This is a genomic window from Pseudovibrio flavus (assembly GCF_009711345.1).
GTDB lineage: Bacteria > Pseudomonadota > Alphaproteobacteria > Rhizobiales > Stappiaceae > Pseudovibrio > Pseudovibrio flavus.
Window position 1 is genome coordinate 159,489 of record NZ_SMMA01000065.1, and the last position, 57,671, is coordinate 217,159.

Consider the following 57,671-nt stretch of genomic DNA (forward strand, 5'->3'; position numbering starts at 1 on the left):
TCGGCTTGGGTGCGCAGATCCTGCGTGATCTTGGCGTAACGTCCATCCGCCTGCGTGCATCGCGAGAACGTTATTACGTTGGTCTTGAAGGTTTCGGCATCAAGATCGAAGAAACCGAGATCGTGGGCGATTAAATTAGCGCCCATCCGGCTTGAGGAGGGGTGTTTTGCGTAATCACAGTATGGATCCATGGCTGGATGATGAAACGCTAACCAAAGCCCGCCCGTTTGCCGTTGGTTTTAAAAAGAAGTCAGGGGAGCCGTTGGTCTACGGCTCCTTTTTGCTTGCTGCTTGTATGCTCGCCGTCTTTCTGATCACCGGCTCGCCGGAATGGGGCCTAATCGCTATTCCAATGCTGGGCCTTGCATACTGGTACTACCCGATGATTGCCGGCTGGCCGCAACTAGGGGCCAATGATGACGGGCTGTTCGTAGAGCGCATAGGCTTCATCCATTGGGCCTGTGTCGAGAAAGTCTCTCTCTATGAGACATCGGTTAGAACACTGGTTTTGCACCGGGCGCAGATTATCCTTAACCGGAATTTGGAGGAGGCCATAGCCAAGCGCGAGGCCGTTGCTTGGTGGCGCTATCCCATGATGCGCAATTGGTCTCTCAAGAAGCTGGAAAATCAGCGCGTTATGATTGATGTGCAGCTTCATACCTTATCTGGCGACCCCCATGAAATTTGCAGGGCGCTCAACGCTTTTCTTCGCCGCTAACATCCACCGGCTGCACCCGCTCTTCCATTTTTCAGTGTCTGGGACTTGTCATTCCCCCTTGCTTTGATAGTCTGCAAGCTAACCTTACGTAAGATGAGGCGCTGCAAAAGGCGGGACCAAAATATGCACATAGCACCAAGTGGAACCAACCCGACCAAGCAGTCTCCAGCTTTCTCCGAGAAGGACTGGGCTGCGGATGATCAGTTTCTTTTTGATTTTGCTTTGGAACAAGGCAGAAGCGTGCTTCAGATTGCCTATGGCAGCGGAGCGCTGGCTGCCAAGCTTGCCTGTGCAGGGCTAGATGTGGTCGCTCTCGATAGTGACCCAACCCTGCTCGCAAAAGGGCTCAAATGCTCCAAGAGCGTTACTTGGGTGGGAGCGGATGCAAGAACAGTGCGACTAGGCCGCCAGTTCGATACCGCGATTATCGCGGGCCATGCCTTCCAATCCTTTACCACCAATACAGACCAGATATTGCTTCTTCAAACGATCGCCGCGCACCTCAAGCCCGGCGGTCGTTTTTCGTTTGGCACCCGTAATCCAAAGATGCGCCCTTGGGAAAAGTGGATGAACGAAGAGCCACTTCCAGATTGGGCGCAGATCAAATCCGGCAAGGTTATGCATTGGCGTGATTTGGATGGACCGGACGAACAGGGGCTTGTGCACCTTAAAACCCACGTTGATACAGGCGCCGAGCGTTGCTCGCTTGATAAAAGTCGCCGCTATGTGGAGCAGGGCCACCTTGCCGCGCTTTTAGAGGCTGTAGGACTGTGTGCAGACTGCTGGCAAGGCGCGTGGAGCGAGAAGGCCGCCGAAGCGGGTGAGGGGCCGGAGATCATCGTCACCGGTTATAAGCACTAGATATTCGGCGCTAGGAAATGGTCTCTCGATCTAGCTGGCTTCGCCTGTGACGCTATTTCTTTGCTGTACGTAAGCCCTTGTGTTGTTGAACGCCTCGGCGATTGGCAACTCGTTCACACGCCGCAATGCTCCCAATGCCCTCCGACTGGTTCCCACATCTCGTGCGGGATGACGGCAAAGCACTCCAATAGCTCAGCTTTCCCTCTCACACATCTATGACAACAGACCCTATCCACCGCGCTCATGGAGGCGACAATAGACTGAGCTGGACAGAGCTGGATCAACATGCGCACCCACCACAGCCGTCACGCCGGACTTGATCCGGCGTCCAGAAACACATGGGCATTCACATCAACTGTATCGCGTTTCTTTGAACTAGTGTTAGGACTGGTTAGATCTTCCGCCTTCCCGCTCCGCTGCGTGCGGGATGACATAGGGAGTGAGACGCGCATACTCATCCTGCTTCAGTCTGGGGTTAGTGGATGTTCCCTCAATAGGCCACCAAGCTAACCTCTCCCAACAAGACTGCCATTCTGCACTCTGCCAAGTAGGCGAGTTTTCCATCAACCTACGCACCCACGCAGCCGTCACGCCGGATTTGATCCGGCAACATGCGTACCCACAACAGCTGTCACGCCGGACTTGATCCGGCGTCCAGAGGCAAGCAGGGCAAGGTAGACTGAACAACACCTCTCGCCCCGCAGCATGTCTTAAGTAAGAGGCTTAAACCCCCTCAAACAGTACAAGAGAGCATTTTGCGTTCGCGTGGCGAAGGGCTTTGACCGGCTCGTACTCTTTACTATCAGCAAATGCCTTAGCCTTTTCCATGCTGTCGAACTTAAGCAGCACTAGGCGAGACGGGCTCCACAAATCACTTTCCAGAATTTCCATAGGTCCGCCGCGAGCAAGGTAAGCGCCGCCGTAGCTTTCTACGATCGGGCGGGCAAGGGCCTTGTATTCTTCATAGGCTTCAGGGTTTTCGATTTTCGTATCGACGATAATATATGCAGGCATAATAGTTCCTCTTAAATCGAGGAGGAGCCTAGCAGAAAAGGCTGGCGGGGGAATATCTATCTGCTTTTATGCCGATTATGCTTTTGTAGCAGGCGCTTATCGAGGGGCTTGGTGCGCTTTAAAATACGGCGCAAGCGTTCGCCGCAACGTTCTTCAATCCAGATGATCGAGTTATTCAGCCACTGTGTCGCCTTACGGCGTCGGCGTACAAAGCGTGCAACATTACGGCTGGAAGCGACAAGAATGACCGAGCCAATGGCAAGCAGCGGCACGCCCGTTGGAATGGGCAGCCAAACCGTCGCCAAACCAAGCACGATACACACAAACGCAATTGACCAGTAAAACGCCTTCCGCACGTAGCATTCTCTCCTTATCTTTAGAGAGTAATTCTACCAATATTACGTGACCATTATGGGGCTGGTTTCATGCAGGGCTAAGAACGCCTTAATCCATCAGCTAGAACTGTTCTTAGCCTTGCGATAATGACCGATGCGGGAAAAGAACGCTGGCTCTACGCTAACCTCTTCCAAACCGCTGTCCGCAAAAAGGGTCTTTAGGTCACAAGCCAGATAGCTTGCGTAATATGGCTCGTGGAACAGCGATGGGAACAGCTCCAGCAGGCCGTCATAGTCCGGCGTATCGCCCGTTTGCAGGCTATCAACGAAGATAAGGTGACCATCAGGTTTCAAACAACGGGCGATCTCGGATGCGACGAGAGCGCGAACCTTGGGCGGTAACTCATGGAATAGATAAACGCAGCTGATCACATCCAGACTGTTGTCTTCGAATGGCAACTGCTCCGCGTTAGCGTTCACATAAAGCGCACGGCGATTATCTAGCCGCTTTTGCGCAAGATGCAGGTAAGGGAGCGAGAGGTCCAGTCCAATACCCTTCAGGCGCGGAAAGCTCTCAAGGGCCGGATGGAGCAAACCGCCCGTGCCGCAGGCAAGGTCTACATAGTTGCACTGGCGCTGATCGATATCCTTCAGGATGTTGGAAAGCACGACCAAACCTTGGCGCCGCATCGCCGCTGTCGTGCCCTTGAAAAGCACCTCTACTTGAAAATCATAGATGCGGGCGGATTCATCAGAGAACCAGCCGTCGGTCTGGTAGTGGAAGTTCTGGCGGTAGTAGCGCGGAAGATGGGTGTTGGATTTGGAAACTTCCTGATGCTCACCCTGCGCGCGCCGGCGCGCTACCATCGGAACGTCTTTCAAAAAGGCATTTCCGGCCGAAATTAGTTCTCGTGCGTTGCTGTAAGGGCCGCGATTGATGCGGAAGTATCCCCGCCGCGCATCTTCCAAATCTTTGGCAAAGAGCCGTGCAATGCCTTGAAAGAGCTGGGTTTCGCTTGGAACGGGAGAAGAAGGGCGGGGCGCTTGTGCCCCTTTCTTCATGTGCGGGCGCGCAGACTGGCGCATCGCTCGCTCGTAAAGAGCGTAGAAGGCCACGCGGGCCGCCTGCTCGCCGTAGTATCGGGATGATCCAATAAACGATTGCGAAACAGGCGATCTCATCGTGTTACCTCATTATTTGCGCTCCAGCAGGGCAACGACCTCTACATGAGGAGAGTACAGGAACTGGTCGATCGGGACGACCTTGGTAATCTTGTAGTCGCCATCAATCAGTATTTTCAGGTCGCGAGCAAGCGTTGCTGGGTTACAAGAAACTGCCACGATCTTCTTCAAGTTCGCGCCGGCCAACTCCTTGGCTTGCTCCATCGCACCTGCTCGCGGCGGATCGAAAATGACCCCGTCACAGCCTTTGCCATAGTCATAAAGCTCTGCGGCGTTCATAGGGCTACGGAAGAGATCCCGCTTTTGGATCACGATGTTTTTCAAGCCCTTGGTGCTGCGGCGTGCATTGTCCAGCGCACGAAGGGCAGGAACGAAGCTCTCCGCTGCAATGACGTTGCTACGCTCTGCAATACGGAAGGTGAACGTACCAGAGCCGCAGAAAAGGTCAGCGACCTTCTTGCAGCCTTCCAGCCCTTCCAGAACCAGTGCAGACATTGCTTCTTCAGCAGACTTGGTTGCCTGAAGGAAGCCGCCTGCTGGCGGAACAACATGAGCACTGCCCATGGCCAGATATGGCGGGCGAAGCTCTAGAACCATCTCATCATCAGCAGTAACGCGGGAGAAACCGAACTCCATGGCGTCTTGAGAAAGGTTCAGCATATGGCGCTGCAAGTCTTTGCCGATGCCGGAAATAGCAACGTCCAGACCGTTATCTGTCGCCACTACAGTGATTTTCAAATCTTTGCGGCGCGGGATCGCATCGCCAACCATTTTGCGAAGGTTTGGCAGCGCTTTAACGATATCCGGATGCAGGATCGGGCATTCTTCAACGTCTACAAGGCGGTGGGATTTCGCTTCATGATAACCCAGAAGCGTCTTGTGTCCTGCTTTAACAGCGGTGAGTACAGCGCGGCGACGAGAATGCGGAGCGCACTGCACCAGCGGCTCAACCGGAAAATCAATGCCGCGTGTCGCCAAAGCGTCAACCACCTGCTGGCGTTTGAATTCAGCGTAAACATCGGCGGAAAGGTGTTGCAACGCACAGCCACCACAGGCTTCGAAGTGCTTACAAACCGGAGCGACGCGGTCCGTGCTTGGCTTTTCTACGCTCACCAAGGTTCCGCGCTGCCCTTCAATGCGGGCGCTCACAGTTTCACCCGGCAAGGTGAAAGGCACAAATACCGGTCCCTCGGCAGACTGGGCAACGCCGTCGCCTTTATGGGCCAGTTCGGTAATCTCTAGGCTTTGAACTTTTGTTGTCATGGGATGGCTTTAGCCTTGCTGTTGCTGCCCTGCAAGAGGCTTCTAGGGTTTGCGGGCGGCTAAAAGGAATTCTATGTTACCGTCTCCGCCTTTGATCGGAGAGGGGATCATATCGATAACGGTCCACTGGCTGCTTTTTACAAACCACTGTCGCACGTCTTCGGCAACCTGCTCGGCAACATCAGGAGCCACTAGGCCACCTTTGCCAATGCGGTCTTTTCCTGCTTCAAACTGCGGCTTTACAAGAAAAATGCCCCAAGCATCCGGCTTTGCCATTGCCAGAGCGTTTGGCAGCACCAGCTTGAGGGAAATGAAGCTCACGTCGGAAACGATCACTTCTGGCGCATTGCGATCCAGATCATCAAGCGTGAGGGAGCGTGCATTAAGGCCGTCACGCTGAACCACCTTACTATTGGAGGCAATGGATGGGTGCAGCTGGTCATGGCCAACATCGATGGCGTAAACGCATGACGCGCCAGCTTCCAGCAGAACCTGCGTAAACCCGCCGGTAGAGGCGCCAACGTCAAGGCACGTCTTACCTTCTGCGCTAAACCCGAAGTAGTCCAGACCGCTTTTGAGCTTCAACGCCGCGCGGGAAACATAGCCTGCTGCGGGATCATCCACGCGAATGGTTGGCTTACCAATAACCTTCTGGCTTGGTTTGCTGGCTGGCATATCGTTGACGAGGACAGTGCCGCGCAAAATAGCGTCTCGGGCACGAGCACGGGTTTCGAAAGCGCCGCTTTCTACAAGGTATTGGTCCAGTCGCATTAGGGCTTCACGCTGTGGTTAGAAACAGCCGGCAAGAGCGTTGATGACACGGTCGGCAAAAAGAAAGCTACCGTAGTGCATCCAGAGAGAGCCGGCAGCCAGTAAAAGGATGCCAGCGAACACGCCAAAGCCGATATATAGTGTGCGCTCACTCATAGTGGTCTGCCGTGTAAATTTCCTCTGTTTTGATGCTCTAGCCCGCCAACACTAACAGCTTTACGAGCTAGAGAGCAAATCCCTGATCTTTTTCATAGCGTTCTCATGATCTTCGCCATAGCTGATGGTGCCGATGAACTGGTTTTGCGGGTTCATCATGTAAACACCAGCGGTATGGTCCATGGTGTAATCACCATCCTCAAGAGGCACTTTGCGTGCGTAAACACGGTAGGTCTTGATGACGCTGTTCACCTGCTCCACAGAGCCGGTAAGCGGCATGATGCGCTCGTCAAACGAGCTAACATAATCACCAATGACATCTGGCGTATCGCGCTCTGGGTCAACGCTTACAAAGGCGTAGTTCAGCTTGTCTGCATCACTTCCCAGTTCTTCAATCCAGCCCTGCATCTCGGATAGGGATGTTGGGCAGACCTCAGGGCAGTATGTGAACCCAAAGAAGATGAGCGATGGTTTGCCAAGAAAGTTCTTCTCGGTAATCGTCTCGCCAGAAGAGTTTACAAGGGTGAAGGGGCCACCAATCGTGGCAACCGGTGCGAGCGGAATTGCTTTGTTTTCACGCCAAGTCACCATAGATACGGCTGCAATGGCGAAAGCAAGCACAGCAACAAGGGCCCAAGCGCTGTATCGGATGATTTTTGTTAAAGGCATGGTTCTTAATCCTGCATCGGTTGCGGCTGTTTAGTGCTTGGCGTGTGCTGGTGTCTTGGCGCCGATTTTCGCGGCAGGCATTTTCACAGGTACATCGCCGGCATTTTCAAACTGAAGAGTAACCTCGACCATCTCACCCTTTTTGATTGGCGCCTTCAGGCCCATAAACATGACATGGAAGCTGCCCGGCTTCAGCTCAACGCTTTGTCCCGGTTCAATTACCAGACCGCCCTCTAGCTTGCGCATCAACATCACGCCATCTTTTACGGCCATCTCGTGAATTTCGGTTTTCTTCGCAATGTCGGAAGCCGCGCCCACTAAAGTATCGGCAGTTTCGCCTTTGTTGGTGATGGTCACATAAGCGCCGCCAGCCTTTGCATTCAGCGGGGTCGCTCGGGTCCAGATTTTGGAAAGCTCCAGATCGCCCACAGATACCATTTCTGCATTAGCAGAAAGAGGGGCAAGGGAAAGGGTGAGCATAAGGGCAAGGCGTGCAAGTTTAGCCATGGAAACGAACTCCAATTGTGCAGTTAGAACGTGAAACTAATAGGAAAATCAGCGTTTAAACGCGTGGAGGTGCCCGTATAGCGACGCTGCTATAGTGCACTGCATGGAGTGCGGGAGACTGGATGACTTCAAATGAGGCATGGTGTGGCAGTCTGCACGCGGCAGCACCAGCGCTGCTTGGTAGTCCTTGCTTGTCAAAGCCAAGAAGAAAGTGCGGACAGGTATCACCGCAAGGGCAATCCGGCACATCAATGGGCGCATCGGCGCCCAGTTCGCTTTGCAAACAATGCCCGGTCTGAACCGCAAGCATCTCTGCACTTGCGGGCATAGAGCCGTATGCAACAACTAGCAGCTTGAAGAAAATGGCAAGGGTAGCGAGCAGGCCTAGCGGGAGGCGCTCACGATGAAAACAGCCAAGAAGTGGTTGTACCTTGTCCATGCGCGCCACTTTACCGCAAGTGGACCGCAAGTCTACGGCCCTCTACGTATTTTCCTAGTGAATTTACTAGTAACTTAGCGGCATTTTGAAGGAGCTATGGGAAGCCTGAGTGACCTCAGGCTCTTTGACCAATAGTGTTGAGGTCAGCACCAAGAACTTCAAACACCTTTGCCATAATGCCAGCTGCATCCAGACCAGCTTGAGCGTACATAAGCTCCGGCTTGTCATGGTCCTGATAGCGATCAGGCAGCACAAGAGAGCGAACTTTCAAACTACCGTCCAAGCAGCCCATTTCTGCAAGACTGTGAAGCACCTGACTGCCAAAGCCGCCAACCGAGCCTTCTTCCACGGTGAGAAGAACATCATGCTCGCGGGCAAGACGCGCGATGAGATCTGTATCCAGCGGCTTGGCGAAACGGGCATCAGCAACGGTTGTTGATAGGCCCGCAGCATCAAGGTCCTCAGCTGCTTTTAGGCATTCCTGCAAGCGGCCACCGAAGGAAAGAAGGGCAACGCGTGTGCCTTCCTTTACAATGCGGCCCTTGCCGATTTCTAGCGGCATGCCGCGTACCGGCAGGTCCATGCCAACGCCTTCACCGCGAGGATAGCGGAAGGAGATAGGGCCTTCATCATAGGCCGCCGCAGTGGCTACCATGTGCATCAACTCTGCTTCATCGCCCGGAGCCATGACCACAAAGCCCGGCAAGCAGGAGAGGTAAGCGGTATCAAACGAACCGGCATGGGTTGCGCCATCAGCGCCCACGAGACCCGCGCGGTCGATAGGGAAGCGTACAGGCAGCTTCTGGATCGCCACATCATGCACGACCTGATCGTACGCACGTTGCAGGAAGGTGGAGTAGATCGCGCAGAACGGTTTGTAGCCCTCTGTGGCAAGTCCTGCAGCAAAAGTTACAGCGTGCTGCTCTGCAATGCCTACGTCAAACATGCGGCTAGGGAATACGTCCGCAAACAAGTCCATGCCCGTGCCGTCTGGCATGGCGGCTGTAATGCCGACGATCTTATCGTCGTGTTTGGCTTCTTCAATGAGGCCTTGCGCAAATACCTTGGTGTAGCTCGGCGCATTGGCAACAGGCTTGGACTGCTTCCCTGTCACGACGTCAAAGCGAGCTACCGCGTGGTACTTGTTGCTTGCGCTTTCAGCAGGCAGGTAGCCTTTACCTTTTTGGGTAACGGCATGAACAAGGATCGGGCCTTCTTTCGCATCGCGCACGTTGCGCAGGATCGGAAGCAGGTGATCAAGGTTATGACCATCAACCGGACCGATGTAATAAAAGCCAAGTTCTTCGAAAAGCGTACCGCCAGTCCAGAACCCACGAGCGAACTCCTCAGCCTTTGCCGCTTTTTCCTGCAACGGCTTTGGCAGAGCTCGGGCAACCTGCTTGGCAGCTTCGCGAAGGGAATTGTAAGTTTTGCCAGACACCATGCGCGCCAGAGATGCCGACAGCGCCCCAACTGGCGGCGCGATAGACATGTCGTTGTCGTTGAGGATGACGACGAGGCGCGAGTTCAGGTGCCCTGCATTATTCAGCGCCTCATAGGCCATGCCTGCTGACATAGCGCCATCACCAATTACCGCGACTACATGGTTGTCTGCGCCTGCAAGGTCGCGGGCAACTGCCATACCAAGGCCAGCGGAGATAGATGTGGATGAATGCCCTGCACCGAAAGGATCGTAAGGGCTTTCAGAGCGCTTGGTAAAACCGGAGAGGCCGCCACCCTGACGAAGGGTGCGAATCCTATCCCGTCTTTCAGTAAGGATTTTGTGGGGGTAACACTGGTGCCCAACGTCCCAGATAACTTTGTCCTTGGGCGTATCAAACACATGATGAAGCGCAACCGTTAGTTCAACTACACCGAGCCCTGCGCCAAGATGGCCGCCGGTTTGAGACACCGCACTAATCGTTTCTGCACGCAATTCATCGGCAACAACCTTCAACTCCTCGTCTGACAAAGACTTGAGGTCCTGAGGGGAGTTAATACGGTCAAGGAGCGGTGTGTTCATATCTTATCGGACTCGCTTTCAGATTCTATGAACCTACGTAGTTGGGTAACCAAACGATTACAATATGGACCTTACTGGCGCAATTCATAGTTAGGCTGAACGATTTTGAACGGAAGTTAACGCCCAAATTTGTAGCCAAATTCAAGAAAATACGTATTTTTCCGAAAATACTACTGAAAATTGCAGGTTTTTCACCCCTAGGGGTGATGCGTGATCACGTAAAAAGCCCTATTCCATTTTGTGTGGTCGATGGGGCCACGTGCACAGTGATCGACTTGGGGCCGTGAGTTTCACGGTCCCCTTTTTTTTGCCTTGTGAACAATATCAAAGCAAATGTCGGTTAAATCGAGAATTCGATAGGGCGCTGAGTTTGTGGTCCGTTGGTTAATACTAGAAATCATCTAGATCATGCCAACTAGCTCAATTTGAATACTAAGAAATTGTAGTGATTTTCATAGAATCGATAATCCGCTCAACCGTCAACTTTTCCTCATGAAAGATTTCTTTCATTTTGGGAAATATGGGTGTTCCCGGTCAGTGGAATTGGTATTCTTCTTTTCGATATTTGGTACACCTACGTATGCAATAGTGTACGTTCTATCGACGCTGTTTTGACTTAATTTATTTAATCAATTTTCTCGGTATCAACGTTCGTCGGGCAATTCTTCTGTGCCAGAAGCCTGACCTGCGCCGCCAATCTGAATCTTTTCCACCTTGTCTTCGGCAGCTTTAAGCAGCTTTTCGCAGCGGGTGCGTAGCGCATCACCGCGTGCGTATAGCTCAATACTGGTTTCAAGCGGCACGTTGCCCTGTTCAAGATTACGAACGATGGTTTCCAGCTCGGCAAGAGCTTGCTCAAAGGACAGGGTTTCGATCTGAGGTTGGGATTCAGCAGAAAGTGTGCTCACGTGGCTTGCCCTTTTGCATAGGCCCGTTTGCGGGCGGACTTGGTTGATGGATCAAGGATCCATCAATGTCATTACATGGGATGCAACAGATCGTGCAAGCCCTTCAAGGTCGTATCCACCCTCCAATACCGATAGAACGCGGCTATCGCACTTTTTCTGGGCAAGGTTCATGGCTTCACGGGTAACCCAAGCAAAGTCGTGTTCAGTAAGGCGCAGTCCGCCTAGCGGGTCACGGGTGTGCGCATCAAAGCCCGACGACAGGACGATGAAGTCTGGGTCAAAGGCTTCCATGCGCGGGAGTATGATGTTCTCGATAGCATCTCGAAATTCAGCAGAACCATCACCGTTCTTAAGCGGAACATTGACGATGTTATTATGTTCGCCTGTTTCCTCCCTCAATCCCGTACCGGGATAAAGCGGCGCCTGATGGGTGGATACGTACATGACGGTTGGATCATCCCAAAAAATGTCCTGCGTCCCATTACCGTGATGAACATCAAAGTCGAGAATAACAACCCGCTCCGCGCCAAAGTTCTTTTGCGCGTGGCGAGCTGCGATGGCTGCATTGTTGAAGTAGCAAAAGCCCATCGCTCTGTTTTTCTCGGCGTGATGTCCCGGAGGGCGGATCGAGCAGAAAGCGTTGCGCACACGCCCGGTCATTATCTCTTCTGTAGCCTTACAGCACGCACCGACCGCTCGCATCGCAGCTTCCCAAGTGCCGGGAGACATGGTCGTATCAGCATCCAGATGAACCAATCCCTCCTTAGGAGCCTGATTGTGAATGGCGTTGATGTAGCTGGACGGATGCACCAGAGCGACTTCCGCAAACGTTGCCATTGGAGCGATATCGCGCTCCAAGAGCTGAAAATGCTCGTCTTCCAACACGCGATCAATAGCTCTCAGGCGATCAGCCCGCTCAGGATGACCAATCGGCGTGAGGTGATTTAGGAATGCGGGATGTTGGACTAGTAGAGTGCTCAAAAGAAACCGGCCAGTTTTATGAAGAGTGTATGTAAAACTCCATAAATTGTTGGTTCTGTCAATTGTGAGCGCTCGCAAATGCGCGGGTTCTATACCAATTGCCGACGATTGAGCACTGGCGAAAACTATCGCCTAAAAGAAATTGTGCGTGATGATATAGAAAAAGAAAGTACCGGGGCGCGTAATACGCACACCGCCCCGGAGAAGGTGCGAGCATCCTAAGTGCTCGTGGGGGAGGTCCGCTGCATCAACATCATGCATAGTCTTTTATAATGTTGATTTTCTTCGCACATGCACGATAAATACAATCCAGACCTTTAAATGAGGTTGGGTAATTGTATTTATTTTCAGATTCTTACAGTTCTTATGTTGCAAAGACGCAACGAAAAGACCCCGTTTTTGAGGGCTTTTCCCGAACCTGTGCATGAGTCGTCAGGGGTAAAACGATGACGACTCATTTCAATTAGAGAGAGGATTTAGCCGCGTGGCGCTGCTGCGCGGGCCAAGCGATCATTGATTGCTTCGCCAAGGCCCTCTACGGGAACAGGAACGACAGCAATCATGCTGCTCTCGCCTGCATCTGCTTTGCGCAGCGCTGTGAAGAGGTTTGCTGCAGCTTCTCGCAGACAACCGCTCTCACTTAGGTTGATGATGGAGCGGGCGTTTTCCTGACCTGCTGTGTATGTGTCGCCTAGAGTGATTAGCGTTTCGCCCTCTTTCACTTCCACTGCGTTCAAGCGAACGCCGCTCGATGGAGCATAGTGAGAGGTCAACATGCCCGGCGCACGTGGCGCGCTGTCATCCGTTCCTGCTGTTGCTAGTGACTGACCGAGCAGGGCCTCGATCTTCTCACGTTCAAGACCGCCCGGCCGCAATAGAGTAGGGCGTGGGCCAAGGAACGATACAATGGTGGATTCAACGCCAATGGTCGTTGGGCCATTGTCGATAATAAAAGCAAGCGAACGCTCAAGGTCGGCAATCACGTCATCAGCTGTGGTGCCGCTGATTTTGCCAGAAAGATTCGCGCTTGGTGCAGCAAGCGGACGGCCAATGCGCTCTGCTAGCTTTTGCATGACAGGTGCATCCGGCACGCGCAGCGCAACGCTATCAAGACCGGCGGTCGCAAGATCGCTCACGGTGCAAGAGGCGGCTTTGGGAACAACAATGGTAAGTGGGCCCGGCCAGAAAGCTTCTGCCAGCATACGGGCTGCATCACAGAAAACGCCGTGTTTTTCTGCAGCTTCCAATGATTCTACATGGGAAATGAGCGGATTAAACGAGGGACGGCCCTTCGCTTCATAGATACGAGCACACGCTTCGCCGTTGGTTGCATCGGCCGCGAGGCCGTAAACAGTCTCCGTCGGTACCGCCACCAACTTGCCGTCAATCAGCGCAGTGCAAACTTGTTCGAAAGTCTCACACGCTTCAAGTTGTTGATTTTCCTTCGGAAGCGTCCAGCGTTCCATGTTTTCGTTATCCTGAGTAAGACGAATGTATGGGTTCTGTCTATGTACATATCCTTGACGTTTACGTCAGCAATACTACTCTTCCCATAACCAAAAATGTTCAGCGGCGTTTTGATGGGCAAAAGCGCTTTCGTCAAGCCGCTAAGGGGGAAATGGACAAAATGTATCGCGCACCGCTCGAAGATATTACCTTCACGCTTAAGAATGTAACTGGTCTGGCCCAGCTTCAAAGCACCGCTACTGAGCTGGATATATCCGATGATCTGGTCGAAGCAATCCTTGGAGAGGCTGCAAAATTTGCAGAAGAGGAAATTGCTGATCTTAACAAGGTGGGTGATACGCATGGTGCCAAGCTGGTTGATGGCTCGGTACAAACCGCACCGGGTTGGAAAGAAGCCTACGCCAAGTGGGTGGCAGCTGGCTGGAATGGGCTGACTGGCCCAGAGGACTTTGGCGGACAGAGCTTGCCAACCATGCTGCATGTCGCGGTTCTGGAGATGCTTAACTCCGCTTCCATGTCTTTCGCGCTTGGCCCAACACTGACAACCGGTGCTGTTGAAGCGCTTGAAAAGCACGGCTCGGAAGAGCTGAAAAACCTTTACCTTGAGAAGCTTGTTACTGGTGAATGGACGGGAACCATGAACCTGACAGAACCTCAGGCTGGTTCTGACCTTAACGAGCTTCGCGCCAAGGCCGTACCTCAGGGTGATGGTACCTACAAAATCAGCGGTCAGAAGATCTTCATCAGCTATGGCGATCACGATATGGCTGACAACATCATTCATATGGTGCTTGCACGCCTACCGGATGCTCCGGCTGGTACCCGCGGTATCTCGCTTTTCTTGGTGCCGAAATTCCTCATTAATGAAGATGGCAGCATTGGTGAGTTGAACGATGTCAGCGTCGCAGGTCTTGAGCACAAGATGGGCATCCATGCTTCTCCAACCTGCACCATGTCTTACGGGGACAATGGCGGTGCAATTGGCTGGCTCGTAGGTGAAGAAAACCGCGGCTTGGCCTGTATGTTCACCATGATGAATAACGCTCGTCTTGCTGTTGGTGTTCAAGGCATCGGTATTGCAGAGCGAGCCTTCCAGCAGGCGCTTTCCTTCTCGCTGGAGCGTAAGCAGGGCAGAGCAAAGACCGCAGAAGGTGTTGCTCTTGCACCTATTGCTGCGCACCCTGATGTAAAGCGCATGCTTATGAGCATGAAGGCGCAAACGCAGGTTTGCCGTGTGCTTTGTTATGCTTGTGCGCACGCACTCGACATGCAGCGTTATGCCAAGACGGAAGAAGAGCGCAGCTTCTGGGCAGATCGCGCTGCTATGTTGACCCCAATCGCCAAAGCTTTGCCAACCGACATGGGCGTTGATGTTGCCTCCCTTGGCATTCAGGTTCATGGCGGCATGGGCTTCATTGAAGAAACCGGCGCAGCACAATACATGCGCGATGCGCGTATCGCTCCGATTTATGAAGGCACCAATGGCATCCAGTCCATCGACCTTGTCATGCGCAAGCTTCCTCTGGGTGGCGGCGATCATGTTGAGGGTCTCATCGCAGAGATTGCAGAGATCGCTGAAAGCGCCAGTGCAAGCAACGAGATTTCGCTCGGCTCCGCTCCGCACCGCCTGCATGCAGCCATTGAGGACCTACGTGAAGCGACAGCATGGATGAAGGCTGCGTTGGAAGCAGGAGAAGCTGATAAGGCGCTTGCCAGTGCAACACCTTACCTGCGCCTGTTTGGTTTAACGCTTGGTGCTGGCCTTCTGGTCAAAGGCGCTTTGGCGGCTAAAGACGGCACTTCAAACGCAGACAAGCAGCGCGGCCTGACTGCCCGTGTCTTTGCTGAAACAACTTTGAGCGAAACCTCCGCACTTAAAACAACTGTGGTGGGTGCAGCCGATGGCATTCTGGCGATTGAGCCAGAGATGATGGCCTAAGGCGCGATAGCTTACATACTCCAGGGGGATACCTTGATTAGTTTAGAAGTGAAGGACGGCGTTCAGATCGTACGTATCGACCGTGCGGAGAAGAAGAACGCGCTCACCTTTGATATGTACGAGACGCTTGCAGAAGCGTTCATCGTCGATAAGGAAGATGTCGGCTGTACGCTAGTACTTGGGCAGCCGGAAATGTTTACCGCTGGCAATGACATTGGTGACTTCCTGAAGTTCGCTTCGGGAAGCGATATGCCAATGGGCGGCGTGGTAAAGTTTCTGTCTTCTCTGACAGAAATCAAAACGCCGATGGTGGTCGGAGTCGATGGTCCTGCCATCGGTGTTGGTACCACTATGCTGCTCCATGCAGACATGGTTGTTGCCAGCCCGCGTGCCAGTTTTAAAACGCCTTTCGTAAACCTTGGTTTGGTGCCGGAGGCAGGCTCTAGCTTCATCGCGCCGCAAATCATGGGCCATGCAAGAGCATTCGAACTGCTTGTGCTGGGCGAGACGTTCACAGCGCAGCGTGCCTATGAAGCAGGCTTGGTAAACAAGATTGTGCCTGAAGAGGCCCTTGAAAACGAAGCTTTCGAGCTTGCCAAAAAAATCGCCGCAATGCCGCGTGAGGCTGTGCGCCTTTCCAAAGGGCTTTTGGATAAGAACAAGGCTGCAATTGGCGAGCGCATCAGCGATGAAATGGATATCTTCAAAGATCGCTTGAAGTCGGCTGAAGCTCGCAACGCTTTTATGGCGTTTATGATGAAATCAAAGAAATAGCCAACGCGGCTGGACAAACTGGAGATAAGCCTGATGCTTTCCGGAAAAACACTTTTTATCACAGGCGCTTCACGCGGGATCGGTCTTGCAATTGCGCTTCGTGCTGCCAAAGACGGCGCGAACATTGTGGTCGCTGCAAAGACTGCAGAGCCGCACCCGAAGCTTGAAGGTACTATTTACACAGCTGCTGAAGAAATCGAAAAGGCCGGTGGTAAAGCGCTGCCATTGGTTCTGGACGTGCGTGATGATGCCGGCGTTGAAGCAGCGATGGCAAAAGCGGCAGAAACCTTCGGCGGTATTGATATTGTGGTCAACAACGCCAGTGCTATCAATCTGACACCGCTCGATAAGATCGACATGAAGCGCTACGACCTCATGCATCAGATCAATACGCGCGGCACGTTGCTCTGCTCCAAAATGGCAATTCCTTACCTGAAGCAGTCGGATAACCCGCATATCCTGATGCTCTCTCCGCCGCTGGATATGAAGGAAAAGTGGTTCAAGAACCACACGCCATACTCAATGGCAAAGTACGGTATGAGCCTTGCCGTTTTGGGCCTTGCTGGTGAGCTGCGTTCCAAGGGCATTGCGGTCAACGCTCTGTGGCCACGTACCACTATTGCAACGGCGGCGGTAAAGAACCTTCTTGGCGGTGACCAGATGATGAACGCAAGCCGTACGCCGGAAATTCTGGCAGATGCTGCGCACATGATCTTCTCCAGCAGTGCCAAAGAGGTAAGCGGTAACTTCTTTATCGATGACACCTATCTCTCCGAGAACGGTGTAACAGACTTCGACCAATACCGCGTCAATCCAAAGGTCGATTTGGCACCGGACTTCTTCGTGCCCGAAGATAGTGTTCCGCCAGTCTCTTTGAAGGCTCTGGTAGACTGATAAACAAAAAGGGCCGGATCGCGACGATCCGGCCCTTTTTAATTCTGGCTAATGCCGTGAGCGAAAGCCTTACTCGTAGTCTTCACTGCGAGGATTGTAAGGGTTCACTTCTTTCCAAGCCTTCATAAGCGTCTGCAGTTCTTCGTCTTCGCGATCAGGAAGCGCAATCTCGATTGTCACGAAGAGGTCGCCGCGTTCGCCGCCTTTCTTCGGAAGGCCCTTGCCCTTCAGTCGCATGGTTTTGCCGCTGCTTGTATTCTCGTGAACAGTCAGGTTAACCGCACCCTCAAGGGTTGGTACGCGAACCTTGGCCCCAAGCACAGCTTCATAGAGCGCGATTGGAAGGGCGAGACGCAGATCATGTTCATCAACACGGTAAAGCGGGTGAGGGGCGTAACGCACCTCCACCATCGCATCACCCGGCTGGCCGCCGTGTGCAGAGCCATAACCCTGACCTTTCAGGCGGATCTTGTCGCCCTCAACGGTGCCTTCTGGGATTTTTACATCAACGGTTTTGCCGCTTGGCAGCTTTACGCGCACCTTGCCGACCTTCACAAGATCTTCAAGTGAAACACGCGCAACGATACTCGCATCAGCGCCTTTGGTTGGCTGGGAGCGTGGCGCTTCACCTGTAAAGCCTGCGCTGGAGCGTCTACGACCACCGCCGAAGCCGCCTAGAATGTCATTGAGGATGTCGTCAAAGCCGCCGCCACCGCCATCGCCGTGGAACTCTTGATGGAAACCGCCTTGGCCCTGCCGCGCACCGCGTCCGCCACCAAAGCCGCCAAAGCCACCGCCACCAAAACCTTGGCCGCCATAAAACTTCGGTTTGCCCTCGGCATCAATTTCGCCGCGGTCAAACTGTTCGCGTTTTTCTTTGTTTCCGACAATTTCATAGGCTTGGTTGATCTCGGCAAAGCGTTCTTTAGCTTTGGGATCACCCGCATTCTGATCGGGATGATATTTCTTTGCGAGCTTACGAAAAGCGCTTTTAATCTCTTTTTCATCGGCGGTTTTAGAAACGCCGAGGACGGAATATGGATCTCTCATAGGCTGCCATCTAACGACAAATTGGATTGGCCCATAAGCTGGACCATATTTACGGTGATCATATGGTATCGACGCGCAAAAAACATCAGCTACCTACCTATGCTCATCTCTAAGAGCGTTTGACCTTGTCTCGCATGGTCACTCAACTTGGAAAGAGCACGCAACTGTTTGTTTTAGCAGTCGTTTAGAAACGGTAAACAGGGGCGCTATTCAGAAAACGGTTCCATCTTAACAACCCGCATACTACGGTTTGTATCAGGGCAGGAGCGTCCTTGATAGGCTTTGATACCATCAATTGTGTTTGCGCTTGTCACAAACTCGGCGCAGCCAGCAAGGGCAGTATCCTTGTGCTCGATGAGTGAAAGGATGGTGCCGCTATTACCACTGGAAGGGTTTACCCATGCCAGCGGTTCGAAATAAGAATTGCTATTGGTGGTTTCTTCGCCGGTGATTGCTTCTTCAATCTTCTTTGAAATGATGAATTTGTCGCCTTGATCCACGCCGCCTTGCTCTTCCGTAGGAATGGAGCCGGTTGCAAGCATGGTGTCCTCGTCGCTAAAGTCGTCGGAATTAGAGCCCAGAGACATTGCAGTACAAGAGGAAAGACTTAACCCAATCAATATAGTTAGTACGCCGCGTTTAATGCGGGCCGACTCTTTGATATAGGATGCAGCAATCAAATTCATAGGACCTCTGGCCCTTTCCATTTTTGTAGGTAGCTGAAGAAAACTCGGCAGCTGGCTACCCCAAGGGGGAATTCAAAAAATGAACGATCAAAGTAAAGATTCTGATAATATATTTAGAAAAGATTACCTTAAGGAAGTCAATGGTCCCTTTCGGCTCTTCGGTGAATGGTTAAAGGAAGCCGAGAAGAGCGAGCCAAATGACCCAAATGCCATGGCGCTGGCAAGTGTGGATCCTGACGGAATGCCAAATGTTCGCATGGTTCTACTTAAGGGCTTTGACGATAACGGCTTTGTTTTCTACACAAACTTTGAAAGTACAAAGGGCCACGAGCTTTTGGAAAGCGGCAAGGCTGCGCTATGCTTCCACTGGAAGAGCCTGCGCCGGCAGGTCCGTGTTCGCGGTACGCTGGTAAAGGTGGGGGATGAAGTGGCGGATGAATATTACGCCTCTCGTCCGCGCTCCAGCCGGATTGGCGCTTGGGCTTCAAAACAGTCCCGCCCGCTGGAAAGCCGCTTTGCGTTGGAAAAGGAAGTTGCCCGTTACGCTGCCAAGTATGCGATCGGCGAAATTCCTCGCCCGCAGTACTGGTCTGGCCTGTGCCTACAGCCGCTTGAAATCGAATTCTGGCACGACCGCGCTTATCGTCTTCATGACCGCTTTGTTCTCAAGCGCGACACAATTGATAGCGAATGGAACATGACGCGCCTCTACCCTTAAGGGGCGCTCAAAACTATTGCCGAGCATAGCTGCAGACAAAAAATAAGGTGCGTCCTTTAAACGGACGCACCTTGTACCTTCACCAGTGAAACTGGATCAGTCTGTCGCGCATGGATAATCTGCATCTGGTTTAGTCGGATACTTATCTTTGGCTTTGGAACAGCAACAGTTTGCAGCTGCAACTGCTTGAATGCCGAGGGGTTTATAAAGACTATCCAAATCCGGCTTGGATGGCTTTGGATACTTTTCAGAGGTGTTTGTGGTCATCTCTCGTCTTGGTGGACTGCTGGTTTGTTTTAAGGGACCGCCTTCATAGAGATCGAAGCTTTCGATAACAAGTGGCACAAGTCCCATGGTGGTGAATCGCAGACTCGTTTAGTAACGCTGCACGGCACCAAATGAGCCTGAATTCAGGCACTATTATGATCGGTTGCTGTGCCTTTGATAGGTGACCAGAGAGCGCAGGAGTGGCGGATTTTCGCGGAAAAACTTGCGTGGTTAGGCTGCCTGTAAACCTGTCACGATGGGAAAAATACTTTATCTTCCGACACTTATGGATAAAACGGGTAGGTAATTTATCGATAAATTGCCGCTGAAAATACCCGTGGGATGTTTGGTGCTTCGTGTCGTTTGGTCGCAGTTTCTGCTGAGAATCTCTGGAAGAATCCGGAGTGATTAGGTATTAGGACTGATCAATATTAGTTGAGGGATATCCACTTCAATATTGAGGTCTAACCCATTGAATATAAGGAAATTACCCATTGGCCCTTTCTGCCGTAATCTTTGATCGCGACGGTACTTTGATTGACTTTGATGCAACATGGGGACCGGTCTTCGCCAATATGCTTTACGGTCTGACAGATGGGGACGAAATCGCAGCGGATAAAGCTGCCAAGGCCAGCGGGTTCGATCTCAAAAACAAGGTGTTTCTCACCGGCAGCCCAATCAAGGTTCAAACGCCCAAAGACTACTCTGTAATTTGGGCAGCAGCTCTTGATGAAGAGTTCACCGACGCATTCGTGGCGCGTGTAGAAGAGCTACTCCTTCAAAACGCGGGCATCGCAGTTACTCCGTTTAAGGACACTCTGAAGGTTATTCACGTCCTCTCTGAAATGGGAGTTCCTATTGGTCTAGCAACCAACGGCACAGAGGCATCAGCGCGTATGCAGTTGGAAGCGCTCGGCGTGCTGCAATACTTCGATTTTGTTGCCGGTTACGACAGCGGTTATGGAGCCAAGCCGGAAGCGGGACAGCTGCTCGCCTTTGCCAAGGCCTTTGGCTTGCAGCCTGAAGACATCGCGATGGTCGGCGATAGCCTTCACGATATTCATGCCGCCAATGCAGCCGGAATGGTGGGCATTGGCCTGACAACCGGCGCTATGACAGCAGAGCAGTTGGAGGCAGATAGCGACTATGTCTATGATGCTCTGGAAGGCATTTTACCCCACTTCACCGCAAAGAATGCCTAAGGGAAACGTGCAGGGCCGTTCCAATTTAATTAAAACTGCTGGATAGGGTCCCCATAATCGTACAGAGTCATATTTGCTCGGTTGTAAGGCGCGTTAAAACTCATAATATTGAGTGCTCTGGTACTTCCCGTTTTGCGGTCAATAGTTTGACCCAAGGAAAGACGGGTTTGGGCTGAGGACGGGTGCGGTAAAGTACACGAGGGGCAATGTACAACCTTCTGCCAATGCGGGTTTCCAAGTCAGCGTGGCTTAGCCGACGGATCGGTGCCATTGCACTACCGTTTCTGATCATATCCCTGCTTGCCCATCGCTTTCAGCTTATCAGTGCTCAAGAGCTTGTAATCCTCTTCGGCTTTGGTTTTGCCATGGGTGTTGCGGGCCTTGGGTTGGCTCTCTATTCCCTCGTCGATCTTTGGAGGGAAGGCGGCAAGGGCTTTGGCAATTCCGTTTGGGGTATTCTGTTTGCAGGTATAGCTCTGTTTCCGTTTGGCCTCGCGGTGGTAGGTCTCATGAACTATCCGCGCATGAATGACGTCTCAACCGATCTGCAAGAGCCGCCTGCGCTAAACCAGTATCAGGAGCTGGAAGCACCCCTTGATGCAGCAAAGATCGATCTGCAGAGAAAGCACTATCCAGATATCGTGCCGCGCCGTTTCAGAGTGCACCCGCATGAGCTGCATAACGCGGCGGGCAATGTGGCGGAGCGGCTGGGTTGGGTTGTCCTCTACGATGGGGCTTCGGACTTGTCGGATGAACCTTCCTTTTTCATCTTGGAAGCAACGACGCCGATTTTCGCTTTCAAGGATGATGTAGCGCTGCGCATTCGGCCTGATCCGGTAGGCTCTTTGCTTGATATCCGGTCCGCTTCCCGCTTCGGTGAGCATGACTTTGGCGCAAATGCAAAGCGTATCCGCAAGTTCTTGGATCAGCTTGATGCTGTGCTGCTGGAATCCTACGGCGATGCGGCGGTGCTGCCAACTCCGGGCCAGCTGGAAGGCGAGTTTGACCCTGAGTACGAACTGCCTGACTTTACAAAGGAGCCAGAGCAAAACTCTGGTCCTCTGAAACCACGTCAGATAACGCCGGTTCCAGATCTAAAACCTAGCCTTCGCAATTAAAAGAGCAGGGTAGAGGTCCACCCTGCTCAAAATCGCTGTATTTGCTTTCCGCGTAAGAGGCGGGCTTGCCGTCAGGCTTGCTCTTGCGCCGCTGCGGTGCCGGACTGGGAGCGAAGATCGGCAAATGCTGCCTCAATACGCGCGATAGCCTCTGTAACCATTGCACGCGGACAAGCAAGGTTAAAGCGGACGAACGTTTCACCGCCTTTGCCGAATGTCGCTCCGTGGTTCACCGCAACTTTTGCGTCCCGCTCAATGCGTCTGAGAACTTCGTTGAAAGGCAAGTCCACACCGCTGACGTCTACCCAAGAAAGGTAGGTGCTGTGTAAGCGCATGACTTTCGCGCCCGGAATAGCCGCTTCAAGACCTTCTGCCAGTAGCTTCTCGTTACCCTCAATGTACTCAACGACCGCGTCTACCCATTCGTCGCCGTTGTTGTAGGCTGCTGTTGTTGCGAGCGAACCCAAACGGTTAGGGCCGATTCCGCAAGCATTTGCCTGTGCTGCATAGCGCTTGCGGATATCTTCATCGCTGATAATCGCCGCCGCAGTCATAAAGCCTGCAAGGTTGAAGGTTTTGGAGGCTGCCGAGAAAGTGATGGTTCGTGCTGCGATCTCAGGTGAAAGGGTCGCAGTTGGAATGTGCTTGTAGCCGGAGAACACAAGGTCTTCGTGGATCTCGTCAGAGATGATCAAGATGCCGCGCTCAAGGCAGAAAGCGCAGATCTGCTCCAGCTCTTCTCTGGTCCATACACGGCCACCCGGGTTGTGCGGCGTGCAGAGCAGCAGGATCTTCGTCTTTTTATCGACCAAAGAAGGCAGGGTCTCGAAGTCGATCTTGTACTGCCCACCTTCAATAAGAAGCTGGCTCTCAATGAGTTTGCGGTTGTTTGCATGAACCGCGCGGCCAAAGGCGTGATAAACTGGAGAGAAAACTAAAACGCCGTCGCCCGGCTCGGAAAATGCCTGAATGGCAAGAGAATATCCGGCAACGACACCCGGTACGGTGGAGATCCAGTCCTTCTCGACAGTGAAGCCATGGCGGCGATCCATCCACGAGACGATAGACTGTTTAAATGCATCATCATCGCCATAGTAACCATTGATGCCATGCTCGGCCTGCGCCTTCAGCATGTCGTTGACAGCCTGCGGCGGACGGAAGTCCATATCCGCAACCCACATAGGAATGCCATCTTCAGCAGAGATGCCGTAGCGGCTTTCCATCTCGTCCCATTTCATAGAGTGTGTGTTCTTGCGATCAACGATGCTGTCGAAATCAATGGCCATGGTTACAGACTGTCTCTTGAATGTTGTTAGTTCTACGAGGATACATGCGCCCCTGAAGCGTTCCAAGGATGAGATAGGTCTCTATCCTTGAGTTTTTCAGAGCTATGCGGGAATAAATTTTCCGCTAAGGGATATTGGCAGTTCGCAGGAAACGCGCTTTTGCACCACAAGGTCTTCAAGATGGGCGAGAACGTTAAGTGCCGCTGCGCCGTGCAGTTTCGGGTCCACATCCTTGTAAATGACTGCAACCATTTCAGGAATACTCTCAACGCCTGCTGCGACTTGCTCCATAACTGCCGCTTCTCTTTGAAGACGGTGAGCCTTCAGAGCGGGTAGATATTGAGAAGGGTTCAAAATTTCCCCACCATGGGCTGGAAACATCCTGTGGTCGCCAAATCCGGTTAGTAGCTCAAGTGACGCCATATAGTCAGACATTGAACCATCCGGCGGCGCAACAACCGTCGTAGACCACGCCATAACATGATCGGCGGTGAGGACCACCTTCATCTCAGGTATGCGAAAGGCGATGTGGTTGACCGTATGTCCCGGTGTGTCCAGCGTCTCGATTTCCATTCCATCAATGGTGAAGCGGTCTCCGCCTTTGAGGATGCGGGCAGGGTTGTATGAAGCATCCGCGCTCGCCTGCATTGGGTTCTCTGGCATGTCCTTAAAGGCTTCCGCGCGGCGATGCTCGGTTGAGCCCCATATTGGAGCGCCCGTTCTGTCCTGTAGTGCCTGCGCAAGCGGTGAGTGATCAATGTGTGTATGGGAAACCAGAATAGCCTTAACGGGGCGCGAGCCTATTGCTTCCATAAGGCTTGAGAGGTGCGCCTCATCAAGCGGACCAGGGTCAAGAACCGCTACTTCTTTCTGCCCAATTAGGAAGGTATTGGTGCCGAAAAATGTAAGCGGACCGGGATTGTTGCAGGTAACGCGCGAAAGCCCTGGAAGTATTTCCACATGTTCTCCGTAGCGCGGAACAAATGTGCGATTGAACTCAAGCACTGCCTATCCTCCCCAAGCTTGCAGCTTCATACCCTTCTGGCTCTATGAGGAAACCTAGGGAATCTCAATGGGTAATTGGTTGTCCCATCAGTTAAATGCATCTCTAGGGATGCAAAATTTACCGAACTACGTGGTTTTTTAGATTGCAATTAAGAATGAGTTGCAAGTAGAGTGTGGATGTGCGTATGGTTTTTTCCGCGGCTTGTGGTCATTCTCTAAGCAGAATCAATGAACAAGCCCTTGTCTTGTAAAGAAAGATCAAAAGATGAAGTCGATCACCGGGAGTTTACGTAGCCTTTTGGCCGTGGGACTGCTCTTGGGTATGAGCGCTGTAGCAACAGCGAAAGAACCTCTCAACATTGTTGCCACCGTTGGCATGGTTTCTGACGCTGTAAAGGCTGTTGGCGGAGAGCGCGTAGAGACGGAAGCTTTGATCGGATCAGGTATCGATCCGCACTCCTACCGCCAGACACGTAACGATGTGGTCAAACTGGGCCGCGCTGATGCGATTTTCGCAAACGGCCTGTTTCTCGAAGCGCAGCTGGAAGAGCTGCTGCTGAAGCTGAAGACCAAGAAGCCGGTATTTTTCGTGGGTGAGGGTATCTCTAAAGACAAGCGTATGGGCAGCGCAGACTATCAGGGCCGTTATGATCCGCACGTTTGGATGAGCCCTGAACTCTGGATCAATGCGGTGAATGCTACAGAAGCAGCGCTGATTGAACTGGACCCAGAAGGCGAAGCCTACTTCAAGAAAAATGCGGACGAATATCGCAAGCAGATTGAAGCCCTTGCGGACTATGGCGATACGGTGCTTGCCACCGTGCCAGAGCAGAAGCGTGTGCTCGTAACTGCGCACGATGCCTTTGCCTACCTTGGTCGCGATTTTGGTATGGAGGTTGTCGGCATTCAGGGCGTTTCTACTAACTCTGAGGCAGGCCTCAACCGCATTGAAGAACTGGTGAATTTGCTGGTCGAAAAGAAAATCGAAGCTGTTTTTGTAGAATCTTCGGTTTCTGAGCGAAATGTCCGTGCATTAGTGGAAGGCGCGGCTGCCCGCGGCCATAAAGTTGTCATAGGTGCAGAGTTGTTTTCTGATGCCATGGGTGACCCTGGTACCTATGAAGGAACGTATGTGGGCATGATCGACCACAACATGACAAGTATTGCCCGTGCACTTGGTGGCAAAGCCCCGGAACGTGGCCTCAATAACAAACTTTCTCGAGGAGAAAGCTAATGGCGGCACAAGACAACTACAACCTTCAACAAAACGAAGGGGGTAGCGTGCAAGCTGAAACCGCGTGGAAGGATTCTCCCTTCCACGTTTCCGGTTTGACTGTAGCGTATCACCACAAACCGGTTCTCTGGAATGTCACATACACAGCCCCCAAAGGGGAACTGATCGGCATTATCGGTCCAAACGGCGCAGGTAAATCTACGTTTCTGAAGGCCGCACTCGGCCTTATCCCTAAGCTGTCTGGCGAAACCACCGTTTTCGGCAAGCCTGTCCGCAAGATGATGGACAAGGTCGCCTATGTCCCGCAGCGCAACGCGGTAGATTGGGATTTTCCTGCAACCGCAGTTGATGTTGTCATGATGGGCCTTTACGCCAAGGTGGGCTGGTTCCGCTGGCTTGGTCGTCGTCAACGTCAAGAAGCTCTGAAAAGCCTTGAAGCTGTGGGTATGACTGCCTTTGCAGATCGCCAGATTGGTCAGCTTTCAGGTGGCCAGCAGCAGCGTGTGTTTCTTGCCCGTGCTTTGGCGCAGGATGCTGATGTTTACCTCATGGATGAGCCGTTTGCCGGTGTTGATGCTGCTACCGAAAAAGCAATCATCGAAGTGCTGCGCACGCTCGTAAAACGCGGCAAGACCATTCTTGTTGTGCACCATGATCTGGAAAGCGTCACCCAGTACTACAGCCATGTATTGCTGATTAACGGTCAGCACATTGCAAGTGGCCCGACTGCAGAAGCCTTTACGGCAGAGAACCTGCAAAAAGCCTATGGCGGCCGATTGGCATCGACCCAGCTTGAAGGTTTGCAAAGTTCAGCTAAAGAACAAGAATAGGTCATAGCATGCCTTCACTTGTCGATATTCTCTTCCTGTCTGCTGGCTATAACACAGCGCTGGTGTGCATTGGTGCAGCTCTTCTCGGCGCTGCCAGTGGTGCAGTTGGTGTTTTTGTTTTGCTGCGTAAGCGCACGCTGGTTTCCGATGCTATCAGCCACTCAACGCTTCCCGGTGTTGCTCTTGCCTTCATCGTAGGAGAGCTGTTTTTCGGGGTAGGGCGCTCGCTGCCGGTTCTGCTAGTAGGCGCAGCTCTTTCTGCGGGCATCGGTGTGCTGGCGGTGGACTGGATCCGCTCCCATACCCGCCTAACCGAAGACACCGCAATCGGAACAGTTCTATCGACATTCTTTGCGCTTGGTATGGTGCTGCTTACCGTCATTCAGTCCATGTCTGTTGCGGGGCGTGCCGGTCTGGAAGGCTTCTTGCTCGGCGCAACTTCGGGCATGACCTATTCAGAAGCGATGATCATTGCCATTGCTGCCGTCGTCGTGGGCTTCGCGCTTCTTCTGCGCATCAAGGAATTCACCATCCTTTGCTTTGATGAAGGCTTCGCCGCAGCGAGCGGCTACAACGTTACGATGTTGGATAGAACACTGCTGCTGCTTCTACTGGCAGTGGTTGTTATCGGGTTGAAGACGGTGGGGCTCGTTCTCATCATCGCGCTGGCCATTATTCCTCCAGTCGCAGCTCGTTTTTGGAGTGAGCGCGTTCCTGTTGTCGTTGCTCTGTCCGCAGCTATCGGCGCGGTTGGTAGCTACCTCGGTGCAGCAATTTCAGCCTCCGCGCCAGATATGCCAACCGGCGGCATTATCGTTCTCGTTCTCTTTTCTTTCTTCGTGGTGTCTCTCATCGGTTCGCCGGTGCGCGGATTGCTTGCTGCATACCTGCGCCATCGTCGTTTCCAAGGACAGGTCCACATGCGCCAAGGTCTCCTTTCCATCGCTCATGATGAGCCAATCCTCGAGCCGGTAACCCGAAAATTGCTGGTAAAAGCGCGGTTTATGGAAGGTGATGGACGCGTCACACCAACAGGATATGCGCAGGCCCGCGTTATCGCTCGCGATCAGGCGCTATGGAACCTCTATAAACAGGAAGAGCCGGATGAAGCGGCAACTGTGCAGGAGTGGTCACTGAAGCTTATTCAAGAAGTGCTGCCGCCTGATACGGTTAAGTCATTGGAAAACAAACTGGGCGCTCGTGTAATTCCGGTAGGGGTGTAACAATGGAAATCTTCTGGCAATTTGACTTTCCAAGCATCCTTCTGGGCACTCTTGCAGCGCTGGTTTGCGGTTTGCTTGGTAACTTCCTTGTGCTGCGCAGGCAGGCACTTATGGGCGATGCAATCTCCCACGTCGTTCTGCCGGGTATTGTTGTCGGCTTCCTGCTTTCAGGTGGTGCTAGTGCACTTGCCATGATGCTTGGTGCCGGTGTCTCCGCTATCTTCGCGGTGGTGCTTATCGAGGTGATCCGCCGCGTAGGTAACGTTGAGTCCGGCGCTGCGATGGGTGTGGTGTTCACCACCATGTTTGCCGCAGGTGTTGTTATTCTGGAGCAGACAGGAACCGCCGGTGTTCATCTGGATGTAGAGCACGCACTCTACGGTAATCTCGAAAGTGCGGTTTGGCTGGAAGCAACTGGCATCGAGAGCCTGTTTGATCCGGCAGCGCTTGGCGCTCTGCCTCACGATATTGGCGTGCTTGCTGTCGTTACAGTGCTGGTTGTCGGGTTCATTCTGGCTCTGTTTAAAGAACTCAAACTTGCAAGCTTTGATGCGCTATTGGCTCAAAGCCTTGGCTTTTCACCGCGCTTCTTGGGCTTTGCATTGATTGTGATGGTCGCAATTGCATCGGTTGCAGCGTTTAGTGCAGTGGGCTCTATTCTTGTTATCGCCATGTTCATCTGTCCTGCAGCAACTGCACGAATGCTGACTGATAATATGGCAACGCAAATCAAGCTCTCCGCCGTTTTCGCTGTCCTCAGCGGCGTGCTGGGCTACCTACTGGGCGCATTCGGTCCGCTGATGTTTGGCTCTTATATGAGCGTTTCTGCTGCCGGTATGATCGCAGTTGTCGCTGGCTTCTTCCAGCTCATCGCGATGTTGTTTGCCCCTCAATACGGCGTTATTCCACGCCGCTGGCGCCAGAAGAACGATCTAAGCAACGGCGCTGCATCAGACGATATCCCCAGCGTTGCTTTGTAGAATTACATAGTCACTGCTAAGCTTCCTCAGTCGGGTGGCCATCATGGCCTGACTGAGGGGGTTAATATGGCAACAATCGAGGACGGCACCAAGGACGCGTGCCAGATCGTCGTGACGGGTTTGTTGAATGACGTATTCGACGCATTCTCGCAAAGCTTCAACGAGTGGTGGCCGATGGACTATCGCTTTGAGGAAGATAGCTTCATAGGTCTTTCGCCGGTACACGGTGGTGACTGCTATGAAGATACAGAGGACGGCAGACGGTTGGTGTGGGGCACAATCGAGAACATCGAGCGACCTTCAAGGCTATCACTATTCTGGCTCATTTCTCCCAAGCGCTTGCTCATTTCCGATCCGCAAAATGCAGGTGGCATCGATATCGGCTTTCGTCAGGAAGGTCATAGCGTCGTCATCTCGGTAGAATTCCATGGGTTCGATAACTACGGCGAAGATGGCCAGATCTACCAAAGCGCCATGCAATCTTCGGCTGGTTGGCCTTATTGCCTTCAAGAGTTTCGCAGGTTTTGGGAGGCGCAGCCCGCTCTGGCCTCTACTTGAGGCAGCAGGGTTTTGTGGGTGCGCATCGCTTGAACCGTAAAATCTGCACTTTGGTTGCTTGAAAAATGGTTGGCTCTGCTAAATATATCGCTTCTGGTCTCTAGAATAAGGGGCAGGGCTCCCATTGATGCTGCACGGTAAAGCACCACCAAATCAACGGGACTTCAAAATCGTTTAAACGAACAACTGGGATAGTCGTTAGAGTGTCATGCTCGGTGTTTAAGGTTTTCCTTCACCAAGTACATGGCAAGCTCTCAAGGGCTAAACCCCTAAGATAATAAAGTGGCGGTTATAATCATTGGCTAAGGCGAACGAGGGCAAAGAAGCGGAATTAAGCTCTGAACCGTTGGGCTTGAGGATCAATAGAAAAACGGTCTATCGCAAATCCGTTGATGTGCGCTGGTTACTGCTGACCTTCGCGCTGGTCCTTGCTTTCTTCTATCTTGCGTTCGATGTGCCGTTCTGGGCGCTGTTTACCGCCTTTGCAGTGCTGTTCACGCTGGTTATCGGCGGGGGCATGAAGTCCCGCACCAAGCTTAAACCACCAAGCGCCCTAGGCTCCAAAGAGGATGCGTCCGTTCTCGATAGAGGCATGAAATCTGTCGTCAACGCACTGCCCAACCCGTGTTATGTCGTCGATTATCGCGGCACCACGCAGTATGTGAATGCTGCTGCCCAAAAGCGCTTCGGTATCATCGCCCTTGGTGACCCGCTTTCCTTCCGTATCCGTGCACCGTCCTTGCTGGAAGCGCTGGACCGTGTTGCTCACGGTGGTACTTCAGAGATTATCGAGTGGTCTGAAAAGGTGCCGATGGAGCTATGGCTTGAAGCCCATATCTCCCCACTTTGGAGCGTTGCAGTGCGCCGCTCTGGTGGGCAGAAAAGGCCCGGCCTCATTCTCGTTGTTATTCGAGATCTGACCGAAACAAAACGTCTGGAGCGCATGCGTGCAGACTTCGTGGCCAACGCAAGCCATGAACTTCGCACTCCGCTGGCTTCTCTAACCGGCTTTATCGAGACCCTTCAAGGACCAGCCAAAAACGATGAGGTGGCTCGCGAGCGCTTCCTTGCCATCATGCTGGAACAGGCAGAGCGCATGCGCCGCCTTATTGACGATCTGCTTTCCCTCTCGCGTATCGAGATGAAGGTTCACGTTCTGCCTGAGACCATTGTCGATCTTCGGGACGTGCTAAAGCACTCCGTGGACTCCTTAGCGCCGATCGCCAAAGAGCTGGAGGTCGATGTCTCCATTGAAGTGCCGGATGCACCTGTTGTCGTGCGAGGCGAAAAGGATGAGCTCATTCAGGTGGTTCATAACCTTGCCGAAAACGCACTCAAATACGGTGGCAGCGGCGGTAAAGTCGATCTGAAAATCGAACGGGTTTCTGGTAGTCAGGACGTGCCGGAATGGCTCCTTTCAGTAAAAGACTATGGGCCGGGTATTCCACCAGAACACCTTCCACGCCTTACAGAACGGTTTTACCGTGTCGATACCCAGACAAGCCGCCAGATGAAAGGTACGGGTCTGGGGCTAGCTATCGTTAAGCACATTTTGACCCGTCACCGCGCACGACTCGAAATAGATAGTCATCTCGGAGAAGGTGCAACATTTCGCATATTTATACCGGGAGCTGTGTCGCTTATTACCGAGATGGAAGAAGATTAACGCGAAAAAACAAAGCCTTATACTGTCACAAAACTGAAAACAAACCTTCATATAACCATCATAGCGAAGGCGTAGTTTTCACCTCGTCCCGGACGGATGAGCGTCCGGGTTGAAGGGTTTAACCGATACTCCCAAGGAGACGTCAGGTGACAAATAAGGCATTGGCAAGCATTGCTATGGTTGGTCTGGTCAGCGCAATTGCTACAGGCTCTGCTCAAGCTCGTGATCAGATTCAGATCGTTGGTTCTTCTACCGTATTTCCATTTTCTACTGCTGTAGCCGAACAGTTCGGCCAGAAAACAGATTTCAAAACACCTGTCGTTGAGTCCACCGGTTCCGGTGGTGGCATCAAGCTCTTCTGTGATGGCGTTGGCGAAAATACGCCAGACATCACCAATGCGTCCCGCCGCATGAAGGAAAAAGAGCTGAAGACCTGCCTTGAAAATGGCGTAACGCCGGTTGAGGTAATGGTTGGCTTCGATGGTATCGTCATGGCTAGTTCCAAAAGCGGTCCATCCCTTGACCTGACAAAGGGCCAGATCTTCCTTGCTCTTGCCAAGGAAGTTCCTATGGACGGCAAGCTAGTTGCGAACCCATACAAAAACTGGTCTGACATCGACCCGTCTCTTCCAAGCACCAAGATCGAAGTACTCGGCCCTCCACCAACCTCTGGTACACGTGATGCGTTCTCCGAGCTTGCTCTTGAAGGTGGTTGTAAGGAAGTTCCAGGCGCCGCTGATCTGGGTCTGAAGAAAAAAGCCTGTCACGAAATCCGTGAGGACGGCGCTTACATCGAAGCTGGCGAGAACGACAACCTGATCGTTCAAAAGCTCGATGCGAACCCGAACGCTCTGGGTATCTTTGGCTTCTCCTTCCTCGACCAGAACGCTGACAAGCTGAAAGCTGCAAACGTGGGTGGTGTAGAGCCAACCTTCGAAGCAATCGCTGATGGCGCATATCCAGTTTCCCGCAGCCTGTTCTTCTACGTGAAGAAAGAGCACGCTGGCGTTATTCCGGGTATTGAAGGTTACGTTGCCGAGTTCACCAATGAAGATACTTGGGGTGACGAAGGCTACTTGGCAGATAAGGGCCTTATCCCACTGCCTGCTGAACAGCGCGATACCGTCGCAAAAGCTGCAGCAAACCTGACCCCATTCTCCTACTAAGCAAGTTACCCGGCCCCTGACGAGGGGCCGGGCCTTTTTTACGAAAACGAAGCGGGCTCCCAGACCTCGTTTCGAAATCCAAGGGAACAGCCACTTATGTTTCTGGCGTTGTTTTCAATAGTCATATCGATTGCGTTCTTTGCCTACTATGTAGGGCACCGACGAGCGCTATCATTGGCAGGAAACGATCTTTCCACTTTGCATTCACGTCCCGGCTATCATGGGGCGTTTTTGGCTATTCTAACGGCCGTTCCCGCTTTTCTACTTCTAAGCGTCTGGGCGTTTTTCCAAACTTCGGTTCTTGACCAGTTTGTCCTTACCCGGACAGATCACTTCCTCGTAGGTCTTTCATCTGCACAGATCGAAGCATTCCTACGAGACGCCAAGGCAATCGCATTCGGCGGTATTGTCAGCGGCGTGGATGAGGGTAAGGAATTTGCAGCCAGCCTTTACGCCCGCTACCAAAAGGTGGGCCACGTTCTGGCCGCCGGATCCCTGCTTGTGCTGGCAATAATTGGATTTTCTTGGGGCTATCATCGCATCTGCGCGAGCGCGCGCACCCGCCACTTTGTTGAACGCTCCATGATGGTTCTTCTGGTTGCTTGTTCGGCTGTCGCGGTTCTGACAACCATCGGTATCGTGCTTTCCTTGATTTTCGAAAGCTTGATGTTCTTCCGCAAAGTGCCTGTTCTTGACTTTGTGTTTGGCACTCATTGGAGCCCGCAAAGTGCTTTTGAAGGGGCAGGTGCAGACGGCACGCAGACAAACACCAAGATCTTCGGCGCTATCCCGCTGCTGGCCGGTACGTTTCTAATCACAAGCATTGCTATTCTTGTGGCTGCCCCAGTTGGGCTACTAAGCGCGATCTACCTTTCAGATTACGCGTCCAAGCCGGTTCGGGCATCAGCAAAGCCTGTGCTGGAAATTCTGGCCGGTATCCCAACTGTAGTCTACGGCTTTTTTGCTGCTCTTGTTGTTGCGCCAACCATCCGAGGTTGGGGCGAGGGGCTGGGTCTATCAGTCTCCTCTGAAAGCGCGCTGGCCGCTGGCCTCGTCATGGGCATCATGATCATCCCGTTTGTATCTTCGCTTTCAGATGACGTGATCAATGCCGTGCCACAGTCTCTGCGAGATGGCTCAGCAGGGCTAGGGGCTACCAAGTCAGAAACCATTCGCCGTGTGGTTCTACCCGCCGCACTTCCGGGTATTGTCTCTGCGCTTATTCTGGCGATTTCCCGAGCTATTGGGGAAACGATGATCGTGGTTATGGCTGCAGGTCTTGCCGCGAACATAACCGCTAACCCACTGGAAGCTGTAACCACCGTAACCGTGCAGATCGTTACCCTGCTTGTGGGTGATCAGGAGTTTGACAGCGCCAAAACACTGGCCGCTTTCGCTCTTGGTCTTCTGCTTTTCTGCATCACCCTTGCCCTGAACGTCTTCGCGCTGCGTGTCGTGAGAAAATACAGAGAACAGTATGACTGACCTGACATCCGCCGCCCGTCCGGAGCTGCCATCCGGTATCCATACGTCCAACGATGCGCGAGCCCGTCTCAAAAAGCGGTATCGGACAGAGCGCCTTTTCAAGCTGCTTGGTATGTCTGCCGTCGGTATTGCAGCCCTGTTTTTGGTGCTGCTGCTCACGTCTATCGTTTCCAAAGGGCTTCCAGCGTTCACCTATAATTATCTGCGGCTACCACTCAACCTGACTGCAGAAAAGGTGAACCCGCAAGCACCGGAAAAAGCCAGCTACAACCGTATCATTCGCGATGCGTTGGCTGAGCAATTGCCATTCGTTTCTGGGCGCAAAGACAAACGCGTCATGAATGGCCTGCTTTCCGGCGGTGCGAACGTAGTACTGCAAAGAGAAGTGGTCGCTGGTGATGTTCCCCTCGGTAGCGTGGCGCCAGTGGATGTACTGCTGTCAGATTATGCTGACCTCTACATCAAGGGCATGATCACACAAAAGCAGCAGCTTGAGACACAAGGCACGCTGAGCATTGCCGAAGAGGGGAAAACCTATACCCTAACCAGCTCGGATGCTGATTTTGCGCCTCTTACCCAAGTTGCCGTTAGCCACCTTAACGGTCAGTTGGAGGAGGTTCGAGAGCAGCTAAGCCTTCGTGATCTTTCTCGTCAGAATTTGGTCGCGCGTATCGACCAATTGAAAGGCAGCGTGGCAAACGCGGCGGCAGACCGGCAGGAAGCCCTTGGCCGCGAGATTGCTTCTAACGAGAAAGTGCTGGAGCGATTGGACGCGACAATCTCTGGCTTGCAGCAAAAAGCTAGCGGCTTCGAAGCTCGCCTATCTCCATCAAGTGCCAACCAGCAGTTAGGCGATGCGCTTCCAAGCTACTTCCTTCATGTAAATGGCGGTGTGGTCAAACTAACCGAAGTTGCAGGCGATACTGTTAAAGGTGAAGTGCTTGTTCCACTCTCCGAAGACACAGAAGCCTCGGCTGGCTCATGGAAGCTAGTAGAGATCGAAGTGCCGGAAGGCTCGCGTAAGTTCTCCGACAAAGAGATTGCCTACACTGACTACCTCTCCGAAAAGGGCTTGATTACCAACACATGGAACACGCTGTTCTTCACCTCTGGTGCAAGCCGAGAGCCTGAAACAGCAGGCATCTGGGGCGCAGTTGTCGGCACCTTCTGGACGATGCTGGTAACGCTTGCTCTGTCGTTCCCCATTGGTGTGGCGGCAGCCATCTATCTGGAAGAGTTTGCACCAAAGAACCGCCTGACGCGGCTTATTGAAGTGAACATCAATAACCTTGCTGCCGTTCCTTCCATCGTCTTCGGTTTGCTTGGCCTTGCCGTCTTCTTGAGTGTGTTTGGCCTGCCGCGCTCTGCTCCGCTTGTCGGCGGCATGGTGCTGGCGCTTATGACACTGCCGACCATCATCATCGCATCTCGCGCTGCACTTCAGGCGGTGCCACCGTCTATCCGCGAGGCGGCGCTTGGCGTTGGCGCTTCGCGCTTGCAGACAGTGTTCCATCACGTGCTGCCACTTGCCATGCCGGGTATTTTAACCGGAACCATCATCGGTATGGCTCAGGCTCTTGGTGAAACCGCTCCGCTTCTCATGATCGGTATGGTCGCGTTTATCGTCGATATTCCGGGTGGTCCGTTTGATCCATCAACGGTGCTTCCCGTGCAAATCTTTATGTGGGCGGATTTTCCAGAGCCTGCATTCCAACAAAAAACCTCCGCAGCAATCATGGTGCTTTTGGGCTTCCTCATAGCCATGAACGCCATTGCAATTGTGCTGCGAAAGAAATTCGAGCGTCGCTGGTAAGGCGAAAGGGACGAGTTATGATGAAATCCAATCTAGCGGCCGTTGAAAACGCATCCACTTCTGAAATGGGTACGGTTAGCGATATCTCCAGCGTCGTCTCGCCCATCAAAATGCAGGGCAAAGACGTTAACGTTTTCTACGGGGCCAAGCAGGCGCTGTTTGATGTAAATCTCGATATTCGCAAAAATCAGGTTACAGCCCTAATCGGCCCATCTGGCTGTGGCAAGTCAACATTCCTGCGTTGCCTCAACCGCATGAACGACACCATCGACATCTGCCGCGTGCAGGGCGATATCCTGCTTGATGGCGAAGACGTCTATAATCCGCAAATCGATGTGGTGGAATTGCGGGCTCGTGTTGGCATGGTGTTCCAGAAGCCAAACCCGTTCCCGAAGAGCATTTTCGAAAACGTCGCCTATGGTCCTCGTATTCACGGTCTAGCGCGCAACAGGTCAGAGCTTGAAGAGATCGTTGCCAAAAGCCTGCAACGCGCTGGTCTTTTTGAAGAGGTCAAAGACCGGTTGGATGAGCCGGGCACAGGCCTTTCCGGCGGTCAGCAGCAGCGCCTTTGTATCGCCCGCGCCATCGCGGTTTCGCCTGAGGTGATATTGATGGATGAGCCGTGTTCGGCCCTTGACCCGATTGCAACGGCCCGCGTTGAGGAGTTGATCGACGAGCTTCGCCGCAAATACACCATTGTCATCGTTACACACTCTATGCAGCAGGCTGCACGCGTTTCGCAGCGCACGGCATTTTTCCATCTCGGCCAGTTGGTCGAAGAGGGCAACACCGATGACATTTTTACAAATCCAAAAGACCAAAGAACGCTAGACTACATCACAGGTCGTTTCGGTTAGGGCGCCGGAAGCCTGCAGAAGGATAACAATCTATGAACAATCATATCGTCTCCGCTTTTAATGTGGAGCTAAAGGATGTGGCTTCTCGGGTGGTGGAAATGGGCGGCCTTGCAGAGGCGCTCTCGCGAGATGCTGTCCATGCGTTGATTACCAATGACGTTGAAACCGCCCGCAAGGTTATTGAGGCGGATAAGCGCCTTGATGCCATGCAGGCGGACCTTGAGAACCTTTGCATCTCCATCATCGCCCGCCGCCAGCCAGTTGCAAGCGATCTGCGTGAAGTGATCGCGGCGATGCGTGTCTCTAACGATTTGGAGCGAGTAGGGGACCTTGCCAAAAACGTTGCCAAACGTGCTCTAGCCATTGAAACAAGCTTGAAGGCAATGGAGCTGGGCGTAGGTGTCGAGCATATGTCTGAACTTGCCCTCAACCAGCTTAAGGACACGTTGGACGCTTACACCACCGGTGATGAGCGCACACTCAAGGCCGTGCAACTACGTGATAAGGAAGTGGATGCCCTTTATACCTCCATCTTCCGCCAGCTGCTGACCTATATGATGGAAGACCCGCGTAACATTTCCATGTGTGCGCACCTACTATTTTGTGCAAAGAATATCGAGCGTATCGGTGATCACGCGACGAACATTGCCGAGAATATATATTATATGTTTACAGGCAATCATCTGCCTGTAGAGCGCCCGAAGACCGACGAGTTGGATGTTGGTCGTCAGAATGTGCCGACCGAATAACAAGAAAGCGATATCAGAAGTATGCCTGAGATATTGATTGTAGAAGACGAGGAGCCGTTAAGCCTGCTGCTGCGATATAATCTGGAGTCGGAAGGCTATCAGGTCGATGTTTGCGCACGCGGTGACGAGGCTGAAATTCTTCTTCAAGAAAAACAGCCGGACCTTCTGCTGCTTGACTGGATGTTGCCGGGGCTCTCCGGTATCGAGCTTTGTCGGCGCTTGCGGGCCCGCCCGGAGACCGAGCGTATGCCCATCATTATGCTGACAGCTCGCGGTGAGGAAAGCGAACGTATTCGCGGCCTTTCGACAGGTGCTGATGATTACGTGGTCAAGCCGTTTTCTGTGCCAGAGCTTATGGCTCGTGTGCGCGCGGTTTTCCGCCGTGCAAAGCCGGAAGCAGTTTCCACTCAGCTTAAGTCAGGTGACATCGAGCTGGACCGCGAAACCCATCGCGTTAAGCGTGGTGACAAAGAAGTGCATCTGGGGCCAACGGAGTTTCGTCTTCTAGAGTTTCTTATGAGTTCACCGGGCCGTGTTTACTCACGTGAGCACTTGCTTGATCGTGTTTGGGGGCATGATGTCTACGTGGACGAGAGAACGGTTGATGTTCACGTCGGCCGTCTGCGCAAGGCTATCAACCGAGGCAATGTGAAAGACCCTATCAGAACGGTGCGCGGCGCTGGTTATGCCTTCGACGATCAATTCTAATCGCTGAGCCGTTTGGGGGGGGACAACTAGTCAAACCTCGCGTCCTAACAGACCCAACGCTTTGAAGTAGCTACAAACAAAAAGACCGGAGTTCATATGGAGCTCCGGTCTTTTTTCTTCTTACGAAGTGAAACTGTCTGCTATCAGGCGGTTGCCGCAGCCGTCTTACGTTCACGGCGACGATCATTGACCGGCTGATATGCGATCTGACGGTGATGTGCGCAGTATGGGGTGCTTGCATCAGACTGACGGCCACAGAAATGGAAGTCCTCAGAACCGGGATCACCAATCGGCCACTTGCATGTCCGCTCGGTCAAAGTGAGGATTGTCGCACGCTCTGAAACAGGAATAAAAACGTCAACTGCTGGCACTGCTGCTACTTCAAGGTCTTCTTCTTCAAGAAGCTCTACTTTGAGCGCTGTGGCACCGGCAGTGATAGGTTGGCTCTGGGAAACCTTTGGAGAGGCAGCTGCAATACTTGCTGCCTGAACAACCTGCTCGATAATTAGTTCTTCAGCGTCCGGCTTGCGTCCGGTCTGGGCGCTGGCTGTAGCAGCTGTACGGCGCGGCTTTGCGGCTGGCGCGGATTTAGTGCGGCCGGAAAGGCCCAATCGATGAACTTTACCGATGACTGCGTTGCGGGTCACATTGCCCAGCTCTGCAGCGATTTGACTTGCGCTAAGCCCCTCTGCCCATAATTTGGTGAGAAGTTCAACGCGCTCTGTGGTCCAGCTCATAGAAGGTCCCCGTCTTCGTCAATGCCATGCCAGTTCTGTAATCCGTGGGTTTAATACCCCTTAAAAAACAGGTCTGGCACTCCCTGTGCAGCAATTGGTCAGTATGAGATGATGTAAAACACCCTCATGACACTATAATAGGGCTCGTGATTGGAGCAAGAAATCTAAATAATTGAGGTGGGGACTAAGATGGTTTTCCCCAGAATTACCTTGGAGGTAAAGTTCTTGCTAATGCTCAATACGAGCCTTACTCAATAGTAACTTTAGTATAATGCAGCAATACAGAGAAGACGCAAGAATTCGTTTTTGACATGGTGGCAATGGGGGCTAATTCTGCCAATGAGTATGCAGAAAACCTCGTCTGTTTTGGATTTTTGTCTGTATCTTCCTTTATTTTTCGGGTTGTTTGGCGCTACATTATAGTTTTTTAGGGGATACTTAATCCTCGCTAGATTGTGCGGTCGTTGCGTCGTAATGCGCAACGGAGCTTGTAAGAGTTGGGGCAGCGGTGCGTTTTGCTGCCAACTCTTAGCAGCTAGTAAAGAACGTAAGGACCGCGTGTACTGGCAAAGTATAAAGCAGGTCATTGACAAGGCTTTGTTATCCGGTTTTATATGTCGGCGTTCACAACCTGCCGCCGCTTTGGCGGCTTTATTTGTTTCACCACCAAGAACCTAAATTGCCTCGCGCCGGTAGAGCCGGTACGCAATTCTATGAAGGAGAGGAAAATGTCGACCTCGTCGCTGTTTCAGACCTACGCACGCTCAGGACTTTCGTTCGAGCGCGGAGAAGGCGTCTGGCTAATTGCGGCTGATGGACGACGATATATGGATGCAGCTTCCGGTATCGCAGTGTCTTCGCTTGGCCATAGCCACCCCAAGCTCGTAGCAGCACTGAAAGATCAGGCCGAAAAGCTGTGGCATGTATCCAACCTCTACACGGTTCCTGAGCAAGAAGCGCTTGGTCAGTTGCTGACTGAAAACACCTTCGCTGATCGTGTGTTTTTCAGTAACTCCGGCACTGAGGCCACTGAAGGCGCAATTAAAACGGCACGCAAATACTTCCACGCCAAGGGCGAGGGACATCGCGACCGTATCATTACTTTCACTGGCGCGTTCCACGGTAGAACCATGACGGCACTGGCCGCTGGTGGCCAGCAGAAGTATCTGGAAGGGTTTGGTCCTAAGCCTGAAGGCTTTGATCAGGTAGATGCAGGTGATCTGGATCTGGTCCGTAAGACCATTAAGCCGGAAACCGCTGCGATTATGATTGAGCCAATTCAGGGTGAGGGTGGTATCCGTCCGTTCGATCCGGCGTTCTTGCGTGGCTTACGTGCTCTTTGCGACGAGTTTGGTCTGCTGCTCATTCTGGACGAAATCCAATGCGGTGTTGGCCGTACCGGCAAGCTTTTTGCCCATGAATGGTCCGGCATTACGCCAGATATTATCGCGGTTGCGAAAGGCATTGGCGGCGGCTTCCCTGTTGGCGCGGTGCTAGCAACAGAAGAAGCTGCAAGCGGTATGGTCGTTGGTACTCACGGTACGACTTACGGCGGAAACCTGCTTGCAATGGCAGCCGGTAAAGCCGTTCTTGAGTCCGTTCTGGAAGAGGGCTTCCTCGATAGCGTGACCAGCAAAGGCTTGCTGCTCAAGCAAAAGCTTGCAGGACTGGTTGATAGCCATCCGGATCTGTTTGAGCTGGTTCGCGGTGAAGGCCTTATGCTCGGCATCAAGTGCAAAGGTGAACTGGGCCCGATTTTGCAGAGCTGCCGTGACAATGGCGTACTGCCTGTTCCTGCGGGCGACAACATTCTGCGTATCATGCCGCCGCTAGTCATCTCGGAAGATGAAATCGATCAACTGGTATCCATGCTCGATGTTGCCGCAACAGCTCTTGAAACCAACAGTGCAGATGCTCCTGCAGCCGAATAAGTTCTGGTGAATACTATGAAGAAACTGAACCACTTTCTCGATATTTCCGATTTCTCCGGCGAGCAGCTGCAAACCATTTTGCATGGCGCCAAAATCCTGAAGCAGAACCGCAATGGCATCCATCGCGGTACAGGCCCGCTTGCGGGCAAGGTTCTGGCTATGGTGTTTGAGCAACCGTCCACCCGTACCCGCATTTCGTTTGATGTGGGTATGCGCGAGCTGGGCGGTGAAACCTTGATGCTGACCGGTAAGGAAATGCAGCTGGGCCGCGGCGAGTCTATTCCAGATACCGCCCGTGTTCTGTCGCGTTTCGTCGATATCATCATGATCCGTATGCTGGACCACAGCGCTGTTCAAGAACTTGCCGAATACGCCGATGTGCCGGTCATTAACGCTTTGACACGGGAATCCCACCCTTGCCAGATTATGGCCGATATCATGACTTACGAAGAGCATCGCGGTCCGATCAAGGGAAAGACTATCTCTTGGGTGGGCGACAGCAATAACGTTCTTTACTCATGGATGCAGGCCGCAGCAAAGCTCGATTTTGAAATGAAAATCGCAGCGCCGAAGGAACTGAGTGTTCCTCAGGAGTGGTTGAACAAAGTGCGTGCGGACGGTGCGGAAATTACTGTTACCGATGACCCGTTCGACGCTGTAAAGGGTTCGCACTCTGTGGTAACGGATTGCTGGGTCTCCATGGGAGACGAGGATGCAGCTTATCGCCATAACCTGTTGGCTCCATATCAGGTCAACAACAGGCTGATGGCAGAAGCGCATTCAGAAGCAGTGTTTATGCACTGCCTGCCGGCCCATCGCGGTGAAGAAGTCACCGACGAAATCATGGATGGTCCGCAGTCAGTGGTATTTGATGAGGCAGAAAACCGTCTCCACGCCCAGAAGGGTATTCTGGCTTGGTGTATGGATAAACTGCCGGAGGCATAATGAGCGAACATAAAGACGAACCAGCCCAGATTCAGCCGGTCGGCAATGATGCCGTTCTGCCGTTTTCCGTAGAAGGCTTGGACGTCCGCGGCCGTGCGGTATTTATGGGGCCAGTGCTGACCAGCATGCTTGCGCGCCATGACTACCCTGTCGCAGTGAAAAAACTTTTGGCCGAAGCAACGGTTCTCACTGCAATGCTTGGCAGCACCTTGAAGTTTGACGGCCGCCTGACATTGCAGGCGCAGTCTGACGGCGCTGTCTCCATGCTCGTGGTGGATTTCAACGCACCTGATGGTCTGCGCGCAACTGCAAGCTTCAACCGTGAGAAGGTTGAGGAGATTGCAGCAAAGCCAGACTTTAAGCCGGAAGACCTTCTTGGTCGCGGGCACCTTGCTTTCACTGTAGAGCAAGGCGCACGCATTAGCCGTTATCAGGGTATTGTTGTTCTCAACGGCGGCACCAGTCTGGAAGATGCAGCTCACGACTACTTCATGAAGTCAGAGCAGATTCCAACTCGCGTGCGCTTGGCTGTTGCCGAGATGTTGACCCGTTCTGAAGACGGAACACCAGAGCATTCTTGGCGCGCTGGCGGCATCATGGTTCAGTTCCTGCCGAAAGCGCCTGAGCGCATGAAGCAGGCGGATATACATCCGGGCGATGCACCAGAGGGAACCGAAGTTCACGACGTTGAAGAAGACGACGCGTGGGTCGAGGCCAAGGCACTGGTTGATACTGTTAAGGATAGCGAGATCACTGATCCTGACCTTGGTGTAGAGCAGCTCTTGTTCCGTCTCTTCCACGAGCGCGGTGCACGGGTTTATGATCCGCATCCAATGGCAGATCGCTGCACTTGTTCTGCAGAAAAAATCAGCAAGAGCCTGAAGAACTTCCCGGAAGAAGATCAGAAGGAAATGCTGGCAGAAGGCACCGTTTCGGTGAACTGCGATTTCTGCGGTGCAAAGTACACCTTTGATCCGGCTGAAGTTTTTGGCGACAAATAAGGCCAGATAAAACCAATAAAAAAGGGGCAGTTGTTACTGCCCCTTTTTTGTATCTATTTCTCGAAAACACAGAACAGTCTATCTCGCTTTATTCTGCGAACGAAGCGATGAAGTTCTTTGCATGTTCGGCAGCGATCTTGATGTTGCCGTCCCAAGTAGCTGGTGACTGACCACGCGGTGCGAAGTCATGGTTGCCATCTTCAAGGAAGTGAATGGTCACTGTGGAAGGCAGTTCAATTTCGTCCAGTTCCCACCAGTGACCCATCTGGTCACGTTCGCCCTGAGCGATCATGATCGGGCGCTTGCTGTCAGCAAGAGGCTCCATGCGCCAGTTCTCAGGCGCATCCTTGCCGATCGGGTGGAACGGATAGCCAAGGCATACAACGCCAGCAACGCGCTTTGGCAGAGAAGAACCACAGGCGAGCATAGCTGCTACGCGGCCACCCATGGATTTGCCGCCGATGAAGAGTGGGCCTTCGGTTTCCTTCTGCACTTCCTGCAGAACGCGCTGGTATTCTCCCACCAGCTTTTCAGCCTTTGGTGGAGGCGCTTTCTTCTCGGTTACACGACGCTTTGCCATGTAATCAAATTCAAAGCGGGCAACGGTAACGCCATGGCCGCAAAGGGCCTGCGCAAATCGCTCCATAAAGTTGGAGTCCATACCGGCACCTGCGCCATGGGCAAAGATGAATGTGCCGATTGATTGGCCTTCAGGCCGGTTCCATAGAATGTCTGTCATAGCCGCAAACGTAACGCTAAAGTGATTGGTTTGGCAGGGGGGCACATCCGTTATGCGGAAAAATATCTTGCGCGACGCCCGTGAAACCTGATTTTTTATCCCTATTACTATCAGGGGCAGAAAAGTAAAGGCGGGGTGATGATGGAAAACGAAGCGACGATCAGACTCTCCATTTTTCTCGGCAGTTTTCTGGTGCTGGCGCTGCTGGAGATAGTTATCCCTATGCGCCGCGAAGCCCATGATCGCCCGCAAAGATGGTTCGCTAATCTGGGCCTGTCTATTGTCAGCACGCTGGTGCTGCGGTTCGTTTTGCCCGTTGCTGCTGTTGCTTCGGCCTACTGGGCCAACTTAAACGGTATTGGCCTGTTTAACTGGCTAGATGTTTCGCCATTGATTGCTGGTGTGATCGCCTTCTTCATTCTCGACTTTGCTGTGTGGCTAGAGCACCTAGTCTCTCACAAGTGGCAGTGGCTTTGGAACCTGCACAAGGTTCATCACTCAGACAGAAGACTTGATGTGAGCTCCGCCATTCGCTTCCACCCGCTGGAGATTTGCGTATCGATGCTTTGGAAGGCCGCTCTTGTGGTTGCTCTTGGCGCTCCGGTTCTCAGTGTTGTTATTTTCGAGATCGTTTTGAATGCAGCGTCCTTGTTCAATCACGCCAATATCAAAATACCAAGGGCGATGGACCGTATTCTTCGTTTGGTAATCGTTACGCCGGATATGCACCGCATCCATCATTCTGACGAGAAGATCGAGACCAACAGCAACTATGGCTTCAACTTCCCGTTCTGGGATCGCTTGTTTGGCACTTACACAGAAGATCCAGCTCTTGGGCAGGAAAAAATGGTGATTGGGTTGAAGCAATATCCAGGCGGAGAAACCAAAAAACTGCTCTGGCTTCTAGTTCTACCCTTCAAAGCACTAGGGGTTTCTAGAAGAAACCGAGAGGGAAATAACGCAGATAAAGCTCGCTGAGGCGCCCGTTGCTTTGCAGACGGGCAAGCGCAAGGTTGATGTTTGTCTGAGTGATTGTATCCCCCAAACGCACAGCGATAGCCATGCCCTCGCCAAAGTAATAGGGGTCTAGCCACGGGCCGCCGGAAAACTTGCAGCAGCCAAGAGCAGCTTCACTTTCCAGCCAGAACGACAACCTCATGCCATCGCCAAAGTGAGCGTCCACTTCGCCTCGCACCAGAGCAGCTCGCGCTTTGGCATCATCATCAAAGCTAATGAGCTCTGTGCCAGTAAAGAAGCGCTCCAGAAACGCTTCGTGGCGGGAGTTATCGACGACAGAGACCCGTTTGCCCCTCAAACTCTTCGGAGTTGGGTCTTCCTGAAAGCTTTTTGCTACGGCAAATACCCCCGGAAAGCGCATGTAGATATTGGAGAAGCTGACCTTCTCCAACGTGCCCGGTGAAATCCCGAGGCCTGCAATTATGGCGTCGCCTTCTTTGCCTTCAAGTGCCGGAATAAGCTGAGCAAATGGCTTAACCTGCAAGCTGCAGGCTATTGCAAGCTCCTCACAAATTGCACGGGCAAGATCGAGATTGTAACCCACCAATCTTCCGCTTCCATCGCGAAAGGAAAAGGGAGGGAAGTCATCAGAAGCCAGAAATCTGATCTTATCCGGCTTCTTATTGGTTGAATTCAAAAAGGTTTGTGGCTCGGAGAAGACTGGCGTTGGCGGCGCATCTGGGCGCGGAACCACGATTACCTGTTGGGTGTTCGTCTGAGCTGCCACTTCTGCTGATCCATAAATCAGCGGCTGCAACAACAAAGTGGATAGGACTATCAATGAAGGGAGCAGGCGGGCTTTCATAGTAGGTCTGGTAATCCATTTTGGTGTTGCGTAATGGGAGTGATACTAGGTGAATGACTGCTCTTGGAAAAGACAACGAGGGGAAGTTTCACCCCTTTCCCTTGGTTTATCAGGGGCGCTTCACCGAAGAGCACTCCAACTGGGTGCTCTAAATACGCAGGCAATCCTCTTAGGCGCGTTGAATGGGCACGGCGGAGAGGCTGAATTCGGCGGGAACGGGAAAGCGGAAAAAACACCAGAAGTTCAAAGGGTTGGTTCGCAGCCAGAGAGGGCTCCGGATATTGCGCCAACTAGACCGCCAGTCTCGCCTACAGAACCTGCCATCAATCCTTCCTTCGAGCTAGAAAAACAACTGCTGGAAAAAAGTGGCTGCCTTGCCCCTGTTCGGCAACTGGGAATGCGACTTGCCTCCCAAGAGGGGCTGTCTCCAGCTGAAGCACTCATCAAAAAAGGGTTTCTGGACGCAGAAAAATACTGCTGGACAGTAGCGGGCCACCTGCGCGCGCACTATGCGCGTTTTGGAAGTTTGAAAATCTGCCAAAAAGGTAAGGAACAGAAGAAGATACTCAAATACTCCGGCGGTCTGTTGGTGCCCGCTGTCGATACCCATGGAAAGGACGTTCTGGCCATCTCTCCCGTTGGCCTTGATCTTACCAAACTTCCGCAGCTACTCCGCGCTGCAAAAGATAGAGGCGGCAAGCCAGTCATCGTAACGCCGGAACATTTGCACCAGCTTGCGGTGACCGCTACCGGAACCTTGCACCTTGCAGATCAAAGCCCTCTAGCATCCGCAAACCGGCGTATGACATCTACGCAGGTCACCGTTCTGGCGTTGTCACCTTCGATGTTCTTCCTTGGTATCCTGCTTGATGTCACGGGGCTCTTTTTCGCTTCCCTTATTGCTTTGAAAGGAACGGCAATCGCGCTTGGAGCAATACGGCTCATTTCGCTCTGGAACCGAAGGCGGCAGGAGGTGCTTCCGCCACCAGTGTCAGGCAACGATCTCCCGCGTTATACGGTTCTTGTTCCGCTCTACAACGAACAGGAGATTTGCAAGCAGATCGTCGAGGCCATTCAGAAGCTTGATTATCCCAAAGACAAACTAGAGGTGATCTTTCTCGTCGAGGCTCATGATGAGACGACCTTGAAAGCCCTGATGAAAGTGCTTCCCTCTTATATGCGCTTCTTCCTTTTGCCTGCTGGGCACCCGCGCACAAAGCCAAGAGCGCTCGCCGCTGGTCTTTCCGTTACCAAAGGCGCTTATGTCACTGTTTTTGATGCAGAAGACCGACCAGAACCCGACCAACTGCGCAAAGCTGTTGCTGCCTTTCGGTATTTGCCGCAGAGCGTAGGGTGTCTGCAAGCTTCGCTTTCCATAGACCACGCGGACGAGGGCTGGCTGGTCCGCCAGTTTGCTTTTGAATACGCCGCGCTCTTCGACCTTCTGCTTCCGTGGTTCTCTCAAAAACGCACGTTTCTGCCTCTTGGCGGAACGTCAAACCACTTCCGCCGCAAGGCCCTGCAACAAACAGGAGGCTGGGACCCTTATAACGTCACAGAGGATGCTGACTTAGGGCTGAGACTGAAACGCAACGGTTTTGAAACGGTGAAGCTCACTTCGACAACCTATGAAGAAGCGCCAACGACGCTCACCGCATGGTTCTCACAAAGAACGCGCTGGCACAAAGGATGGATACAGACGCTGGCGGTGCATCTAAGAGAGCCTTTTAAGCTCTACAAAGAGACAGGCATTTTTGATCTCACCATCTTCCTCATATGGATGGGCGGCGGGTTGTTTTGCTTGTTTCTGGGGCCGCTCACGCTGATTTGCCTTGCCTATCTAATAGTGCTTTCGCTCTTTAGTGGAGGTTTTGCTCCCTTCATAGAGCTAGTCCTCTCGCCATTAGGACTACTAGGAGCATCCAGCGCTGTAATTGGTCTGGTCGGCTCCATGAGCGCTACCTACGCAGCAGCAAAAATGAGAGGGTTAGAGCCAAAGGCGTGGGAGATAGCCACACTTCCCCTTTACTGGGTACTTTCTAGCGCTGCGACTTGGAAGGCTGGCTGGGAATTCTTCTCCCGGCCACATCACTGGCGAAAGACTGCCCACGGCATTGCCAAGCGGCCGACAGGTCCCAGCATTGAAGTCATTACTTAGCCTATGATCTTATCTTGAGAAGGTACCGTATTAACTCTGGCGGGGCTCTAAGTGACTATGGCAGCGCAGCCTTGCTATCATTATTCCCATAGCGCCGCTTCGCTACATAATGGGATGAGACACAAATAAAGGCCTCTCGATTTTTAATATGGTACAGCGCCTTGCCCAGAACCTGTTTGAGCTGCCGCAGCTGGTGTACAACCACCTGCGCGTAAGCGGTGTTGCGCGAAAACTATCGCTTCGCCTCTCCCCGCTTATTGAGGGGCAGGGTGTTGAAGCAGATAAAGAACAGCGCTGGTACACGCCCTACAGCTTGGGCGTATTTGGAGCGATCATCGGTGAACACGCGAGGGACTGGGGCATCGCGGATCGGGAAAGCCTCCTCGGCGCACTGCAGGTCGTCGTTTGGCAACGCACGACGGGAATACAAGATCCATCAATTGGCGAACGCATGTCTCTTGCCAGCATTTCGAACCCTGAGCAGTTTGCAAAAGGCTGGGAGTTCGGTGAGCGGTTCTTTACGGTTCTGAAAGACCCGGACGCTTTCGCTCAGTGTTTCGATTTGGATGAAGCCGTTTCAAGGTCGCCCCTTTTTGATGGTGATGAACTTGAAGATGACGAAGGCGCTCACGCCTACGACTTCTTTTTTGAAGATATAGATCAGGGCGACGAAGACCCTCGGGTGCTCATGGCTTGGAAGATAGTAATGAGCAAGATGGGCGTTTAGAGCTCAAAGCAGGCACTAAGCACGCTTCCATAACTCCAAGATTTACAACTCTAGAAAGATGAGGCTTCACGGTTCAATACAGAGTGTTGGATCCGTTAAGCATTGCGGGAGGGTGGCTTAAAATAAGCGAGTTGCCAAAAAAAGGCTGCTTCGCCAAGAATATACGCAATAATAATTACATTTTTACGATAGAATCCCAAAAATTTATCGCAAAAAATAACCGCCATTGATTTGACTTTACGTAAATTTACGCGCCTAGTTGGGGTGTCGGATCACTGATGTTTCACAAATATCTTTGAGAAGACATTGAGCTTCTTCCTCTAGAAAGCTCCAACCGCTCAGCCACAAGGCTGAATAAAAAGAAAAGCGTTACGTCTTGGATTGACCGCGCAGAAGACGGCTTACCGAGACATAAAACGCGCAATAAGCGGAGATGAAAAATGCCAGGTAGCCGCAATAACATCTTTATTTTTGACGACATCAAGTACGAAGAAAACAACTTCGACTTTGGCGATGCAGAAGCAAAAGCAGACGCAGATGCAGATGCTGGCGCGTGGTCCGGTGCACGGTCCGGTGCAAAGTCTGACTCAGAAGCAGATGCTGACGCAAAAGCAGACGCAGATAGCACATCTAACTCAGATGCGACTTCTAACGCTGACGTTGATGTGGATGTCGACAATCACAACCATAATGGCAATCTCAACGGCAACCTTAATGCTAACCTGAATGCCAATGCTAACCTCAACACAAGCCACACTGATGTTAACGTAGACATCAAGTTGGATGGTGAAGTGGACGGCTTCGGTGATGACAATGACTTCATCGATCTTGATCACGCTAAGGTAGACGGCGATCTGCTTGCAGCGAACAATGGCTCCACCATTGATTATGATCCGGGCGATGACATGACCGCTCACGCTGATGGCGCAGGCAACGATGTTGCGTTCAACATTGTGCAGGTTAACGAGTTGACCGACAAAGACACACTGAATGATCCGGATGTGACCAACAGTGCGTCCTTCAAGCTCGACTTTGACCTTGATGGTGGTAAGGCAGAATCCTCTGACGGTATCGATGCAGTTAAGTCTGACGGCTGGGCTTCCGGCGCAGGTGATGATGCTTCTGTAGCAGGTACAGCTTCTGCGAACGCTGATGCAATTGCCAACACCGATAACTTCAACCAGGAAATCGTAATGGGTGCGAACCTGCAGTACAACGTGGTGGATCAAACCATTGTTGGCGGTAACAACACCTCGACTTCCGTTGGTGAAGACGACAGCGCATAACACCGCTTCGCGCTGAATATTTAGGGGCTCTCTATCCCTAGAGGGCCCCTTCAACGCCTCTTTAGACGCTACTCATCTGCAAAAAGAACCACGATCAACCATTTGATCTCAGGAGAAAAAGAAGATGGGTTATTCGATTGGAACAACCGAAAGCATTACCCATTTTGCTGGGCATTGGCATCTTCTAAACGAAGTCGCTTTTACAAAAGCGTACTATGAAGATTTGAGCCACAGACCTGATAAACCGGCTCTCGAGTGGGCGTTGGAAGAGCCTTACACTGTCCCTTCCTTTGAATACCAATACATTGATATTAATAGTAAAGTAAAGCTCTTGCCGATCAAGAGCGATGACATCGACAGTACCCCCGATCTAGAAAGCGGCTTTCCCGTCAAGGGCGGTGAGGACTTGGGCCTTGCTCTCGGCCAGAGCTTGAGCTTTCGTCTGCCAGCGTATGGTGACGGAGACATCAACTATATCTTCGGTTCTGGTTTCGGTTTCGGTTCAGGTTTTAGAAGCGACACAATACCGCCAGACCTCTACACCTATGGCGAAGACCCCGGCTTTGTTGGCGCTGTCAGACAGGATAACCGCCTGAACGATGAGGACCTGTATCTCGACTATGCGTTTGAGGAGGCAGGGGAATACTACCTCGTCGCAAAAGCTGAAACCTCGGCATTTCTGGAAGGCTTTGCACCTCACATCCCGCTTTGGAACCAGTTTGGCGATCTCAATGTAAATAGTCTTGGTGAGAAGCTTTCGACCACCTTCCATGAGAACAGTCTGAACACGCCTGAGCCAACTTCAGACGTTGTTGATGGGCACACGATCCGCCACATTGGTTTTGAAGAAGGCGAGGGCGGCGAAACCGTCTCGCGTAGTTTTGAAGATGGCCACTCCGTTGACGAGATGGAAGAGCCTGTCGATGCCCTTGCTATCATGAACGACATGATTGACGAGGCGAATGAGCCGGTTACAGGTGCCTTTGAGGAGAAGGACCAATACGTCCAGACCGGCGGTAATACAGCTATCAACAACGCCGTTATCGTTGAAGGTCCCGAGACACTAGGTTCGCTGGTAATTCATGGTGATCATGTTGACCTTAACGCCATCGTTCAGGTCAATGTTCACTCCTCCATCAATCACAGCGATCAGTGGTTTGTGCGCCCAGATGCTGGCCATGACCCTTATTCTCTAGTTAGCAGTATTTTTGGCCAGCCTTCTGGCACGGATACAAGCGGCGATGCGCAATCCAACAACGGTGCCCAGTTTGAACGCACTATCGAGTATGATCCTGCGCCTGTCGAGTTTGGCAAAAGTGGCTGGTTTCCGCGTTGGGACATAGATTTCGCAACCGGTGATTTCTACGACGTTCAAACGATATTCCAGACCAATCATATCATAGATAACGATGTGGTCTCCCTTGACATGTCCAATGATCAGTACAGCCTGATTACGGGTGGCAACTCTGCTTTCAACCTGTCGATCTATTTTGAAATTCCAGAATATTACGACCTGATTATCGTGGGCGGTTCCTTCTATGAAATCAGCTTGATCGCTCAAACAAATATCATTTTTGACAATGACTTAACTGCGCACGACTCTGCCTTTGGCGGACATGACGATGGCTCTTCCAACACATTGCTGAATAACGCGTCGATTGCCGACACGGGCTTCCAGCTTGGCTTCTCACCGCTGACCTCGGATATTATGAGCCTAAGCGAGCAGATCGCTGCTGGTGAAACTTACCTTGATGACCAGCTTCAAAGCATGTTCTCCGGCAATGGCTCCGATACGTTCAACGTGCTGTTTATTTCCGGCAACTACTACGATGTCACTGCCGTTGTTCAAACCAACATCATTGAAGATTCCGACACGATTTCCGGAAGTGGCTTCTCCGAGGATGCCGCTCACGACGTTCAGTTGGACACGAATGGCAACACTGCCATCAACTCGGCCAGCATTGTTGAATATGACAGTGCAGGCCAGCTCAAAGCACTTGGCGGCGAGCAGTACGAAGAAACCTTCTTGATGCAGGCAAACCTGCTCCCCGAGGATATTGGCGGAGAAGAAGGAACGCAGGCGCTAGCGACCGAACTTGTTGTTTTTGCGGTTGATGCGTCCAACGAGAAAGAAACAAGCGGCGATGAAGTCGCGGTCATGGAGTCTGATCCTAACTGCGATATTCTCGGTTCTGTACTGGGTTAGTTATGGTTGAAATTTATAAGAATATAAGCGCCAATTCAGAAGGCGTGACCGTTACTTATGATCACCCCCCCGCGCGTCAGGCGTACTTCTCCAATCTGCTGGCAGGGCCAATACAAGGCCTTTTTGAAACGGCCAGTACCTTTGGTGATTGGTATGCGGAAAGCTTTGCTGGAGGTGCTTGGCAAAAGCGCTTCAAGGCGACAAGCTTTTCCTCTTTTACAGGCAAATGGGGTCGCCGTTTCGAGCAAGAGCGACTATCGAAAGCGACTGCTGAGCCTGAGACCACCTTTGAGCCTTCCCAGCAAGAGGCCAAGGCAAAAGCCGAGCCGCAGCAACAGGGCGCAGCCGATCAGGGCACTCTGCAATCTCAAGGCTCTGGTGAACCGAATGGCAACAAACAAGAGGTCGGCTCTGCCGGCGGCGGTAAAGGTGGTAACACAGATACGCCGCTTCAAAAACGTGGTGGATCACCCGGCTTTAGGGAGATTATGGCGGAAGGGCTTAAGGTCTGCCGCCGTAACCTGATGGTCGTGTTTATCTTCTCCCTTGCGGTGAATATTCTCGTTCTCGCAATTCCTATCTATCTCTTCCAAATCGCAGATAGGGTGCTGACCAGCCGCAGTACCGATACCCTGATTATGCTCACGGTTATCGTTGCTGGCGCGCTGGGCTTTCATGTGCTTCTTGATATGCTGCGCCGGTTCGTTCTCATGCGCACCGCAGTGCATCTGGAAACGCGTCTTGGCGGACCTGTTATGCAGGCTGCGGCAAAGGCATCTTTGGGTGGGTCTAGCCGTGAGTTTCAGGCCCTTGCTGATCTTCAATCGGTCCGTAACTTCATCACTGGTTCTACGCTGCTTACCATCTTTGATGCGCCCGTAGCGCCGCTGTTCCTGTTCGCCGTCTTCCTGATCCACCCGCAGCTTGGGATGATCGTGTTCTGCGCTATTTTGATCCTGCTAGTGGTGGCTATGATCAACCAGCGTCTAACCGCTGTTCCATTTGGCCGCGCCAACGCATTCGCCACGCGGGCGAACCTGAAAGCGGACGCAATGTCACGAAACTCTCAGGTCATCAACGCCATGGGTATGGTGCCTGAAAGCGTGATGATGTGGGGTAGAGACACCGCTGAATCCCTAAAAGCACAGGTGATCGCGCAGGACCGCAATATCATCATGGCCTCAGTGTCCAAGGGCGTGCGCTTGGCAACCCAGATCACGATGCTTGGATGGGGTGCGTTTCTGGCGCTGGATAGCGAAATTTCCGGCGGTATGGTGATTGCAGGCTCCATCATCGGTTCCCGCGCTTTGACCCCAGTAGAAGGCACCATTGAGGGCTGGAAGAGCCTTATTCAGGCCCGCTCTGCTTACGGTCGTATCCGCGGGCTTCTTGCAAGCTCGCCCCTTAATATCGAGCGCCTGCGCCTCCCAGCGCCAAAGGGCCGTGTAAACGTGGAGCGTGTTCTGTTCGTTCCCAAGCCAAGTAAAAAGGTGATCCTCAACGGTATCACTTTCCAGCTTGAGCCGGGTGAAAGCATGGCCATTATTGGCAACTCCGGTGCGGGTAAATCGACCCTTGCCAAGATGCTCGTCGGTTCTATTTCGCCAACAGCAGGCAATATCCGCATCGACCGAATGGACCTACGCAACTGGGACCCGCGCCAGCTTGGCGAGACGATCGGCTACCTGCCGCAGGACGTGCAGCTCTTCCCGGCGACCATCAAAGAGAACATCGCCCGCATGCGCTCGGATGCAACGGATGACCTAATCTTCCGCGCAGCAGAAATGGCAGACGTGCACAATATGATCTCCGGCTTCCACGAGGGCTATGAGACCATTATCTCCGTCGATGGTGCGCCTCTTTCCGGCGGCCAGAAACAGCGGATCGGCCTTGCCCGTGCCTTCTATGGCAATCCTCAATTGGTGGTGCTGGATGAGCCGAACTCCAACCTTGACCCTATGGGTGAAAAAGCGCTCGCCCGTGCTCTGCTAAGAGCGCAGCAAGAGGGCATTACCTCAATCGTTATTACCCAGAGACCGGGCCTATTGAAGAGCGTCGATAAAATTCTCGTGCTCAAAAACGGCAGTGTTCAGATGGTTGGGCCACGTGATGAGGTGCTGGAGAAAATCCAAATTGGTCGTCGCAGCACTGATAACCAAGAAGTGCCACCAACTATTGATGCCAAGCCGGAAAAACCATCCGCGCCCCAGATCGACGTTTAAAGCAACCATAGTTTAGGGCGCAGTAGACCTCGCCCAATAAGAATTCGGCAAAATAATAAGAAGAGGAGCCGAACCAGATGTCTAATCCGCGATTAACACATAACAACTGGTATCACGACGTTCCGCATAGTGTGCGGATGCCTGTCATGTTGGGTTTTTCGTTGCTGGGTATTCTGGTGGTCGGTTTTGGTGTGTGGGCAGCAGCAGCACCAATTGCAGGCGCTATCATTGCCTCTGGCTCGTTTGTGGTCACCGGACAAAATCAGATTATTCAGCACCTTGAGGGCGGAATTATTGAAGAAATTCTCGTTCAAGAAGGTGATCTGGTTGAAAAAGGCGATGTCCTTATCCGCTTGGAAAAAACCTCATCGCTTGCCAACCTGCGCCGTTTGGAGCTGCGCAAAATTCGACTTGATGCGATGGAATCCAGACTTTCCGCCTTCATCAAGGGGCAGGATAAACTGGTGTTTCCGATTGCGGTGACAGAAAGAGCAAATGATCCTGAAGTGCAGGAGATCATTGAATCCCAGCATGAGGCCTTTGCTGTTGATGTCGGCCAGCTCGCCAATGAAGTCGCGATTTTGAACTACACCATCGACAGCCTGAAGCAGCGGCAAACAGGTAACGTCGCCCAGCAAGACGCAGCCCGCGAGCAGGTATCCTTGTTGGATGATGAGCTGAAGGCAAAGCACCGTCTGTTGGAGAAGAACCTCATCCGTATGCCGGAAATTCTCGCTCTGCAGCGGGCGCAAGCTAACTTGCGTGGCGACATTGGCCGCCTGATTGCTGAAAATGGCGATATCGAAGAGCGTATTGCCAAGACAAGTGAAGAAATTTTGCGCGTTAAGTCACTTGCACGGCAAAGGGCAACCGCTCACCTGCAAGAGGTTGAAGCGCAGTTAGATGACGTGACAGAACAGATCCGCTCATCAGAAGATGTATTGAAACGGGTAAAGATCGTGTCGCCAACCAAAGGGGTGGTCTCCGATATGCGCTACCATACACCGGGCGGTGTTATTGAAAGTGGTAAGGCCATTATGGAGGTTGTTCCGGTGCACAACGAGATGCTTCTTGAAGTGCGCATTCGCCCGCAAGATATCGACAATATCTCTATCGGTCAGGAAGCAGGCGTTCGGCTAACCGCTCTTAATCAAAGAACCACCCCTGTCATGAAAGGGCAGGTGGTTTATGTGTCCGCAGATGCGCGCCCAACTGATGCGATTGGCGAGACTGGCGAGGTCTACTTTGCCCGTGTTAGCCTTGATACGCAGGACGTTGGAACCTTTGGTGCGCATATGAAAGACTTTCAGCCAACACCGGGTATGCCAGCGGAGGTTCACATCGTCACAACGGAGCGAACCTTCTTTGAGTATCTGACCCAGCCAATTAGAGACAGTATGGCTAGAGCCTTTAAAGAGCACTAGATACAAAAACGGCCCGCAATAGCGGGCCGTTTCGCAATTCACTCGTAATGAGTAAATTTAGATTACTGCGCTTACCTTGGTGCCCAGAACAGGGAACTCAGCTTCAACTTTAGAACCTACTGGGTAGAAGGTGCAGCCGGAGAAGGTGCCGCAAGTAACGATCTGGCCAGCTTTAAAGCCGCCAATGTGACCGCCGATTTTCGCAGCAGCAGCTTTGAATACGTTGAACGGGTTACCGGTACCGCATTTGGTTGCGCCGTCGATGATGGTTTTGCCATCGATAACCAGCTTGAGGGTCTGTTCTTCCAGAGCCGCAGGATCAACGTTCTTGACTTCGTCACCAATGATGAAGCCCATGTTGGTCAGGTTGTCTGCGATCTTCAGGTTGAGATCAGCAGCAGCAGGATCAGCAAGGCGGCTGCCTACCAGTTCGATAACCATCAGAACGCGGGAGATGGAAGCCTTCAGCTCTTCATCAGAAGCAGGCGCTTCGGTGATGTCTTTTGCAAGTTCAAAAGCCAGCTCAACTTCGATGCCCAGTGGAATGCCTGCGCCGTTTTCGAAGAAGGTTGCGCCGCTTTCTTTCACGTCGCTCTTAAAGATAGGTGCGTAGATGGAAGTTCCTTCAGGATCGAAAGCAACTTTCCATGCTGCAACAGGGCCGAATTCGCCAGCAACTTCTTCCTGAATCTGGAAGGCTTCGTCGCGGGAAAGGGCTTCAGAAGGATAGTTTTCTACTGCGATAAGTTCAGCAGACTTTCTGCTTTCGCAGTAAGCTTGGGACACAGCGTGCATGATCAGCTCCAAAATGGTGGCTTGTTGTTAAGAGCGTTGTTTGAGGAAGGTGTATCCCAGCATGTCTATCCCTGAAATAGGGCAGGATGTAGCATCAACAACATTGCAATGATCCCGGCATAGATTTGCTAGTGAAGCCAAGGGGCTTGCAGGCTCTCGAACGTGAGCGGACAAGGGTTGCCTTCGTAATATCGATCAAGCACTTGCTGAAAGAGGCTGTTGTCTTTGGCAACGATTTGGAAAAGTGTGGCACTACTGCGTAGCTTTAGTGCATCAACGGGGCCAAGGATGTCCTCGGCGCTTTTTTCCTCATGCTGCAGCATAAGCTGAAAGGCCTCTTTGAGCCGTGGTCCAAGCACTGGGTGGTCCAGATAGGCGCGTGCTTCATCCCGATCCTCGATCCCGAAATAGTGGGCAGTTCCAGAACGGCCGAGCTTGCGTAGCTGAGGGAACACAAACCACATCCAGTGGCTTTGTTTGTCACCGGCCTTCAACTCCTCAACCACCTGAGAAAAAACGGGGTCTTGAGCAAGCAAAAAGCGATCAAGATCATCTTTACTGGGATGGGTCATGGTCCGATCTCAAGCAGGGCTAATCTTCAAGTCAGTCTAGCACAAAACCGGGAGACCTAGGCCTCCCGGCGCTCTTATTTTATCTACGACGACCGCCACCGCGCCGTGCTTTGCCGCCACCACGATTGCGTGGTGCAGAGCGGGCCTGCCGGTTTGGTGCGCCTCTTGTTGCTCTATGCTTGTGGGCCTTGCGGTTGCCGACCTGTCTATGTTTCCTGTCCTTGGAAAGGTGTGCAGGGGCTTTTCTGTTTGAAGGCCGAGCTGCGCTCTTCCTGTTGGTTGCCTTAGGCTTTTTGACTGCCGGACGGGTCGCCTTTTTGTCCCGTGTAGCTGGTCTTGTTGCTTTGGGCCTGTCTGCGGCAGGGCGGTTTGCCTGAGGCCGGTCACCAGCAGGGCGGTTGAAGCCGGGCCTGTCTTTATCTCCAGCTGGGCGGTTAACGGCCGGTCTATTTCTGTCTCCTGCAGGACGATTGGCAGGCCGTAGCTTATCGCGGTCAATGTTCTTGATGTTATCGCGGTTCAGCTTGTTGAGGGCACCTGCTCCAACTGCACCGCCTATTGCACCAGCTGCTGCTGCACCAAGCGCGTCCCTATCGATGTTAAGGTTCTCCGGCCTATCAACGCCTTTCCAGTCCCGCCCTTCAAAGCGCTGCCAGTCACCGTTTTTCTGGCGGTAGACCTGCCCATCGCGGCCCGCGAAAATCTCGCCGCGACGGCCTCGCTGCACAAGATTGGCGCGTGCATCACCGCGCTTCCAGTTACGGTCACCGCCGCCGCGTCCTCTGGCCCAGTCAGAGCCAAGTTTCACGCCGCCAGTCTTCCACGAGCCGTAGATGCCGCGTCCTCCAGCGGCAAAGAACTTGTTTCCGGTAACGGGGTTGGTTGCGGCGATGAAACCGGCGCGGCCTAACGGTCCGCTATAAACGCCGCCGCGAATGTATCTACCTGTCGACGGGTTATAGACGCGCCCAAAGGCAAGGCCGCGATAAGGGCCGTATGCGTAGCCGTAGTTGCCAAAGACGCCGCGTGCGGGGCTATAGAATATACCCGAGCCGTATGTGATTGGCCGTGGGAAATAAGGCGGCCTGTAACCGGGGCGCCATGGACGCCAGTAAGGGCGGTGATAGTAGCCGCTGCCGTAAACGAAGGTATCCCAAGCCAGATAACTCCAAAGGTAGCCCATGGTGTAACCGAACCACACAGCAGCTGGAGCGCCATCGACGGCAGGTTCACTTTCGTAAACGCGCACATACGTGGTGTTGTAAACCGGAGAACTTGGTGGAATGGAGTAGATTTCCTCCGGCACATCGGTTGCAACTTCCCAAGGCCCTTCAGGGCTTGGCCCAACAAACCAGACGCCATCTTGAACAACGTAGTATTTGTCGCCCACCTGAATGATCTGGCTGGAGGTGTTCACGCCATAGGAGAGGGACGTGCCTTCAATCGGCTGAAAGTCGGGATCTCCGGCAAACACCACATCAGGCTGGACAGAGCCGAGCTCCACCCGTGCTTTGCTGGGAATGTTTGCCAGAAGACGGGCTTCGGCGCTTTCTGAGGTGCCCGGAACCGATGAGCGTACACTGTAGTAGGGCGCATCAGCCGGA

Annotated in this window: 54 protein-coding genes and 2 pseudogenes (2 of these 56 cut by a window edge); 32 read left to right on the top strand and 24 right to left on the bottom strand. The window is 52.7% G+C overall.

Translation table 11 applies throughout. The annotated features are described in order from the left end of the window. From ribB to E1162_RS15900, 3 genes are all read left to right on the top strand, one after another. A protein-coding gene (gene ribB / locus E1162_RS15890; RefSeq protein ID WP_155133141.1) for a 3,4-dihydroxy-2-butanone-4-phosphate synthase crosses the window boundary here: on the top strand, positions 1 to 134 show its end. Its footprint begins 1,186 nt before the window's first position; only the last 134 of its 1,320 coding nucleotides appear in the window; the start codon falls outside the window, past its left edge; the stop codon is at positions 132 to 134. A gap of 32 nt (positions 135 to 166) precedes the next feature. Then, entirely contained in the window at positions 167 to 718 is a 552-nt protein-coding gene (locus E1162_RS15895; RefSeq protein WP_155133144.1) for a hypothetical protein, read from the top strand. A gap of 123 nt (positions 719 to 841) precedes the next feature. After that, positions 842 to 1,579: a class I SAM-dependent methyltransferase gene (locus E1162_RS15900; RefSeq protein WP_257099050.1), complete on the top strand. Its 738-nt coding sequence runs from the start codon at positions 842 to 844 to the stop codon at positions 1,577 to 1,579. 723 nt (positions 1,580 to 2,302) lie between these two features. Here the strand turns inward: E1162_RS15900 and E1162_RS15905 are convergent. From E1162_RS15905 to E1162_RS15960, 13 genes are all read right to left on the bottom strand, one after another. Beyond that, positions 2,303 to 2,593, bottom strand: a complete 291-nt coding sequence (locus E1162_RS15905) for a DUF1330 domain-containing protein (protein WP_155133150.1) — start codon at positions 2,591 to 2,593, stop codon at positions 2,303 to 2,305. A gap of 56 nt (positions 2,594 to 2,649) precedes the next feature. Further along, a complete protein-coding gene (locus E1162_RS15910) occupies positions 2,650 to 2,949 on the bottom strand; it encodes a hypothetical protein (RefSeq protein ID WP_371311982.1) in 300 nt (99 codons plus the stop codon). Between the two features lie 96 nt (positions 2,950 to 3,045). Then, positions 3,046 to 4,110 carry a class I SAM-dependent methyltransferase gene (locus tag E1162_RS15915; protein WP_155133153.1) on the bottom strand — a complete coding sequence of 355 codons (1,065 nt, stop codon included), beginning with the start codon at positions 4,108 to 4,110 and terminating at the stop codon, positions 3,046 to 3,048. 12 nt (positions 4,111 to 4,122) lie between these two features. Next, the gene (locus E1162_RS15920) at positions 4,123 to 5,373 is read right to left on the bottom strand and encodes a class I SAM-dependent RNA methyltransferase (protein ID WP_155133156.1); all 1,251 of its coding nucleotides are present in this window, start codon (positions 5,371 to 5,373) and stop codon (positions 4,123 to 4,125) included. A gap of 42 nt (positions 5,374 to 5,415) precedes the next feature. After that, the gene (locus tag E1162_RS15925; protein ID WP_155133159.1) at positions 5,416 to 6,144 is read right to left on the bottom strand and encodes a TlyA family RNA methyltransferase; all 729 of its coding nucleotides are present in this window, start codon (positions 6,142 to 6,144) and stop codon (positions 5,416 to 5,418) included. A gap of 18 nt (positions 6,145 to 6,162) precedes the next feature. After that, positions 6,163 to 6,300: a hypothetical protein gene (locus E1162_RS19605; protein WP_257099051.1), complete on the bottom strand. Its 138-nt coding sequence runs from the start codon at positions 6,298 to 6,300 to the stop codon at positions 6,163 to 6,165. 60 nt (positions 6,301 to 6,360) lie between these two features. Next, positions 6,361 to 6,969: an SCO family protein gene (locus tag E1162_RS15930; protein ID WP_155133162.1), complete on the bottom strand. Its 609-nt coding sequence runs from the start codon at positions 6,967 to 6,969 to the stop codon at positions 6,361 to 6,363. A gap of 30 nt (positions 6,970 to 6,999) precedes the next feature. Further along, on the bottom strand, positions 7,000 to 7,476 hold the full coding sequence (locus E1162_RS15935; RefSeq protein ID WP_155133165.1) for a copper chaperone PCu(A)C: 477 nt from the start codon (positions 7,474 to 7,476) through the stop codon (positions 7,000 to 7,002). Positions 7,477 to 7,531: 55 nt separating this feature from the next. Beyond that, entirely contained in the window at positions 7,532 to 7,915 is a 384-nt protein-coding gene (locus tag E1162_RS15940) for a hypothetical protein (RefSeq protein ID WP_155133168.1), read from the bottom strand. A 115-nt stretch (positions 7,916 to 8,030) separates the two neighbouring features. Then, positions 8,031 to 9,938, bottom strand: coding sequence for a 1-deoxy-D-xylulose-5-phosphate synthase (gene dxs, locus E1162_RS15945; RefSeq protein WP_155133171.1), 1,908 nt, complete (start codon positions 9,936 to 9,938; stop codon positions 8,031 to 8,033). A gap of 644 nt (positions 9,939 to 10,582) precedes the next feature. Then, positions 10,583 to 10,846: an exodeoxyribonuclease VII small subunit gene (locus E1162_RS15950; protein WP_371311983.1), complete on the bottom strand. Its 264-nt coding sequence runs from the start codon at positions 10,844 to 10,846 to the stop codon at positions 10,583 to 10,585. Between the two features lie 51 nt (positions 10,847 to 10,897). Then, on the bottom strand, positions 10,898 to 11,827 hold the full coding sequence (locus tag E1162_RS15955; protein ID WP_155133174.1) for a histone deacetylase family protein: 930 nt from the start codon (positions 11,825 to 11,827) through the stop codon (positions 10,898 to 10,900). Positions 11,828 to 12,303: 476 nt separating this feature from the next. After that, a complete protein-coding gene (locus tag E1162_RS15960) occupies positions 12,304 to 13,293 on the bottom strand; it encodes an L-threonylcarbamoyladenylate synthase (protein ID WP_155133177.1) in 990 nt (329 codons plus the stop codon). A gap of 161 nt (positions 13,294 to 13,454) precedes the next feature. Between E1162_RS15960 and E1162_RS15965 the strand changes: the two genes are divergently transcribed. Genes E1162_RS15965 through E1162_RS15975 form a run of 3 tightly spaced genes read left to right on the top strand, consistent with a single transcriptional unit; the run spans position 13,455 to position 16,901 of the window. Next, entirely contained in the window at positions 13,455 to 15,233 is a 1,779-nt protein-coding gene (locus E1162_RS15965; RefSeq protein ID WP_155133180.1) for an acyl-CoA dehydrogenase family protein, read from the top strand. Between the two features lie 33 nt (positions 15,234 to 15,266). Next, positions 15,267 to 16,007, top strand: a complete 741-nt coding sequence (locus tag E1162_RS15970) for an enoyl-CoA hydratase-related protein (protein ID WP_155133183.1) — start codon at positions 15,267 to 15,269, stop codon at positions 16,005 to 16,007. A gap of 30 nt (positions 16,008 to 16,037) precedes the next feature. Beyond that, the gene (locus tag E1162_RS15975; protein ID WP_155133186.1) at positions 16,038 to 16,901 is read left to right on the top strand and encodes an SDR family oxidoreductase; all 864 of its coding nucleotides are present in this window, start codon (positions 16,038 to 16,040) and stop codon (positions 16,899 to 16,901) included. Between the two features lie 69 nt (positions 16,902 to 16,970). On the opposite strand, the gene E1162_RS15980 is transcribed toward E1162_RS15975, so the two are convergent. Both E1162_RS15980 and E1162_RS15985 read right to left on the bottom strand, forming a co-directional pair. Next, positions 16,971 to 17,951, bottom strand: a complete 981-nt coding sequence (locus tag E1162_RS15980; RefSeq protein ID WP_155133189.1) for a DnaJ C-terminal domain-containing protein — start codon at positions 17,949 to 17,951, stop codon at positions 16,971 to 16,973. A 206-nt stretch (positions 17,952 to 18,157) separates the two neighbouring features. Next, on the bottom strand, positions 18,158 to 18,637 hold the full coding sequence (locus E1162_RS15985) for an RT0821/Lpp0805 family surface protein (protein ID WP_257099052.1): 480 nt from the start codon (positions 18,635 to 18,637) through the stop codon (positions 18,158 to 18,160). Positions 18,638 to 18,716: 79 nt separating this feature from the next. On the opposite strand from E1162_RS15985, the gene pdxH reads away from it, so the two are divergent. Then, the gene (gene pdxH, locus E1162_RS15990) at positions 18,717 to 19,355 is read left to right on the top strand and encodes a pyridoxamine 5'-phosphate oxidase (RefSeq protein WP_155133195.1); all 639 of its coding nucleotides are present in this window, start codon (positions 18,717 to 18,719) and stop codon (positions 19,353 to 19,355) included. A 96-nt stretch (positions 19,356 to 19,451) separates the two neighbouring features. Here the strand turns inward: pdxH and E1162_RS15995 are convergent, their stop codons facing one another. Further along, positions 19,452 to 19,709: a hypothetical protein gene (locus E1162_RS15995; RefSeq protein ID WP_155133198.1), complete on the bottom strand. Its 258-nt coding sequence runs from the start codon at positions 19,707 to 19,709 to the stop codon at positions 19,452 to 19,454. A gap of 407 nt (positions 19,710 to 20,116) precedes the next feature. On the opposite strand from E1162_RS15995, the gene E1162_RS16000 reads away from it, so the two are divergent. Together E1162_RS16000 and E1162_RS16005 are read left to right on the top strand one after the other, a co-directional pair. After that, positions 20,117 to 20,824: an HAD family hydrolase gene (locus E1162_RS16000; protein WP_155133201.1), complete on the top strand. Its 708-nt coding sequence runs from the start codon at positions 20,117 to 20,119 to the stop codon at positions 20,822 to 20,824. Between the two features lie 206 nt (positions 20,825 to 21,030). After that, positions 21,031 to 21,942: a DUF1499 domain-containing protein gene (locus E1162_RS16005; protein ID WP_155133203.1), complete on the top strand. Its 912-nt coding sequence runs from the start codon at positions 21,031 to 21,033 to the stop codon at positions 21,940 to 21,942. Between the two features lie 71 nt (positions 21,943 to 22,013). Here E1162_RS16005 and E1162_RS16010 read toward each other — a convergent pair whose 3' ends face one another. Continuing rightward, the gene (locus tag E1162_RS16010; RefSeq protein WP_155133794.1) at positions 22,014 to 23,228 is read right to left on the bottom strand and encodes a MalY/PatB family protein; all 1,215 of its coding nucleotides are present in this window, start codon (positions 23,226 to 23,228) and stop codon (positions 22,014 to 22,016) included. Positions 23,229 to 23,330: 102 nt separating this feature from the next. After that, positions 23,331 to 24,233 carry an MBL fold metallo-hydrolase gene (locus E1162_RS16015; protein WP_371311984.1) on the bottom strand — a complete coding sequence of 301 codons (903 nt, stop codon included), beginning with the start codon at positions 24,231 to 24,233 and terminating at the stop codon, positions 23,331 to 23,333. Positions 24,234 to 24,555: 322 nt separating this feature from the next. On the opposite strand from E1162_RS16015, the gene E1162_RS16020 reads away from it, so the two are divergent. The 13 genes and pseudogenes from E1162_RS16020 to phoB all read left to right on the top strand — a co-directional run bounded on the left by E1162_RS16020 (position 24,556) and on the right by phoB (position 37,502). After that, on the top strand, positions 24,556 to 25,467 hold the full coding sequence (locus tag E1162_RS16020; RefSeq protein ID WP_257099053.1) for a metal ABC transporter solute-binding protein, Zn/Mn family: 912 nt from the start codon (positions 24,556 to 24,558) through the stop codon (positions 25,465 to 25,467). Further along, positions 25,467 to 26,297, top strand: coding sequence for a metal ABC transporter ATP-binding protein (locus E1162_RS16025; protein WP_155133209.1), 831 nt, complete (start codon positions 25,467 to 25,469; stop codon positions 26,295 to 26,297). The genes E1162_RS16020 and E1162_RS16025 overlap by 1 nt, the downstream gene beginning before the upstream one ends. Before the next feature lie 8 nt (positions 26,298 to 26,305). Continuing rightward, positions 26,306 to 27,520, top strand: a complete 1,215-nt coding sequence (locus tag E1162_RS16030) for a metal ABC transporter permease (protein WP_155133212.1) — start codon at positions 26,306 to 26,308, stop codon at positions 27,518 to 27,520. A 2-nt stretch (positions 27,521 to 27,522) separates the two neighbouring features. After that, positions 27,523 to 28,500, top strand: coding sequence for a metal ABC transporter permease (locus E1162_RS16035; protein WP_155133215.1), 978 nt, complete (start codon positions 27,523 to 27,525; stop codon positions 28,498 to 28,500). Between the two features lie 66 nt (positions 28,501 to 28,566). Then, a complete protein-coding gene (locus E1162_RS16040; protein WP_155133218.1) occupies positions 28,567 to 29,058 on the top strand; it encodes an SRPBCC family protein in 492 nt (163 codons plus the stop codon). A 298-nt stretch (positions 29,059 to 29,356) separates the two neighbouring features. Beyond that, positions 29,357 to 30,724 carry an ATP-binding protein gene (locus tag E1162_RS16045; RefSeq protein ID WP_155133221.1) on the top strand — a complete coding sequence of 456 codons (1,368 nt, stop codon included), beginning with the start codon at positions 29,357 to 29,359 and terminating at the stop codon, positions 30,722 to 30,724. A gap of 146 nt (positions 30,725 to 30,870) precedes the next feature. Beyond that, positions 30,871 to 31,890, top strand: coding sequence for a PstS family phosphate ABC transporter substrate-binding protein (locus E1162_RS16050; RefSeq protein ID WP_371311985.1), 1,020 nt, complete (start codon positions 30,871 to 30,873; stop codon positions 31,888 to 31,890). Positions 31,891 to 31,986: 96 nt separating this feature from the next. Then, positions 31,987 to 33,375: a phosphate ABC transporter permease subunit PstC gene (pstC, locus tag E1162_RS16055; protein WP_155133223.1), complete on the top strand. Its 1,389-nt coding sequence runs from the start codon at positions 31,987 to 31,989 to the stop codon at positions 33,373 to 33,375. Then, positions 33,368 to 33,850, top strand: a pseudogene (locus E1162_RS19720) (DUF3333 domain-containing protein); the annotation flags it as partial. The gene pstC and the pseudogene E1162_RS19720, both read left to right, overlap by 8 nt. 462 nt (positions 33,851 to 34,312) lie before the next feature. Next, positions 34,313 to 35,188, top strand: a pseudogene (gene pstA / locus E1162_RS19725) (phosphate ABC transporter permease PstA); the annotation flags it as partial. A 17-nt stretch (positions 35,189 to 35,205) separates the two neighbouring features. Then, positions 35,206 to 36,045, top strand: coding sequence for a phosphate ABC transporter ATP-binding protein PstB (gene pstB / locus E1162_RS16065; protein ID WP_155133229.1), 840 nt, complete (start codon positions 35,206 to 35,208; stop codon positions 36,043 to 36,045). A gap of 32 nt (positions 36,046 to 36,077) precedes the next feature. Then, complete coding sequence (phoU, locus tag E1162_RS16070; RefSeq protein WP_155133232.1) at positions 36,078 to 36,794, top strand: phosphate signaling complex protein PhoU; 717 nt, start codon at positions 36,078 to 36,080, stop codon at positions 36,792 to 36,794. Positions 36,795 to 36,815: 21 nt separating this feature from the next. Beyond that, positions 36,816 to 37,502 (top strand): phosphate regulon transcriptional regulator PhoB, encoded by a 687-nt coding sequence (gene phoB, locus E1162_RS16075; RefSeq protein ID WP_155133235.1) that lies wholly within the window; start codon positions 36,816 to 36,818, stop codon positions 37,500 to 37,502. Positions 37,503 to 37,645: 143 nt separating this feature from the next. Here the strand turns inward: phoB and E1162_RS16080 are convergent, their stop codons facing one another. Next, entirely contained in the window at positions 37,646 to 38,239 is a 594-nt protein-coding gene (locus E1162_RS16080) for a GcrA family cell cycle regulator (RefSeq protein ID WP_155133238.1), read from the bottom strand. 728 nt (positions 38,240 to 38,967) lie between these two features. Between E1162_RS16080 and E1162_RS16085 the strand changes: the two genes are divergently transcribed. From E1162_RS16085 to E1162_RS16095, 3 genes are read left to right on the top strand one after another with little or no spacing between them, the layout of a single operon-like run. After that, positions 38,968 to 40,170, top strand: a complete 1,203-nt coding sequence (locus tag E1162_RS16085; protein WP_155133241.1) for an aspartate aminotransferase family protein — start codon at positions 38,968 to 38,970, stop codon at positions 40,168 to 40,170. A 15-nt stretch (positions 40,171 to 40,185) separates the two neighbouring features. Continuing rightward, positions 40,186 to 41,115 carry an ornithine carbamoyltransferase gene (gene argF / locus E1162_RS16090; RefSeq protein ID WP_155133244.1) on the top strand — a complete coding sequence of 310 codons (930 nt, stop codon included), beginning with the start codon at positions 40,186 to 40,188 and terminating at the stop codon, positions 41,113 to 41,115. Continuing rightward, the gene (locus tag E1162_RS16095; RefSeq protein WP_155133247.1) at positions 41,115 to 42,116 is read left to right on the top strand and encodes an Hsp33 family molecular chaperone; all 1,002 of its coding nucleotides are present in this window, start codon (positions 41,115 to 41,117) and stop codon (positions 42,114 to 42,116) included. The genes argF and E1162_RS16095 overlap by 1 nt, the downstream gene beginning before the upstream one ends. Positions 42,117 to 42,204: 88 nt before the next feature. On the opposite strand, the gene E1162_RS16100 is transcribed toward E1162_RS16095, so the two are convergent. Beyond that, a complete protein-coding gene (locus tag E1162_RS16100) occupies positions 42,205 to 42,855 on the bottom strand; it encodes an alpha/beta family hydrolase (protein WP_155133250.1) in 651 nt (216 codons plus the stop codon). 138 nt (positions 42,856 to 42,993) lie between these two features. Here E1162_RS16100 and E1162_RS16105 point away from each other — a divergent pair, with 138 nt between their 5' ends. Next, positions 42,994 to 43,833, top strand: coding sequence for a sterol desaturase family protein (locus E1162_RS16105; RefSeq protein WP_371311986.1), 840 nt, complete (start codon positions 42,994 to 42,996; stop codon positions 43,831 to 43,833). On the opposite strand, the gene E1162_RS16110 is transcribed toward E1162_RS16105, so the two are convergent. Beyond that, complete coding sequence (locus tag E1162_RS16110) at positions 43,790 to 44,599, bottom strand: transporter substrate-binding domain-containing protein (RefSeq protein ID WP_371311987.1); 810 nt, start codon at positions 44,597 to 44,599, stop codon at positions 43,790 to 43,792. The two genes, E1162_RS16105 and E1162_RS16110, sit on opposite strands and share 44 nt — an antisense overlap. Before the next feature lie 475 nt (positions 44,600 to 45,074). Here E1162_RS16110 and E1162_RS16115 point away from each other — a divergent pair, with 475 nt between their 5' ends. From E1162_RS16115 to E1162_RS16140, 6 genes are all read left to right on the top strand, one after another. Further along, complete coding sequence (locus E1162_RS16115) at positions 45,075 to 46,835, top strand: glycosyltransferase (protein WP_155133256.1); 1,761 nt, start codon at positions 45,075 to 45,077, stop codon at positions 46,833 to 46,835. Between the two features lie 148 nt (positions 46,836 to 46,983). After that, the gene (locus E1162_RS16120; RefSeq protein ID WP_155133259.1) at positions 46,984 to 47,562 is read left to right on the top strand and encodes a hypothetical protein; all 579 of its coding nucleotides are present in this window, start codon (positions 46,984 to 46,986) and stop codon (positions 47,560 to 47,562) included. 440 nt (positions 47,563 to 48,002) lie between these two features. Next, the gene (locus E1162_RS16125) at positions 48,003 to 48,848 is read left to right on the top strand and encodes a hypothetical protein (protein WP_155133262.1); all 846 of its coding nucleotides are present in this window, start codon (positions 48,003 to 48,005) and stop codon (positions 48,846 to 48,848) included. A gap of 124 nt (positions 48,849 to 48,972) precedes the next feature. Next, entirely contained in the window at positions 48,973 to 51,054 is a 2,082-nt protein-coding gene (locus E1162_RS16130; RefSeq protein ID WP_155133265.1) for a hypothetical protein, read from the top strand. Between the two features lie 2 nt (positions 51,055 to 51,056). Then, positions 51,057 to 53,276, top strand: a complete 2,220-nt coding sequence (locus tag E1162_RS16135; RefSeq protein ID WP_257099054.1) for a type I secretion system permease/ATPase — start codon at positions 51,057 to 51,059, stop codon at positions 53,274 to 53,276. Between the two features lie 77 nt (positions 53,277 to 53,353). Beyond that, complete coding sequence (locus tag E1162_RS16140; protein ID WP_257099055.1) at positions 53,354 to 54,700, top strand: HlyD family type I secretion periplasmic adaptor subunit; 1,347 nt, start codon at positions 53,354 to 53,356, stop codon at positions 54,698 to 54,700. 57 nt (positions 54,701 to 54,757) lie between these two features. Here the strand turns inward: E1162_RS16140 and E1162_RS16145 are convergent, their stop codons facing one another. The 3 genes from E1162_RS16145 to E1162_RS16155 form a co-directional block, all read right to left on the bottom strand. Next, positions 54,758 to 55,495 carry a fumarylacetoacetate hydrolase family protein gene (locus E1162_RS16145; protein WP_155133268.1) on the bottom strand — a complete coding sequence of 246 codons (738 nt, stop codon included), beginning with the start codon at positions 55,493 to 55,495 and terminating at the stop codon, positions 54,758 to 54,760. A gap of 128 nt (positions 55,496 to 55,623) precedes the next feature. Continuing rightward, a complete protein-coding gene (locus tag E1162_RS16150; RefSeq protein WP_155133271.1) occupies positions 55,624 to 56,067 on the bottom strand; it encodes a DUF1810 domain-containing protein in 444 nt (147 codons plus the stop codon). 79 nt (positions 56,068 to 56,146) lie between these two features. Further along, positions 56,147 to 57,671, bottom strand: partial view of an SH3 domain-containing protein gene (locus E1162_RS16155; protein WP_155133274.1) — the 3' portion only. It continues 1,193 nt past the right edge of the window; 1,525 of the gene's 2,718 nt are visible here — the last part of the coding sequence; its start codon lies beyond the right edge, outside the window — the gene reads right to left on this strand; the stop codon is at positions 56,147 to 56,149.

Bases quoted from the DNA above. Each gene is read 5' to 3' on its own strand.
- E1162_RS15900 (WP_257099050.1), top strand. From the start codon at position 842: ATGCACATAGCACCAAGTGGAACCAACCCGACCAAGCAGTCTCCAGCT.
- E1162_RS15905 (WP_155133150.1), bottom strand. From the start codon at position 2,593: ATGCCTGCATATATTATCGTCGATACGAAAATCGAAAACCCTGAAGCC.
- E1162_RS15915 (WP_155133153.1), bottom strand. From the start codon at position 4,110: ATGAGATCGCCTGTTTCGCAATCGTTTATTGGATCATCCCGATACTAC.
- E1162_RS15920 (WP_155133156.1), bottom strand. From the start codon at position 5,373: ATGACAACAAAAGTTCAAAGCCTAGAGATTACCGAACTGGCCCATAAA.
- E1162_RS15925 (WP_155133159.1), bottom strand. From the start codon at position 6,144: ATGCGACTGGACCAATACCTTGTAGAAAGCGGCGCTTTCGAAACCCGT.
- E1162_RS19605 (WP_257099051.1), bottom strand. From the start codon at position 6,300: ATGAGTGAGCGCACACTATATATCGGCTTTGGCGTGTTCGCTGGCATC.
- E1162_RS15930 (WP_155133162.1), bottom strand. From the start codon at position 6,969: ATGCCTTTAACAAAAATCATCCGATACAGCGCTTGGGCCCTTGTTGCT.
- E1162_RS15935 (WP_155133165.1), bottom strand. From the start codon at position 7,476: ATGGCTAAACTTGCACGCCTTGCCCTTATGCTCACCCTTTCCCTTGCC.
- E1162_RS15940 (WP_155133168.1), bottom strand. From the start codon at position 7,915: ATGGACAAGGTACAACCACTTCTTGGCTGTTTTCATCGTGAGCGCCTC.
- dxs (WP_155133171.1), bottom strand. From the start codon at position 9,938: ATGAACACACCGCTCCTTGACCGTATTAACTCCCCTCAGGACCTCAAG.
- E1162_RS15960 (WP_155133177.1), bottom strand. From the start codon at position 13,293: ATGGAACGCTGGACGCTTCCGAAGGAAAATCAACAACTTGAAGCGTGT.
- E1162_RS15965 (WP_155133180.1), top strand. From the start codon at position 13,455: ATGTATCGCGCACCGCTCGAAGATATTACCTTCACGCTTAAGAATGTA.
- E1162_RS15980 (WP_155133189.1), bottom strand. From the start codon at position 17,951: ATGAGAGATCCATATTCCGTCCTCGGCGTTTCTAAAACCGCCGATGAA.
- E1162_RS15985 (WP_257099052.1), bottom strand. From the start codon at position 18,637: ATGAATTTGATTGCTGCATCCTATATCAAAGAGTCGGCCCGCATTAAA.
- pdxH (WP_155133195.1), top strand. From the start codon at position 18,717: ATGAACGATCAAAGTAAAGATTCTGATAATATATTTAGAAAAGATTAC.
- E1162_RS15995 (WP_155133198.1), bottom strand. From the start codon at position 19,709: ATGGGACTTGTGCCACTTGTTATCGAAAGCTTCGATCTCTATGAAGGC.
- E1162_RS16005 (WP_155133203.1), top strand. From the start codon at position 21,031: ATGTACAACCTTCTGCCAATGCGGGTTTCCAAGTCAGCGTGGCTTAGC.
- E1162_RS16010 (WP_155133794.1), bottom strand. From the start codon at position 23,228: ATGGCCATTGATTTCGACAGCATCGTTGATCGCAAGAACACACACTCT.
- E1162_RS16020 (WP_257099053.1), top strand. From the start codon at position 24,556: ATGAGCGCTGTAGCAACAGCGAAAGAACCTCTCAACATTGTTGCCACC.
- E1162_RS16025 (WP_155133209.1), top strand. From the start codon at position 25,467: ATGGCGGCACAAGACAACTACAACCTTCAACAAAACGAAGGGGGTAGC.
- E1162_RS16030 (WP_155133212.1), top strand. From the start codon at position 26,306: ATGCCTTCACTTGTCGATATTCTCTTCCTGTCTGCTGGCTATAACACA.
- E1162_RS16035 (WP_155133215.1), top strand. From the start codon at position 27,523: ATGGAAATCTTCTGGCAATTTGACTTTCCAAGCATCCTTCTGGGCACT.
- E1162_RS16040 (WP_155133218.1), top strand. From the start codon at position 28,567: ATGGCAACAATCGAGGACGGCACCAAGGACGCGTGCCAGATCGTCGTG.
- pstC (WP_155133223.1), top strand. From the start codon at position 31,987: ATGTTTCTGGCGTTGTTTTCAATAGTCATATCGATTGCGTTCTTTGCC.
- pstB (WP_155133229.1), top strand. From the start codon at position 35,206: ATGATGAAATCCAATCTAGCGGCCGTTGAAAACGCATCCACTTCTGAA.
- phoU (WP_155133232.1), top strand. From the start codon at position 36,078: ATGAACAATCATATCGTCTCCGCTTTTAATGTGGAGCTAAAGGATGTG.
- phoB (WP_155133235.1), top strand. From the start codon at position 36,816: ATGCCTGAGATATTGATTGTAGAAGACGAGGAGCCGTTAAGCCTGCTG.
- E1162_RS16080 (WP_155133238.1), bottom strand. From the start codon at position 38,239: ATGAGCTGGACCACAGAGCGCGTTGAACTTCTCACCAAATTATGGGCA.
- E1162_RS16085 (WP_155133241.1), top strand. From the start codon at position 38,968: ATGTCGACCTCGTCGCTGTTTCAGACCTACGCACGCTCAGGACTTTCG.
- argF (WP_155133244.1), top strand. From the start codon at position 40,186: ATGAAGAAACTGAACCACTTTCTCGATATTTCCGATTTCTCCGGCGAG.
- E1162_RS16095 (WP_155133247.1), top strand. From the start codon at position 41,115: ATGAGCGAACATAAAGACGAACCAGCCCAGATTCAGCCGGTCGGCAAT.
- E1162_RS16100 (WP_155133250.1), bottom strand. From the start codon at position 42,855: ATGACAGACATTCTATGGAACCGGCCTGAAGGCCAATCAATCGGCACA.
- E1162_RS16105 (WP_371311986.1), top strand. From the start codon at position 42,994: ATGATGGAAAACGAAGCGACGATCAGACTCTCCATTTTTCTCGGCAGT.
- E1162_RS16115 (WP_155133256.1), top strand. From the start codon at position 45,075: ATGCGACTTGCCTCCCAAGAGGGGCTGTCTCCAGCTGAAGCACTCATC.
- E1162_RS16120 (WP_155133259.1), top strand. From the start codon at position 46,984: ATGGTACAGCGCCTTGCCCAGAACCTGTTTGAGCTGCCGCAGCTGGTG.
- E1162_RS16125 (WP_155133262.1), top strand. From the start codon at position 48,003: ATGCCAGGTAGCCGCAATAACATCTTTATTTTTGACGACATCAAGTAC.
- E1162_RS16130 (WP_155133265.1), top strand. From the start codon at position 48,973: ATGGGTTATTCGATTGGAACAACCGAAAGCATTACCCATTTTGCTGGG.
- E1162_RS16135 (WP_257099054.1), top strand. From the start codon at position 51,057: ATGGTTGAAATTTATAAGAATATAAGCGCCAATTCAGAAGGCGTGACC.
- E1162_RS16140 (WP_257099055.1), top strand. From the start codon at position 53,354: ATGTCTAATCCGCGATTAACACATAACAACTGGTATCACGACGTTCCG.
- E1162_RS16145 (WP_155133268.1), bottom strand. From the start codon at position 55,495: ATGCACGCTGTGTCCCAAGCTTACTGCGAAAGCAGAAAGTCTGCTGAA.
- E1162_RS16150 (WP_155133271.1), bottom strand. From the start codon at position 56,067: ATGACCCATCCCAGTAAAGATGATCTTGATCGCTTTTTGCTTGCTCAA.